This window comes from Enhygromyxa salina (genome assembly GCF_002994615.1).
Classification (GTDB): Bacteria; Myxococcota_A; Polyangia; order Nannocystales; family Nannocystaceae; genus Plesiocystis; species Plesiocystis salina_A.
In genome coordinates, this window is record NZ_PVNK01000227.1 from 1 (window position 1) to 47614 (window position 47614).

Annotated in this window: 42 protein-coding genes and 2 tRNA genes; 27 read left to right on the forward strand and 17 right to left on the reverse strand. The window is 70.7% G+C overall.

Translation table 11 applies throughout. From position 1 onward, the window contains the following. Positions 1 to 134 precede the first annotated feature (134 nt). The 5 genes from ENSA5_RS26080 to ENSA5_RS26100 all read right to left on the reverse strand — a co-directional run bounded on the left by ENSA5_RS26080 (position 135) and on the right by ENSA5_RS26100 (position 6497). Entirely contained in the window at positions 135 to 1076 is a 942-nt protein-coding gene (locus tag ENSA5_RS26080; RefSeq protein ID WP_106394405.1) for an isoaspartyl peptidase/L-asparaginase, read from the reverse strand. Continuing rightward, the gene (ybeY, locus tag ENSA5_RS26085; protein ID WP_106394406.1) at positions 1073 to 1642 is read right to left on the reverse strand and encodes an rRNA maturation RNase YbeY; all 570 of its coding nucleotides are present in this window, start codon (positions 1640 to 1642) and stop codon (positions 1073 to 1075) included. The genes ENSA5_RS26080 and ybeY overlap by 4 nt, the downstream gene beginning before the upstream one ends. A gap of 3 nt (positions 1643 to 1645) precedes the next feature. After that, positions 1646 to 3580: an HD domain-containing phosphohydrolase gene (locus tag ENSA5_RS26090; protein ID WP_106394407.1), complete on the reverse strand. Its 1935-nt coding sequence runs from the start codon at positions 3578 to 3580 to the stop codon at positions 1646 to 1648. A gap of 124 nt (positions 3581 to 3704) precedes the next feature. After that, a complete protein-coding gene (locus ENSA5_RS26095) occupies positions 3705 to 5450 on the reverse strand; it encodes a metallopeptidase TldD-related protein (protein ID WP_106394408.1) in 1746 nt (581 codons plus the stop codon). Between the two features lie 9 nt (positions 5451 to 5459). Further along, positions 5460 to 6497: a PhoH family protein gene (locus ENSA5_RS26100; RefSeq protein ID WP_258183028.1), complete on the reverse strand. Its 1038-nt coding sequence runs from the start codon at positions 6495 to 6497 to the stop codon at positions 5460 to 5462. Positions 6498 to 6785: 288 nt separating this feature from the next. Between ENSA5_RS26100 and mazG the strand changes: the two genes are divergently transcribed. Together mazG and ENSA5_RS26110 are read left to right on the forward strand one after the other, a co-directional pair. After that, positions 6786 to 7673, forward strand: a complete 888-nt coding sequence (mazG, locus tag ENSA5_RS26105) for a nucleoside triphosphate pyrophosphohydrolase (RefSeq protein ID WP_258183029.1) — start codon at positions 6786 to 6788, stop codon at positions 7671 to 7673. Positions 7674 to 8006: 333 nt separating this feature from the next. After that, positions 8007 to 8609, forward strand: coding sequence for a hypothetical protein (locus tag ENSA5_RS26110; protein WP_106394409.1), 603 nt, complete (start codon positions 8007 to 8009; stop codon positions 8607 to 8609). A gap of 28 nt (positions 8610 to 8637) precedes the next feature. Here the strand turns inward: ENSA5_RS26110 and ENSA5_RS26115 are convergent, their stop codons facing one another. The 3 genes from ENSA5_RS26115 to accD are packed head-to-tail and all read right to left on the reverse strand — an operon-like array spanning position 8638 to position 11734. After that, positions 8638 to 9462, reverse strand: coding sequence for a hypothetical protein (locus tag ENSA5_RS26115; RefSeq protein ID WP_146156135.1), 825 nt, complete (start codon positions 9460 to 9462; stop codon positions 8638 to 8640). A 50-nt stretch (positions 9463 to 9512) separates the two neighbouring features. Continuing rightward, positions 9513 to 10796 carry a bifunctional folylpolyglutamate synthase/dihydrofolate synthase gene (locus ENSA5_RS26120; RefSeq protein ID WP_106394411.1) on the reverse strand — a complete coding sequence of 428 codons (1284 nt, stop codon included), beginning with the start codon at positions 10794 to 10796 and terminating at the stop codon, positions 9513 to 9515. 14 nt (positions 10797 to 10810) lie between these two features. After that, the gene (accD, locus tag ENSA5_RS26125) at positions 10811 to 11734 is read right to left on the reverse strand and encodes an acetyl-CoA carboxylase, carboxyltransferase subunit beta (protein WP_106394412.1); all 924 of its coding nucleotides are present in this window, start codon (positions 11732 to 11734) and stop codon (positions 10811 to 10813) included. A 174-nt stretch (positions 11735 to 11908) separates the two neighbouring features. Here accD and ENSA5_RS26130 point away from each other — a divergent pair, with 174 nt between their 5' ends. The 3 genes from ENSA5_RS26130 to ENSA5_RS26140 all read left to right on the forward strand — a co-directional run bounded on the left by ENSA5_RS26130 (position 11909) and on the right by ENSA5_RS26140 (position 15299). Beyond that, positions 11909 to 12583 (forward strand): hypothetical protein, encoded by a 675-nt coding sequence (locus tag ENSA5_RS26130; protein ID WP_146156136.1) that lies wholly within the window; start codon positions 11909 to 11911, stop codon positions 12581 to 12583. 64 nt (positions 12584 to 12647) lie between these two features. Continuing rightward, positions 12648 to 13724: a phosphoribosylformylglycinamidine cyclo-ligase gene (gene purM / locus ENSA5_RS26135; RefSeq protein ID WP_106394414.1), complete on the forward strand. Its 1077-nt coding sequence runs from the start codon at positions 12648 to 12650 to the stop codon at positions 13722 to 13724. A 48-nt stretch (positions 13725 to 13772) separates the two neighbouring features. Then, positions 13773 to 15299 (forward strand): phytoene desaturase family protein, encoded by a 1527-nt coding sequence (locus tag ENSA5_RS26140; protein ID WP_106394415.1) that lies wholly within the window; start codon positions 13773 to 13775, stop codon positions 15297 to 15299. Between the two features lie 5 nt (positions 15300 to 15304). Here ENSA5_RS26140 and ygfZ read toward each other — a convergent pair whose 3' ends face one another. Then, positions 15305 to 16237, reverse strand: coding sequence for a CAF17-like 4Fe-4S cluster assembly/insertion protein YgfZ (ygfZ, locus tag ENSA5_RS36395; RefSeq protein ID WP_146156137.1), 933 nt, complete (start codon positions 16235 to 16237; stop codon positions 15305 to 15307). Between the two features lie 103 nt (positions 16238 to 16340). Between ygfZ and ENSA5_RS26150 the strand changes: the two genes are divergently transcribed. The 3 genes from ENSA5_RS26150 to ENSA5_RS26160 all read left to right on the forward strand — a co-directional run bounded on the left by ENSA5_RS26150 (position 16341) and on the right by ENSA5_RS26160 (position 21166). Next, on the forward strand, positions 16341 to 18125 hold the full coding sequence (locus ENSA5_RS26150) for a TolC family protein (protein ID WP_106394416.1): 1785 nt from the start codon (positions 16341 to 16343) through the stop codon (positions 18123 to 18125). Positions 18126 to 18246: 121 nt separating this feature from the next. Next, entirely contained in the window at positions 18247 to 19611 is a 1365-nt protein-coding gene (locus tag ENSA5_RS26155; RefSeq protein ID WP_106394417.1) for a protein-disulfide reductase DsbD family protein, read from the forward strand. Positions 19612 to 20293: 682 nt separating this feature from the next. Continuing rightward, on the forward strand, positions 20294 to 21166 hold the full coding sequence (locus ENSA5_RS26160; protein ID WP_106394418.1) for an NAD-dependent protein deacetylase: 873 nt from the start codon (positions 20294 to 20296) through the stop codon (positions 21164 to 21166). 20 nt (positions 21167 to 21186) lie between these two features. Here the strand turns inward: ENSA5_RS26160 and ENSA5_RS38975 are convergent, their stop codons facing one another. From ENSA5_RS38975 to ENSA5_RS26175, 3 genes are read right to left on the reverse strand one after another with little or no spacing between them, the layout of a single operon-like run. Continuing rightward, positions 21187 to 21867 (reverse strand): glutaredoxin domain-containing protein, encoded by a 681-nt coding sequence (locus ENSA5_RS38975; protein WP_219906864.1) that lies wholly within the window; start codon positions 21865 to 21867, stop codon positions 21187 to 21189. 28 nt (positions 21868 to 21895) lie between these two features. After that, positions 21896 to 22837 carry a tRNA glutamyl-Q(34) synthetase GluQRS gene (gene gluQRS / locus ENSA5_RS26170; protein WP_106394443.1) on the reverse strand — a complete coding sequence of 314 codons (942 nt, stop codon included), beginning with the start codon at positions 22835 to 22837 and terminating at the stop codon, positions 21896 to 21898. A gap of 34 nt (positions 22838 to 22871) precedes the next feature. Further along, on the reverse strand, positions 22872 to 23399 hold the full coding sequence (locus tag ENSA5_RS26175) for a hypothetical protein (RefSeq protein WP_106394419.1): 528 nt from the start codon (positions 23397 to 23399) through the stop codon (positions 22872 to 22874). Positions 23400 to 23597: 198 nt separating this feature from the next. Here ENSA5_RS26175 and fni point away from each other — a divergent pair, with 198 nt between their 5' ends. From fni to ENSA5_RS26225, 10 genes are all read left to right on the forward strand, one after another. Continuing rightward, a complete protein-coding gene (gene fni / locus ENSA5_RS26180; RefSeq protein ID WP_258183030.1) occupies positions 23598 to 24644 on the forward strand; it encodes a type 2 isopentenyl-diphosphate Delta-isomerase in 1047 nt (348 codons plus the stop codon). A gap of 1 nt (position 24645) precedes the next feature. Then, positions 24646 to 25614 (forward strand): mevalonate kinase, encoded by a 969-nt coding sequence (mvk, locus tag ENSA5_RS26185; protein ID WP_106394421.1) that lies wholly within the window; start codon positions 24646 to 24648, stop codon positions 25612 to 25614. Then, on the forward strand, positions 25611 to 26633 hold the full coding sequence (gene mvaD / locus ENSA5_RS26190; protein WP_106394422.1) for a diphosphomevalonate decarboxylase: 1023 nt from the start codon (positions 25611 to 25613) through the stop codon (positions 26631 to 26633). The genes mvk and mvaD overlap by 4 nt, the downstream gene beginning before the upstream one ends. Before the next feature lie 5 nt (positions 26634 to 26638). Then, entirely contained in the window at positions 26639 to 28951 is a 2313-nt protein-coding gene (locus ENSA5_RS26195) for a hydroxymethylglutaryl-CoA reductase, degradative (RefSeq protein ID WP_106394423.1), read from the forward strand. 34 nt (positions 28952 to 28985) lie between these two features. Next, the gene (gene hpnC, locus ENSA5_RS26200) at positions 28986 to 29966 is read left to right on the forward strand and encodes a squalene synthase HpnC (protein ID WP_106394424.1); all 981 of its coding nucleotides are present in this window, start codon (positions 28986 to 28988) and stop codon (positions 29964 to 29966) included. A gap of 29 nt (positions 29967 to 29995) precedes the next feature. After that, positions 29996 to 30943 carry a phytoene/squalene synthase family protein gene (locus tag ENSA5_RS26205; protein ID WP_181198156.1) on the forward strand — a complete coding sequence of 316 codons (948 nt, stop codon included), beginning with the start codon at positions 29996 to 29998 and terminating at the stop codon, positions 30941 to 30943. A gap of 41 nt (positions 30944 to 30984) precedes the next feature. Continuing rightward, a complete protein-coding gene (locus ENSA5_RS26210) occupies positions 30985 to 32304 on the forward strand; it encodes an FG-GAP repeat domain-containing protein (RefSeq protein ID WP_106394426.1) in 1320 nt (439 codons plus the stop codon). Positions 32305 to 32309: 5 nt separating this feature from the next. After that, entirely contained in the window at positions 32310 to 33254 is a 945-nt protein-coding gene (locus ENSA5_RS26215) for an AAA family ATPase (protein ID WP_106394427.1), read from the forward strand. 105 nt (positions 33255 to 33359) lie between these two features. Then, positions 33360 to 34712: a hydroxysqualene dehydroxylase HpnE gene (gene hpnE / locus ENSA5_RS26220; protein ID WP_106394428.1), complete on the forward strand. Its 1353-nt coding sequence runs from the start codon at positions 33360 to 33362 to the stop codon at positions 34710 to 34712. 185 nt (positions 34713 to 34897) lie between these two features. Further along, positions 34898 to 35761, forward strand: coding sequence for a hypothetical protein (locus ENSA5_RS26225; protein ID WP_146156138.1), 864 nt, complete (start codon positions 34898 to 34900; stop codon positions 35759 to 35761). Between the two features lie 12 nt (positions 35762 to 35773). Here ENSA5_RS26225 and ENSA5_RS26230 read toward each other — a convergent pair whose 3' ends face one another. Beyond that, positions 35774 to 36934 (reverse strand): anhydro-N-acetylmuramic acid kinase, encoded by a 1161-nt coding sequence (locus ENSA5_RS26230; RefSeq protein WP_106394430.1) that lies wholly within the window; start codon positions 36932 to 36934, stop codon positions 35774 to 35776. Beyond that, entirely contained in the window at positions 36931 to 37449 is a 519-nt protein-coding gene (locus tag ENSA5_RS26235) for an HAD hydrolase family protein (RefSeq protein ID WP_106394431.1), read from the reverse strand. The genes ENSA5_RS26230 and ENSA5_RS26235 overlap by 4 nt, the downstream gene beginning before the upstream one ends. Before the next feature lie 175 nt (positions 37450 to 37624). Here ENSA5_RS26235 and ENSA5_RS26240 point away from each other — a divergent pair, with 175 nt between their 5' ends. Genes ENSA5_RS26240 through ENSA5_RS26250 form a run of 3 tightly spaced genes read left to right on the forward strand, consistent with a single transcriptional unit; the run spans position 37625 to position 39488 of the window. Then, positions 37625 to 38068 (forward strand): response regulator, encoded by a 444-nt coding sequence (locus ENSA5_RS26240; protein WP_181198157.1) that lies wholly within the window; start codon positions 37625 to 37627, stop codon positions 38066 to 38068. Beyond that, positions 38065 to 38802: an ATP-binding protein gene (locus ENSA5_RS26245; protein WP_146156139.1), complete on the forward strand. Its 738-nt coding sequence runs from the start codon at positions 38065 to 38067 to the stop codon at positions 38800 to 38802. The genes ENSA5_RS26240 and ENSA5_RS26245 overlap by 4 nt, the downstream gene beginning before the upstream one ends. Then, on the forward strand, positions 38799 to 39488 hold the full coding sequence (locus tag ENSA5_RS26250) for a DNA-binding response regulator (RefSeq protein ID WP_106394434.1): 690 nt from the start codon (positions 38799 to 38801) through the stop codon (positions 39486 to 39488). The genes ENSA5_RS26245 and ENSA5_RS26250 overlap by 4 nt, the downstream gene beginning before the upstream one ends. 185 nt (positions 39489 to 39673) lie before the next feature. Here ENSA5_RS26250 and ENSA5_RS26255 read toward each other — a convergent pair whose 3' ends face one another. Together ENSA5_RS26255 and ENSA5_RS26260 are read right to left on the reverse strand one after the other, a co-directional pair. Then, positions 39674 to 40039 (reverse strand): response regulator transcription factor, encoded by a 366-nt coding sequence (locus tag ENSA5_RS26255; RefSeq protein WP_106394435.1) that lies wholly within the window; start codon positions 40037 to 40039, stop codon positions 39674 to 39676. Positions 40040 to 40131: 92 nt separating this feature from the next. Continuing rightward, the gene (locus tag ENSA5_RS26260; protein WP_106394436.1) at positions 40132 to 41490 is read right to left on the reverse strand and encodes a metallophosphoesterase; all 1359 of its coding nucleotides are present in this window, start codon (positions 41488 to 41490) and stop codon (positions 40132 to 40134) included. Positions 41491 to 41625: 135 nt separating this feature from the next. Here ENSA5_RS26260 and ENSA5_RS26265 point away from each other — a divergent pair, with 135 nt between their 5' ends. From ENSA5_RS26265 to ENSA5_RS26275, 3 genes are all read left to right on the forward strand, one after another. Further along, positions 41626 to 43860, forward strand: coding sequence for a (Fe-S)-binding protein (locus ENSA5_RS26265; protein ID WP_106394437.1), 2235 nt, complete (start codon positions 41626 to 41628; stop codon positions 43858 to 43860). Further along, entirely contained in the window at positions 43857 to 44180 is a 324-nt protein-coding gene (locus ENSA5_RS26270) for a BolA family protein (protein ID WP_219906865.1), read from the forward strand. Before ENSA5_RS26265 ends, ENSA5_RS26270 begins: the two co-directional genes overlap by 4 nt. Before the next feature lie 300 nt (positions 44181 to 44480). Then, positions 44481 to 44999 (forward strand): hypothetical protein, encoded by a 519-nt coding sequence (locus tag ENSA5_RS26275; RefSeq protein ID WP_146156140.1) that lies wholly within the window; start codon positions 44481 to 44483, stop codon positions 44997 to 44999. A 7-nt stretch (positions 45000 to 45006) separates the two neighbouring features. Here the strand turns inward: ENSA5_RS26275 and ggt are convergent, their stop codons facing one another. Continuing rightward, on the reverse strand, positions 45007 to 46845 hold the full coding sequence (gene ggt, locus ENSA5_RS26280) for a gamma-glutamyltransferase (protein ID WP_106394439.1): 1839 nt from the start codon (positions 46843 to 46845) through the stop codon (positions 45007 to 45009). A gap of 202 nt (positions 46846 to 47047) precedes the next feature. On the opposite strand from ggt, the gene ENSA5_RS26285 reads away from it, so the two are divergent. The 3 genes from ENSA5_RS26285 to ENSA5_RS26295 all read left to right on the forward strand — a co-directional run. Next, positions 47048 to 47118, forward strand: a tRNA-Gln gene (locus ENSA5_RS26285). A gap of 45 nt (positions 47119 to 47163) precedes the next feature. Then, positions 47164 to 47235, forward strand: a tRNA-Glu gene (locus ENSA5_RS26290). A gap of 58 nt (positions 47236 to 47293) precedes the next feature. Continuing rightward, a partial coding sequence (locus ENSA5_RS26295; RefSeq protein ID WP_181198158.1) for an N-formylglutamate amidohydrolase occupies positions 47294 to 47614 on the forward strand: 321 nt, incomplete at its 3' end.

Consider the following 47614-nt stretch of genomic DNA (forward strand, 5'->3'; position numbering starts at 1 on the left):
CCCCTTCCCCCTCAGGCTCGCCCTCGCCCTCGCCCTCGCCCGCATCGTCGGACACCGGCGCCGTCGTCGGCGAGGCGGCGTCTGGCGGCGCGAAGGCCAGCGTGAGGACGATCGCCGCAGCGAGCATCGCTCACTCATAGCACGGGCGAGGTGGCGTCGTTTGGATCCGCAGGGGCGCTCAGGCCCCCGCGCAGCGGGCTGCCCTCGGCCGCCAGGGCCCAGCTCATGTGCTCGCTGCGGTGGGCGATGGCGAGCGCGCCGCCAGGACCGATCGCGATGAAGCCGACGGCGGCCTCGGACTCGCCATGGATCTCGTCACACAGCTGCTGCGCGGCCACCTGCAGCCCCGTCTGATGATCGGCGGCTCGGCGCAACAGCTCGTGGCAGCCCACGCGGCTCATGATCGCCTCGCCGACGCCGGTGCCCAGCGCGGCCCCCAGCGTCGCGTCGGCATAGAAGCCGCAACCGATCAGCGGCGTGTCGCCGACCCGACCGGGCAGCTTGAGCAAGACCCCGCCGGTCGACCCCAGCGCGCACAGGTGCCCGCGGCGATCCATCACGATCGCCCCGACCGTGTCGGCCCGGTTGTCGGCGACCAGCTCGCCCGCGCGCGCGCTGGCGTAGCGGGCCTGGGCCTTCGCGGTCCAGACCCGCTCGCGGCCGAAGCGACCGACGCCGACGGACTCGGCGAAGCCCCGGGCGCCGTCGCCGACCAGCAGCCCGTGCTCGCTGCGCTCCATCACGGCCCGGGCGAGCTCGGAGGCGTCGGCGATCTCGCGGACCGCCGCGACCGCCCCGCTGGCGCGGTCGCGTGAGCGCATGATGCCCGCGTCGGCCTCGAACTCGCCGCTCGCGTTCATGCAGGCGCCCCGCCCCGCGTTGAAGGTTGGATCGTCCTCGAGCACGCGGACCGCGGTGATCGCCGCGTCGACGCAGGCGTCCTCGCGCTCGCCGAGCTCGACGAGACGGGCGAGGCCGCGGGTCGCGGCAGCGCGCGCGCCTGCGACGGCCGCCTCACGCAGGTCGGCGGCGATCGTCCCGGCGCCACCGTGAACAAAGACCAGGCCGGGGCTCATCGCCGGGCCCTCGACCCCCGCTTGGGGGCCGCCTCGTGGACCGTCTCGTGGGCCGTGAGGAGCCGGGGCGCGTAGGGCCGGGGCGGGTCGGCGACGTGCAAGGTTCGAAGCACGCGCTGCTCGAGCCGATGCATGCGCCGACCCTCGTGGCGATCGCCGTGATCGTGTCCGAGCAGGTGCACGAGGCCGTGGACCACGAGCACGGTGGCCTCGTTCAGGCGGGCCACGCTCGACGCCGCGCCGGCCTGACGCTCGACCGCGTCCCAGTCGATCACGATGTCGCCGAGCGACCCGGGGAGCCCGGGCGCCTGGGGGGCCCCGGCCGCCGCGGGCGTGAACGAGAGGACGTCCGTCGGGCCCGGCTCGTCCATGTACGCGAGGTGGAGCTCGGCCATCTCCTCGTCCTCGACGATGCGCAGGCCCAGCGAGCGCAGGGCGGCGGCGTCGAGCCCCAGGCACTGGCCTGCGCGGCGGGTCCGGCGTGAGAGCAGCGCGACCACACGCGGCGCGACGCGCCCGCGCAGCTGCGGCGAAACGAAGAAGTACGGGGTCGGAAGCAAGGGCATGGATCAGGGCCGGGCGAGCTCGATCTTCTCGTAGACCCGCCCGCCCACAAAGGCCTCGAACAAGTCCCGGTCGAGCTTGCCGCCGGCGACCTCGGCCTCGAGGATGGCGAGGGCGCGCTCGATGGGCACGGCCCGTTTGTAGGGCCGATCGGCGGCCGTGAGCGCGTCGAAGATGTCGGCGATCGTCATCATCCGGGTCTGGATTGGGATCTCTTCGGCGGTGATGCCGTTGGGGTAGCCGGTGCCGTCGAGGTACTCGTGGTGTTTGCCGGCGATGTCGGGCACGCGCATGAGCTTGCGGCCCCAGGGGATCTGCTCGAGGAAGTGGAAGGTGTGGACGACGTGGCTCTGGATCTCCTTGCGCTCGGCCTCGGTCAGGCTTCCGCGCGAGATCAGCAGCGACTCGACGTCGCCGGGCTCGAGCAGGCGAATCTCCCGGGCGTCCCCGTCGGCGAAGGAGCGGCGCTCGAGCGCCCGGATCCCGGCCGAGCAGTCCTCGGTCAAGATTGAGGGCTCGTTGGCGGCCTCGACGAGGGCCTGGAGCTCGTCAATGTCGGTCAGGATCTCGGCGAGCCGAGCCTGAAACTCGGCGTCGGTCTCGGCCTCGCGCCCCGGACCGCCGCGGAGGCGGCTCTGGAGCAGGTGCAGGCGCATGGCCGTGCGCATGTGATCGAAGCGGCTCATGACCCGGGCGCGCTGGCCCGGGTAGAGCTTCTTGGCCTTGATGAGCACGTCTTCGCGGACGCCGACCTTGCCGAAGTCGTGGAGCAGCGCGGCGTACTCGAGCTCGCGCAGCGACTCACGATCAAACCAGACCTGCGCCAGCGGGCCGTCGTCGGCCCGGTCGACGACCTCGGCGAGCCCGATCGTCAGGGCCGCGACGCGCTCGCTGTGGCCGCTGGTGGTCGGGTCGCGCTGCTCGATCGCCTTGACGCTGGCGCGGACGAAGCCCTCGAACAGGGCCTCGATCTCCTCGTAGAGCCGCGCGTTCTCCAGCGCGACCGCGCCCTGGGCTGCGAGCGCTCGGCACAGGCGCTCGGCGTCGGCGTCGAAGGGGACGACCCGTCGGTTGAAGTCCTCGTCGCTTCGCAGCGGGCGTGTGTCGTGGGGGTTCACGCGGGCGTTGATCAGCTGGATCGCCCCGAGCGCGTCGCCGTCGGGGGGCAGCATCGGGACCGTGAGCATCGAGCGGGTCTGGTAGCCGAGGCGCTCGTCGAAGCTCCGGTCGTGGGGGAAGCTGCGTCCGTTGCAGCTGCGATCCTCGATGTCTTCGCCGTAGCAGTCTCGCAAGGTGATCGGCTCACCCCCGAGCACGCACGCGCCGACGACCGAGCCCTCGTTGATCGCAACCACGAACTCGTCGAAGCGCGCGTCGGGCAGCGACGCGTTCTCGGCGAAGCGAAAGCGCAGCTTGGACGGCCTGGCCGCGCGCGCCGAATTTTCGCTGTCGCCTTCTTCTCGGCTCGGGGCCTCGACCACGTAGATCGAGCCGGCGTCGGCCCCGGTGATGCGTCGGGCCTCGCCGAGGATCAGCTCGAGCAGCACGCTCGGGTCGCGCTCGGCGACGAGCGCGGCTCCGACGTCGAGCAGCTTGTCGACCAGCTCGGCCCGTCGTCGCTGCCGCGCGGCGCCGATCCCCGCACGGATCGCGTGGTCGACGACGACCGCGGTGGCGGGGAGCGGCAGGAGCTGGACACGGTCGCCGCGGACGCGGCGGAGGGCCTCCGCGAGCGCATCTCCGGCCCCGACGATGAGGGCGATGTCGAAGCCGCTCGGGAGCTCGGCGCCCGGACTCAGGACCGCGAGCTCGGCGCCGCGCTGATGGATCCGGACGCTGCCGGGCCCGATGCGTTCGATCTGGATCGCCTCGAAGTTCCCCTCGATGCGGTCGAGCACTCCGGCGAAATCGCCGATCGGCGCGGTGGCTGGCGCGTCCATCAGATGCTCGATTATAGCTGCGCTGGCGGTCGCGCCGGTCGGGACCGCAGGTGTGCGCGAGGTTGGCCTGGTGATGTCATTCGAGTGTTCCGGATCGTATCTTGGCCGGGTGGGGATCGCGGGCTCAGCGGCGTCGGCGGCGACGGCCCCGTTCGCGCAGGCGGCCTGTACGCCCCCCGGAGCCGTCGTCCGCGAAGGGTGGCGGCAACAGCGGCTCATGAAAACCCGTGCGGCTGGCCTGCTGGAGTTCGACCTCGGATAGCACGATCGCGGGCGCCGCCCCACCGACCGGCACCGAGCCGCTCTCTGCGTAGCAGTGTCCGTGGTCGACCCCCGGCTCGCCACCGAACGAGACGATCCGTTGCAGCGCCGACAGCGGCGTGCCGATCAGCTCCAGATCGCGGACACGCCGCCGCGCGCCCGTTTCCACGTCGAGGAGCTCGACATGGGCGAGCTCACCCTTGAACACTTGAAAATCGTAGCTGTCGGTCGCGGTCTCGCCCGCGCGCACGCGGTGGATGAGCGCGGCGTGGCGGCGGCCCGAGGCGCGCGCGAGCTCGATGAGCTCACGCTCGAGCGCCGCCTGATCCTGGTCGTGGCTGGCTTCGCTCTCGACGATCAGGTTGCCCATCCGCGCCATCGGTCGCTCGACTCCGGCGCTGCGTCCGTGCCCGTTGGAGCGCTCGGGCTTCGGCGGTTCCCCCCCGCGACCGGGGCTGCTCTGATCGGGCAGCGGCGTGCGGTTGCGGAGGAAGCCGACGAGGAGCCCGTCGCGGACGAGCTCGGCGCGCTGGGCCGGCACGCCCTCGTCGTCGATCCGATAGCTGCCCCACAGCGAGTGTCCGCGGTGCTCGGTGAGCGTCGGATCGTCGAACACGTGGAGTCCGGGGGGCAAGATCCGCTCGCCCAGCATCCGCGCGAAGGTTCGGGTCTCGCCTCGGGCCCCGAGCCGGTTGCCCTCGACGCGGTGGCCGAGGGCCTCGTGGAACATGGTGCTCGCGGCCTGGCCCGAGAGCAGCGCGGGGCCGATGAACGAGCCCGGGCTGTCGGCCTCGCGCAGCTCGTGGAGCTCGGCGACGACCTCGTCGAAGAGCCTGGCCATGGCCGCGGCGTCGAGCATCTCGTCGAGCGTGCGGGCGGGCCAGGCACGCGCGGCCTCGACGTAGACGCCGTCGTCGGTCAGCACGAAGCCGCGGACCTCGAACTCGAGCCACAGGTCCGAGGTCCGCACGAGGCTGCCCTCGGTGTCGACGAGCCAGCGATGGATCCGCTCGCCGCGGATCGACAAGGTGGGATCGTGGATCTCGGGGTGGTCGAGCAGCCTCCGCGACAGCTCGACGAGCTCCTGCGACCAGCGTTCGATCGGCAGCGGGCTGTCGTCGAGGGCCTCGAGGTGGCGCGTGGCCTGCTCGCGGGTGAAGCTCGCGACCTCGTCGCGGAGGTACTCGGCGACCATGGCCTTGCGGTGGTCGTAGTAGTCCTCGAGCGCCTCGTCGAACTTCATCTGCGTCAGCTTCCACAGCGCGCAGCGCAGGGCCATCGGCTCGAGGTCGTCGGGCGCGAGCAGCCAGTCGGCGCTCTCGCGCTCGGACTGATCGCCGTCGAGGCCACCATCGAACACGTTGTCGAATTCGTGAGACCCGACCCGGACCTCGACCTCCAACCTGCCCCGAAGCTTGTCCCGGCGCCGCAGCAGCGAGCCGTGGGCGGCCTCAATCAGCAGCTCGCGCTCACGACGAAGGGCGTAGCGAAGGTAGTAAGGCCGGGGATTGCCCGGGACCCGCAGGCCCTGCTGCGAGCGACGAAGCTCGGCCGTCATGGCGGCGAGCAAGGGATCGGTGGCGGCTGCGCTTTGTTCGGCTCCGTGCATGGCGCTGGATCACCCGTCGCGGCCGCGCTCACGCGCCTGGCCGTGTTGCTGGGCCCGCCGCTCTTCGCGTCGCTCGGCGCGCTCGCGGGTGTCTTGCTCGTAGGCGCGGACGATGTCCTGGACGAGCGGGTGACGCATCACGTCGTTGCCCGTGAACTTGCAGACCGAGACCGACGGAACGCCCGAGAGCACGCGGATCGCATGGTTGAGGCCGCTGCGCTCGCGGCCGTCGAGGTCGCGCTGCGAGGGATCGCCCGTGACCACCGTCCAGGTCCCGATTCCGATCCGCGTGAGCAGCATCTTCATCTGCTCGCGGGTCGTGTTCTGAGCCTCGTCGAGGATCACGAAGGCGTCGTTGAGGGTCCGGCCACGCATGTAGGCGAGCGGCGCGATCTCGATCACCCCCTGCTCCATCATGCGCTGGACCTTGGGGCCGTCGAGCATGTCGTAGAGGCCGTCGTAGAGCGGTCGCATGTAGGGGCTGACCTTCTCTTCGAGGGTGCCCGGCAAGAACCCGAGGTTCTCGCCGGCCTCGACCGCCGGGCGGCTGAGGATGATGCGGCGGACCTGCTTGTCTTGCAGCCGGCGCACGGCCATGGCGACGGCCAAGAAGGTCTTGCCCGTGCCCGCGGGGCCGACCCCGAACACCAGGTTGTTGCGCCGCATCGAGTCGACGTAGTGCTTCTGGGCCAGGCTGCGCGGCGAGATTGCTTTGCCGCTGCTCTTGGTGATGATCACGTCATCGTAGACAGCGGTGAGCTCGGCCTCGGGATCCTTGCTGAGGATCTCGATGCCGCGGGCGACGTCGGTCGGGAGCATCGGCCGGCCCGTGCGCGCGAGGCCGAACATCTGCTTGAGCAGGCGCTCGACGAGGTCGAGGCCCTCGGCCTCTCCGTTGAGCGTGACCTCGGTGCCGCGCACGTGTAGCGCGACCCCCGTCGAGCGCTCGAGCTCGGCGACGGTCCGCTTGGACTCGGACGGCGAGCCGAGCACGAGCTGGAGGGCGCGCTGATCGTTAAACACCAATTTGCGGGTCTCAGAGCTCACGACATGGTCCTCGGTGGCGATCACCACGAACCCACGGCGCTGCGGCGCCGACGGCGATCACGACTGGATTGAGTCCAGGAAACGATAACAACACTCGCGCGGACGGCCCGCGACACCACCGCTTCAGACACGCTCGCAAGCGAAGGCACCTGTGAGCGCGGGGGCTCGGTAGTCGTGGTACTGCACGAGGGTCGAGAAGCTACCACGCCCCGGCCAGTGGTCAACGTGAGCGGCGCCGACGGCACCAGACCCCAACCCCCAGGCCCCAGCAGCCAGACCGATCCGATCGTGAACGAGAAGCGAGACCTGCCCGTGACCTACGACCCCGCCGAGGTCATCGACCATCGCCCCCACGGACTCCGCGACGGGCTCGACGGCATCCGCGACCTCATGGACCGGCTGCTCGGAGCGCAGGGCTGCCCGTGGGACCGCGCCCAGACCCTCGACAGCCTCCGCCCCTACCTGATCGAAGAGGCTCACGAGGTGCTCGAGACCCTCGACGCGGACGACCCCGACGAGCACCGCCGCGAGCTCGGGGATCTGCTGTTTCAGATCGTGTTTCATGCGGCGATCCGCGAGCGCGAGGACCACTTCGACCTCGACGGCGTGATCGAGGCGATCCGCAGCAAGATGATCCGCCGTCACCCCCACGTGTTTGGCCCCGACGGCGCCGCGCCGCGCGAGACCCCGGAGGAGGTCGAGGCCAGGTGGGCGCAGATCAAGGAGGCCGAACGCCAGGCTCGAGGGCGGGCCAGCGCCGAGGCGGACGCGGCGATCCCCAACCCCCTCGCCGGTGTCCCCAAGGCCCTGTCATCCCTCCAGCGAGCCTGGCGTCTGCAGAACAAGGCCGCGGCCGTGGGCTTCGACTGGCCCGACGTCGAGGGCCCGCTGAGCAAGTCTCGAGAAGAGTGGGCCGAGCTCGAAGAGGCGATCGAGGCGGGCGACGCCGCGGCGATCGAAGAAGAATTTGGGGATCTCGTGTTCGTGCTCGTCCGGCTCGGGACCAAGCTCGGGCTCGAGGCCGAGACCGCGCTGCGCAAGGCCAACCTCAAGTTCGAGCGACGCTTCGGCCACGTGATGCGGCGCTGTCACGAGCAAGGCATTGATCCGACGACCGCTGGCCTCGAGCGTCTCGACGGCTTCTGGGACGAGGCCAAGGCGATCGAGCGGAAGTGATCTCCTGGCTAGGCTCCTCGCCAGGCGACCGCGAGCCACGACAGCCAGGTCGCTCACTTCGAGCTCGAGCGTTGCAACCTACAGCTTGGGTCCTCGTTGTTCGAGGGTGGACGTCGACGAAAGCGGCCGAAAAAGGGTCGCCGAGCGTCACTCCACCCCGGATGTCGGGGACCGAGTGCCTCGGCGCATCACCCGCGGCTCGATTTTGTCGACGCGACGGCATGGCCTCCCGCTTGCAGAGAACGAACCCAACCCAACCCGAGCCAACCGAAGTCAACTCAGCCCAGCACGACGTCGAGCGACCCGAGGCCCGACGAGAAAGACGAAGAAGCGATGGTGGTCCCCAACAGCCCGGTACTTCAGCACAGCTACCGCCACCTCGGAGACGGCCACACCAGCGCGGCGCGCCACCTCAGCGTCGCCGCCGATGCCCTCAACATGGCGCTGCTGACCCTCGATGGCTCCCCCGATGACGGTCGAGGCGCCAAGCTGGGCCGAGCCGCCACCGCCCGACACTTCCTCGCCGAGGCCGCGCTCGGCCTCGCCCGCGCTCGGGTCCACGTCCCTGGCATTCGCACCTACGCCGTCAACGTCGTGACCGCGAGCGAGCCGGACGTCGACCGCGAGCTCGCCCGACTCCACGAGCTGACGACCAAGCTGCTGTGGCGCAACCACACGGTGTTGCCGGGGCGCAAGAAGGCCCAGCCGCTCGCGCCCGAAGACGAGGCGCAGCTGGCCGCGGTCGTGCGAGATCTCGCTACCCATGCGCGGATCGATCGGGCGATGCGTCACAAGTGGCTGGTCGCGGCGGCGGTGTTTGGCTTCCTCGCCCCGGTCCTTGGCGTCGCGCTGTACCTGCTGGCAGCCGCGAGCGGGACCTTCGCCGCCGTCGAGCTGGCCCGCGGGGCGGCGCCACCGGTGCTGCCCGCCGGTTGAGCGCCGGCGCCCGCCTCGGGTTGGCCCCTCAGGACGGCAAGAAGGGCGAGGGGTCCGTGGACGAGTCGTCGCTGTCGCCCGGATCTTGGCTGGTCGGCGGCGGCGTGGGAGCGGGCGGGGTCCCGCCTTGGGTGCCCTGGTCCTGGTCCTGGGTGTCCGAGAACTCGAGGACCAGGACCTGGTAACCGTGGGCGCCGGCCTCGAAGCGCCAGCTCGGGGTCGCCTCCCAGCGCAGCTCGAGGACCGCGAGCACGTCCTTGCCCGTGCGGCTGACCTTGACCTCGTTGACCGGGGTCTTGAAGAATTTGGTGATCAGCTTGCGCCGGTTGTTGCGGATCTTGACCGAGGTCCGCGGGAGCTTGACGAAGACCCGCGTACCCTCGACGGAGATCTCGGGCTCGACCGAGGTGCTGAGCTGAAAGAACACGCGCGAGCTGCTCTCGCCGCGCTCGAAGCCCGTCCAGGTCAGGACCGCCGACGCGCCGCCGATCTCCTTCGGGGCAAAGGGCGGGGAGTTGCCGCCCGCGATCGAGACCCCCTGGTAGTAGCCGATCGGGTTGACCGTGAAGAAGGGATCGTCGTCGGCCTGGCGCACGTAGTTGGGGCCCCGGGTGCCGCCGCGGCTGTAGGTCCAGTTGGTCGTCAGGTCGGTGTCCGCCGTGCGCTGATCGACGACCAGGGGATCGGCGGGGGTCGTCTCGATCCGCGAGCTGCTCGGGGGCGGCGGCGCCGAGCTGGCGCGCTCGTCCCCGGCGTCGCTCGGAGGCGGCGGCGGCGGGCCGGCCCACGCCGAGCCGGCGACCAGGAGCAGGGCCACGGTTCCAGGAGTCACCACGAGGCGTCGACGGCCCATGAGCGTGATCCTAGCCAGCACTGGCCCTAAATTCCAAGCAATCGGCGGGATCACTCGCCGCCCTCACCACCCAGGCGTTCAGGAGGCGGCGCCGCCGGGTGGACGCGGCGGGCGATGGGATCGCTGCGCTCGGGGCCGTCGACCTCCGGCGATCCCTCGCCAAAGGCCGCGCGCAGGGCCCCTACGAGATAGTGTGAACCACACACGACAACGCTCGCGGCCCCGGCCAGGAGCTCCTTCAGCGCGCGGAGCAGCTCGGGGTCGCGCGGCCCGGCGAAGCGCCGCTCACCGGGGGCGGCCACACCCTCGAGGTCGAACGCCCCCTGCTCGGCCGGGACGACCAGCCACAGCGGGGCGTGTTCGCGCATCCGCGCGGCCATGGCCGGGGCTGGCTTGTCGGCCATGGCGCCAAACACGATCGCGCGCGGCTCAATCTTCAGCTGGCGCAGCGCCGCGCCGAGGGCCTCGACGCCGTCGAGGTTGTGCGCGACGTCGAGCCACAGCGATCCGGCGCCGACGGCGAGGCGCTCGAGTCGGCCGGGCCAGGACACGCCGTCGAGGCTCGCGGCCGAGGCCCGCGGATCGAGCTCGCGCAGGATCGCCAGCGCGAGGGCGCCGTTGTGGCGCTGGTGGGGGCCGAGCAGCCCGCGCGGACCGGCGGCGAGGGGGGCGACGAACTCGAGCCGGGCGCCTCGCTCGCGCGCGCGGGTCTCGATCACCGCGGCGGCTTCGGTCGCCTGTTGGACGCTGAAAACCGGCACCCCCGCGCGGATCACCGCGGCTTTCTCCGCCGCGATCGCCTCGAGCGTGTCGCCGAGATAGTCCTGGTGATCGAGGGCGACGCGGGCGATCGCGATCGCTCGCGGGCTCACGGCGGTGGTCGCGTCGAGGCGCCCCCCGAGCCCGGCCTCGAGCACGACCACGCGACAGCCTGCGTCGACGAAGCAGCTCAGCGCGACCGCGGTCAGGACCTCGAAGAAGCTCAGCGAGACCCCCGCGAGTCGCTCGGCGGCCGTGACCTTGGTGACCCCGACTCGGATCGCTTCGTCGGCGAGGGGCTGACCGTCGATGCGCACGCGCTCACCGATCCGCTCGAGGTGCGGACTCGTGAACAGGCCGATCGGCCCGTGGCCCCCGAGCGTGGCGAGGCCATGGGCGATCAGCGCCGCGGTCGAGCCCTTGCCGTTGGTCCCGACGATCTGGACGACGTCAAAGGGCGGCCGCTGGCGCAGGCCTGGCAGCAGCGCGTCGAGGACCAGCTCCATCGACGCGGTCCCGAGCCGCACACCGATCGTCCGGCGGGCGAACAGCTCTGCGCGCCAATCCTGAACCATGATCGACCGGAGGCTCAGCCGGGCGCGGCGCCGTTCTCACGGAGGACCACGCCCTCGCTCATCGTCTGGTTGGCCCGCGGGATGTCCTCGCCGAAGCCCATCAGGCGCAGCAGCAGGCCGATCTGGTCGCGCATCTCGAGTCGGCTGACGATGCGGTCGACCATGCCGTGCTCGAGCAAAAATTCGCTGGTCTGGAACCCTTCGGGCAGCTCCTGGCCGATCGTCTGCTGGATGACCCGCGGGCCGGCGAAGCCGATCAGCGCCCGGGGCTCGGCCAGGATCAGATCGCCGAGGAAGGCGAAGCTGGCCGCGACCCCCCCGGTGGTCGGGTGCAGCAACACCGAAATGTAGGGCAGCCCGGCCTCGCGCAGCTTGGCTCGCGCGGCCGAGGTCTTGGCCATCTGCATGAGCGACAAGATCCCCTCTTGCATGCGCGCCCCGCCGGAGGCGGAGTAGACGATCGCGGGGATCTGGCGGTCGAGGGCGCGCTCGAACACGCGCGTGACCTTCTCGCCGACGACCGAGCCCATCGATCCGCCCATGAACTCGAAGGCGAAGAAGCCCAGCGAGGTCTCGATCCCGTCGACGCGCCCGATCCCGCCCACGAACGCGTCGTTGCGGCCGCTCTTCTTCGTCGCCGCGACGATGCGGTCGCGGTAGCGCTTGGAGTCGGTGAACTCGAGCGGGTCACCGGAGCACAGCTCCGCGTCGTGCTCGACCCACGAGTCCGGGTCGACGGTCGCCTCGATCCGCTCGCGGGTCGGCATCACGTGGTGGTGACCGCAGACGGGACACACGCGCAGGTTCTGGACCAGCTCCTCGGTGTAGGTAATTTCTCCACAGGAGTCGCACTTGGTCCACAGACCAGCCGGGACGGACACTTTGCCGCCGGGTTCGGGTCGCTCGAGTGCGTCTTTCTTGCGTCGCCACCAGGCCATGGTCTGTAATTTCCGTCCGCGGCATCGCGGCCGGGGTATCATCCCCTCGCCACCCCTTGCTGGCAAGGCGTGCACAGCTTCGCACTGCGCATCGGCGAGACGTTCAGAAGTTGTCTGCTCTCAACCCTTCGACCCCGCCCCGGGAAAACGCCCCTGCCTGCGGGAGGAGGGTTCGTGAGTATCGCCAGTAAGCGCTCCGACGGATCTGGTGGGGACCTCGGCGGGTTCACGGCCGGACCCTGGCAGTCTGTGTCGTCCTCAGAGGGCGGGCTCGCGGGTGACGCGTCGTTGGCGACCCTGCCCCAGGGGGCCCTGGCCTCGGTTGCCCGGGCGCTGCAGCAGATCCTCGAGCGCTACAGCGGCAGCGTGATGCGTCGGGTCGTCGGCGCGGCCGACGAGTACGGGATCGACGGGCTCTACGTCGCCTTTCTCGTCATGCGTGAGCGAACCGCGTGGCCGGCGATGCGCAGCGAAGACCGTCACGCACTCGAGCTGGCTGCGCGCCTGATGTCGGGCTTTGCGATGCTGCCGAGCTCCACCTACATGCAGGTGCCTCCGGCCGAGGTCAACGTCCTCGTCGATCGGATCATGACCTCGGTCGCCCACTGGGTCCGCCAGCGCCTGATCTCGGACCTCAAGCGCGAGTACATGGCCCTGCTCGAGGAGTACGCCGAGCGCCTGCGCCCGCTGCTCGAACGCCAGCGCCCCGGCGCGGTCAACGATCCCCTCGCCGACCGCCCCGCGATCACGATCGCGCTCATGGAGACCTTCGAGTCCTGGCTCGCGACCGACCGCAGCCTGAAGTCGAGCCGAGCCATGCTGGCCCTGCTCGAAGACCTGTTCGGCTGACTCCGGCCAGGGCTGCGCCGACGAGGCGATTGCTGTTCTGGCCCTCGCTTGGTAAGGCGGCAAAGTGAGCGGGGGCAAGCCACTGACCTACGCGGGCGCGGGCGTCGACATCGAGGCCGGCAACGAGGCCGTCCGCCGGATCAAGGCCCTGGTCGAGACCACGCGCCGGCCCGAGCAGCTCGACGGCCTCGGCGGCTTCGCGGGGCTGATGGGGCTGCCCGCGGGCCTGCGCGAGCCGGTGCTCGTCTCGTGCACCGACGGCGTGGGGACCAAGCTCTTGGTTGCGATCGCCCTCGACCGCCACGACAGCGTCGGCATCGACCTGGTCGCGATGAACGTCAACGACCTGCTGTGCACCGGGGCTCAACCCCTGTTCTTGCTCGACTACATCGCGACCGGTCGGCTCGAGCCCGGCAAGATCGAGCAGCTCGTCGCGGGCGTCGTGGCTGGCTGCCGCCAGGCGGGCTGCGCCCTGCTCGGAGGCGAGACGGCCGAGCTGCCGGGGATGTACGCCGACGGCCACTACGATCTCGCGGCGACGGCCGTGGGCGTGGTCGAGCGCGACGAGATCTGGGGCCCCCACCGCGCGGAGGCGGGCGACGCGGTCCTGGCCCTCCCGAGCTCGGGCCTGCACAGCAACGGCTACTCGCTCGCGCGCAAGGCGTTGTTGTCGCCCGAACACGGGGGGCTCGACCTCGGCGATCCCCTGCCCGGCGCCGGGCCCGACGACCCCCGCAGCGTGGGCGACGCGCTGCTCGAGCCGACCCGCATCTACGAGCCCGCCTTCGCGGCCCTGCGCGCGCTCGACGGGGCGCCGGTCCACGCCGCCGCGCACATCACTGGCGGGGGCCTGATCGAGAACCCGCCCCGCGCGCTGCGCGATGAGCTGGCGATGGAGATCGACCTGAGCGCGGTCGCGCAGCCCGCGGTCCTCCGCGCGGTCGCGGCCTGCGGCGTCGCCCGCGACGAGCTGCTGCGGACCTTCAATTGCGGCATCGGCATGCTCCTGCTCGTCGATCCAGCCCGAGCAGATGACGCGCTCGCCGCCTGCGACGCGGCCGGACAGCCCGCGACCCCGGTCGGACGCGTGGTCCCGCGCTCGCCGGGCGCCGCTGGGGTACACATCAACGGCCTCGACTGAACTCCCCGGGCGCAGGCCCGACCCCTCTCGCGTCATACTTGGGCTCTCTTGGCCAGCGCGACGACCAACCACTACGACCTCATCGTGCTCGGCACCGACTTCGCCGGGCTGGTCGCCGCTGCGCTCGCCGCCCGCCGTGGCAAGCGCGTGCTGGTGATCCCGCACGGCGCGATCGATGGCCGCTACCGCCTCGGGCGGCGGGGCTTCGCGCTCGACACGGCGCCGCTGGTGCACCTGGGCTGCCCGGCCGTTCGCCGGGTGTTCGAGGAGCTCGGCCTGTGGACACAGATCCGCCGCGAGCACCGCCCGCTCGACGAGCTGCTCCACTACGCCCTGCCCGACCACCGCCTCGACGCCGAGCCCAACGCCGACAGCTGGGCGCGCGAGGTCAAGCGCGAGTGGCCCGACGATCCCGTCGCCGAGGCCTGGGACCACCGACGCCAGTGGAGCGAGGCGACCGACGAGCTCCTCGACGAGCTCCTCGGCTCCGACAACGCGCTGGTCGCCGACGGCTTCTGGGGCCGACGCTTCCTCGCCCGGGTGTCCAACCAGCTGCCCGCCGCGGACTTCGACGAGCTCGGGCCCCTCGCCGCGAACCACCCGCTGCGGGCCCAGGCCCGCGCGCTCGAACCGTGGTTGCAGCACCTCGTGCCCACCCAGCTCGGCAAGGCCGCGAGCCTGCGGATCTCGAGGCTGTGGGAGCGCGGCCCCAACGATCGCAGCGGCGGCGCGGCCGGGCTGCGCGAGCAGCTGCTCCAACGGCTCGAGCTCAAGTCCGGCGAGGTCAAGCCCAACCTCCGGATCGCCGAGATCCTGCTCAAGCGCGGGCGCGTGACCGGGGTCAGCCTGCTCGGCAAGCGCGATCGCTACGGCTGCGACCACATGTTGATCGCGACCGACCCGCGCAGCCTGCTCGACGGCCCGCTGATCCCGGAGTCGCTGCCCAAGCCGCTGCAGGTCAGCCTCGCCAACATCGAGACGGCCGCGCAGCGCTACGTGCTCCACCTCGACATCGACGAGCGCGGGATCGGACCGGGCCTCGAGGGTCTGGTCGTGAGCGTGCCCGAGGGCGCGGCGGCGAGCAGGCGTGACGGCGTGGGCTCGAGCTACCTGCGGGTCGGGCCCGGGCCGGCCGAGGGCTTGCGCAGCGTGTCGATCCTGCGCGTGCTCGGGCCAGACGAGTCGACGGACGAGGTCCGCGAGCGGATCCTCGACGAGCTCGAGACCCGCGGCGTGCTGCCCTTCGCGCGGCCGTGGCTGCGTCTGATCCACTCGCCTCACGATGGCCGCGAGGCCTGCGACGGCGCGGGGCGGCGGGTCGAGGTCCTCGGCGCGGACACGGCCCTGCGCGTGCCCATGCGCCCTCTGTATCGTCTGCGCGGCGGGGAGCCGAGCCTCGGCGTCGGGCTGCTGCCGCACTCGTCGGGCATCAAGAACCTCTACTTCGCGTCACGGATGACCTACCCCGGGCTCGGGCTCGAGGGCGAGTTCGCGGCGGGCTGGGCTGCGGCGGGGGCCGTCGCCGCGGCCGGGCGCGCGGGGCTCGGGCGGAACCTGTTCTTGGGCCGTGGATGAGCGCGTCAGCGGCGGCCGCCGAGGGCGACGGTCGCCGTCTGGTTGCGATCGCTGCGGCCGGGGTCGTCGCCGAGCGGCGCGCTCTGGACCGTGACGGTGATCGAGCCGGCTCGGAGCTCGGCCCCGGGCTTGGCGTGGGCGCGTCGAACGATCGCGAGGCCCTGCTTCGCTGCGGGGCTGGTCAGCTGGCCGACCTCGCGCTCGTCGAAGGTCAGGGCGATCGGGGCGAGGCCCTCGGGTCGAGCCGACAGGCTGACCCGGACCATCACGCGGTTGACCTGGCCGCGGTTGTGGATGCGCGACAAGGGCTCCTGGCCGAGGTAGCAGCCCTTGTCGTAGGACACCGCGTCGACGAAGCCGACCTCGGGCGGGAAGCGATCGGGGCCGAGCTCGAAGCCCCAGGCCGGACGCGCGTGGCTGACGCGGGCGGCCGTGAAGCGCTCATGGTCTGCGGGCTCACCGAGCCCCGCGAGCGCGGCGAGGCCGGCCGTGGGCCCGACGAGCAGGACCCCGGGCAGCGGGTGGCCTGTGTCAAAGGCCCGGACCCCCTCGGGCAGGGCACCGAGCTCGGCGACCGTGAGCGCGGCTTCGTCGTCGCGCCAGGCGATCGCGCAGGCGTGCTCGGTGAGGGTCTCGAGCTCGACGTCGTCCATGATGATGTGGCCATCGAGCTTGGCGACGACCTCCTCAGCGATCTCGGCGGGCAGCACCAGCCACGGCTCCTGCTCGTCGATCGCCAGGACCCAGACCTCGCTGACGATCTTGCCCTTGACGGTCAGCAGCGCCGCTGGGGTCGAGGTCCCGGGCGTGAGCCGTCCGACGTCCGCCGTCAGCAAGCCCTGGAGAAAACGCAGCGCGTCGTCGCCGGTCACCCGGACCACCGTCCGGGCCTGCGACGGGAGCTTGGCGAGCAGCGCGTGGCGGATCGTGGCATTCACGGCTCTACAATGGCAAGCGCGGCCGCGGCTCGCAACGCCGCGCGGCGGGGCACGTGGCCAGGCCCGCTTGCCTGGCTCGGGGCCGCAGTGTAGGGCTTGACGGATGGCATCGCCCCGCGAGCGCGTCACCGCCCACGGCCGGCCTCGGCTCGCGCTCGCTTGCCTGGCGCTGCTGTCGAGCCTCGCTCCGGGTCTGGCGAGCGCCGCACCGCCCTCCCCTTCGCCCGAGGGTCCGACGCCGCCAGCACCGATCCTCGCCGAGTCCGAGGATGAGGATGGGGCCGATCCGAGCGGCCCCGCGCTGCCCGAGGCCCGGACCGGCCACGCCGCGCCCCTGGTCTTCAGCGGATCGCCGGGCGCCCAGGGGGCGCTGCTCGGGGCCGAGGATCCCGTCCGCGCCCTGTTCGAGATGCCCCCCGCGACCCGCGACGACGCCTACGGCCCCCGCCCCGCGGGGGTCCCGGGCCTGAGCCGCGAGCAGATCGTCCGCTACGGCCTCGACAACCCCTACGTGCGCGCCGCCGACGAGAACATCGCGGCCATGCGCTCGCTGCTGCAGATGGCCAAGTTCGCCTGGGTCCCGGTCGTGCGCGCGTCGGCGGTCCTGACCCCGGGCGCAGCGATCCAGTGCGACGACGTCTCGCTCCAGGGCGAGGACGGGCCCTTCTCCTTCCAGTATTGCCGGGCGGCCGGCGATCCGGCCACGGGCACGGGCACCGACGGGGGCGCACCGACCGACCTCCAGACGATCGGCGGCTACTTCGATCGCATCGCCGAGGCCGGCATCTCGCTGAGGCTCAGCGCCGAATTCGTCGCCCCGATCACGACCTTCGGCAAGATCGTCAACGCCAAGCGCCTCGCCAAGGTCGGGGTCGAGCTCGCCGAGCTCCAGCACCTCGCGACGCAGCACGAGACGATCTTGCGGGTCTACGAGGCCCACGCGGCGCTGCTGCTCGCGCGTGAGAGCGTGGCGATCCTGGCCGAGGCCTACAAGATCGTTCAGGCCGAGCGCGCCAAGATCGAGCTCGAGCTCGGGCTCGGACCCGACGGACAGCCGGCCTTCGACGCGGACCCGGACTCGCTCAACCTCGACCGCGATCCCGACGATCTGGTCCGGCTCGAGGTCGGCGAGCTCGAGCTCGCCGGGCGCATGCGTGAGGCCCGGCTGATCGAGGCCAAGGCCCTCGCCAGCTTGTGGGCGATCGCCGGGACCGCGGCCCCGCGCGGCTTCGACGTGGTCGAGGCCCAGCTCGAGCCCGACACCATCGAGGGCGGGCTGGCCGAGCTCGATCATTACCGCGCGCTGGCCTTGAAGAACCGGCCCGAGGCCAGGCTCGCCGACGCGGGGGTCGAGGCGCGCAAGGTCCAAGAGAAGCTCGCGCGGACCAATTTTTTGCCCGACCTCGGCGCGGTCGTGAAGTTTGGCTACGGCTACGCCAACAAGGCCACGCCCGAGATGCGCACGCTCTACTACACGGGGCGCCTCAACTACTCCAACGTCTACTTCGGGCTGGCCATGAGCTGGAACCTCGACTTCCACAACAAGGCCTTCGCGCTCGGGCGGGCTCGCGCCCAGCGTCGTGAGGCCGAGTACAAGCGCGAGGCGGCCCAGGGGCTGCTGCTGCTCGAGGTCGAGGACGCCTACCGCGGGGTCATCGACGCCGAGCAGCAGCTGCGCTTCGCCGAGCTCGCGCGCGACAAGACCTGGAGGCTCGTGGTCTCGGAGCAAACCAGCGGCAGCATCGGCGCGAGCGACTTCGACGATCTGCGCAAGGCCCTGACCCAGTGGGCCGAGTTCGAGTTCAAGCGCTTCGAGGCGATCATGAACCGCAACGTGGCGCTGGCCCGGCTCAGCCGAGCGGTCGGCGTGCCGCTGACCTCGCACTGAGTGTCGAGCGCGATGCGCGAGGTCGGCGCAGCGGCGTGCACAGGACCCGCGCGGCGCTGAGCCACAGAATCAGACGACGCGCTAACTCTCCGCACGCCGGCGGCGTATCATTTGCGCGCCCATGACCTGGGAAAACCTGATCGACCCGAGCCTGCTTCGACCACTGCTCGCCAACGCGTCCTCGGACTGCGGCGGTATCAGCACCTATGCCTGGGCCTTTGGTCAGGGTGTACTCGTGGACCTCACGCCCTGCGTGTATCCGCTGATCCCGGTGACCGTCGCGGTGTTCGGGGCCAAGGGCGTGAGCAAAGGGCGCGCGCTGTTCCTGGCCGCGTCCTACGTGCTGGGCATGGCGGTGCTCTACACCAGCTTGGGGGTCGGCGTGGCCCTGGCGGCGGGGGGCGTCGGCTTCGGGACGTGGCTGGCCAACCCCTGGGTCGTGGGTCCCCTGGTCATCATCTTGCTCGCGCTCGCGGCCAGCATGTTCGGGGCCTTCGAGCTCCAGCTGCCGTCGAGCCTCGAGAACAAGCTGGCCAACGTCGGCGGCGCCGGTCCGCTCGGCGCGTTCTTGATGGGGCTCGTCAGCGGCCTGGTCTCGGCCCCCTGCACCGGGCCGGTGCTGCTCAACCTCCTCGCCTTCATCGCGGTCTCGGCCGATCGGCCCGGCGGGGTGCTCTACGGCGGCTCGCTGCTGTTCACCTACGCCCTCGGCATGGGCACGCTGTTCTTCGCCGTGGCCCTGGGCGCGAGCTTGTTCAAGCCCGGCGCGTGGATGGACTACGTCAAGAGCGTGTTCGGCATCGCGCTGATCGTGATGGCCTACTACTTCATGCGCCCGCTGAGCCCGGCGCTGGCCAACTTCGTGATCAACCCGGAGTGGGGGCTGTGGCTCGGGCTCGGGATCACCGTCGCCGGCGTCGCGGCTGGCGCGGTCCACCGCAGCTTCCACGGGCCGACGAGCGAGAAGCTGATCAAGGGCGCGGCCGTGGCGGTCACTTCCTTCGGCTCGATCTTGATGCTCAACAACATCATGTATGTCGAGCTGACCGCCGACTGGCACGAGGTCGAGAGCATGGACGAGCTCGAGGCCGCGATCGCCCGGGCCGAGGACAGCGGCAAGCCGATCCTCATCGACTTCGGGGCCTCGTGGTGCAACCCCTGCCACGAGCTCGAGGCCAAGACCTTCGCGGCGCCCGAGGTCGAGGCCGAGCTCGCCAAGTACGAGCTGGTCAAGATCGACGTCAGCGATCCGAGCGAGGAGCAGCAGGCCATGCAGTCGGCCTTTCACGCGGCGGAGCTCCCGAGCGTGGTCGTGTATGCCGCGGGCTCGGGGCTCGGCGACCGGATCGAGGAGCTGCGGGCCGGCAAGACCCAGCCCGAGCCCGACATGCACGTGACCACCTTCATCGAGGCCGAGGCCTTCCTCGAGCGCCTGTCCGGGACCAGCGCGCCCGACCCCAGCGCCGGCATCTGCCGCCGGGGCTGAGCGGGGCTGCTTTAGACCCCCCTGGGCACCTTCGACTTTGCCACGCACGGCCGCTGCGCGGCCGGTCGTTCGGTCGCTGCGCTCCCTCTCTCGGTGGGCTGGTATGAGCTTCGCCATGGCCTCCGTGGCCCCCTAGAAGGGGGCTCGTGTGTTTTGACGCCCCTGGGCACCTTAGACTTTGCCACGCACGGCCGCTGCGCGGCCGGTCGTTCGGTCGCTGCGCTCCCTCTCTCGGTGGGCTGGTATGAGCTTCGCCATGGCCTCCGTGGCCCCCTAGAAGGGGGCTGCTTTAGACCCCCCTGGGGACCTTAGACTTTGCCACGCACGGCCGCTGTGCGGCCGGTCGTTCGGTCGCTGCGCTCCCTCTCTCGGTGGGCTGGTATGAGCTTCGCCATGGCCTCCGTGGCCCCCTAGAAGGGGGCTCGTGTGTTTTGACGCCCCTGGGCACCTTCGACTTTGCCACGTTCGGTCGCTGCGCTGCCCTCTCGGTGGGCTGGTATGAGCTTCGCCATGGCCTCCGTGGCCCCCTGGAAGGGGGCTGCTTTAGACCCCCCTGGGCACCTTCGACTTTGCCACGTTCGGTCGCTGCGCTCCCCTCTCGGTGGGCTGGTATGAGCTTCGCCATGGCCTCCGTGGCCCTCTGGAAAGGGGGCTCGTGTCTCTTTGGGCTACAAGAAGGCTCATGTCTCGGGAAGCCGTGTCCGACTGCGCCCAGGTGCCTCGCGTTTCGTCAGTTGATGAAGCGCAGCTCGAGGAACTCGCGGGGCTGATGCGGGGGCGTCACGTGGTCGCGCTGACCGGAGCTGGGTGCAGCACCGAGTCGGGGATCCCGGACTACCGCGGGGAAGGGACTCTCGCTCGCGCTCGGCGTCCGGTCCGGTTTGAGGTCTACGCGGCCGACCCGGTCGCGCGCGCTCGCTACTGGTCCCGCGCGGTGGTCGGCTGGCCGCGCTTTTGCGCGGCGCCGCCCAACGCTGGCCATCGCGCGCTCGCGAGGCTCGAGCGCGCGGGGATCGTGCGGGCCGTGATCACCCAAAACGTCGATCGCCTCCATCAGGCGGCTGGGACCCGCGAGGTCGTCGAGCTCCACGGGGCCCTGGCCGAGGTCCGCTGCCTCGCGTGCGGCGCCCTCGAGGGCCGCGCCGAGCTCCAGGAGCGGCTGCTGGGGCTCAACCCCGGGTGGCTGGACCACGAGGCCGAGATCGCGCCCGACGGCGACGCCGATCTCGAGACCTCGCTGGCTGAGTTTCACGTCGCCGGGTGTCGGCGCTGCGCGGGGGTGCTCAAGCCCAACGTCGTGTTCTTCGGCGAGCAGGTCCCGGCCGCGATCGTCGAGCGGGCTTACGCGCTGGTCGAGAGCGCCGAGCTGCTGGTCGTGCTCGGCTCCTCGCTCACGGTGTTCTCGGGCCTGCGCTTCGTCCGGCGGGCCGAGGCCCTGGGGACGCCAATCGCTATCGTCAACGTCGGGCCAACGCGCGGCGACGCCCTCGCCAGCCTCAAGATTGAGGCCCGGCTCGGCGAGCTGCTGCCGCGCCTCGCCGAGCGGCTCGCGTAGTCAACCTGGCCACGCGAGGTCTAAAGCAGCTTTTGGATCGCGTTCTTGTCGAAGCCGCGCAGGATCTCGCCGCCGATGTCGATCATCGGGACCGAGCCGGTCGGGACCCCCGCTTGCTTGGCCTTGGCCGCGAGCTCGGCCGCGGCCGCGCGGTCCTTCTCGATGTCCTTGGCCACGTACTCGATGCCCTCGCGCTCGAGGTACTTCTCGAGCTGCTTGCAGACCCCACACCACGAGGTCTTGTAGACGATGACCGGGGCCTCGCGCCTGGCGATCTGCTCGAGCGACTCGAGATCGGTGGGCATCTCGAACACCGACGAGCGCCCGGCGCCCAGGACCGCCTCCTCGAACTCGTCGCGTGGGACGACCTCGAGCACGTAGCGGCCGTCGGGCAGGGGCGCGTCGAGGTTGGCGATGAAGACCTGGCCGGGCGGGCGCTCGACCCCGAACAGGTTGACGCCGACGCGCGCGCGGGCGTCGGCGGGGACCTCTTCGATCGAGGTGCAATCGCTGAACACGCCCCGCTCGCCTGCGTAGGTCAGCACGAACTGATCGGCCGCAGGATCGAGGACGTGGGGCGCCGCGTGGGCGACGCCCTTGGGCTTGGCCTGGTCCGCTTTGGGCGGCTGTTCGGGCGTGCACGCGAGGCCCGCGAGGCCAGCCAGCTGGACACACAGCAGGGTGTTGAAGACGCGCGACATCGGCGGATGAGTATAGCAAGTCTGCAACTCAGGGGATCAGGGTGTCGAGCTCGAGCGTGCTCGGCTCGCGCGCGATCCGAGCGGGATCGAAGGCCCGGATCAGCTCGCGGGGGTGGACCCACGCGTCCTCGTCGCCGAGCAGCCCGGCCGAACGCGCGAGCGCGGCGACGACCCGCCGCGGGTCGACGCCGGCCTCGCGCAGCGCCGACAGATCGGGCGCGCCGTGGCGCTTGTTGAGCTTGCCGCCGTCGGGTCCGACGATCAGCGGCACGTGGGCGTAGGTCGGCGTCGGCAGGCCGAGGCTGCGCTGGAGCAGGATCTGGCGCGGGCTGCTGTCGAGCAGGTCGGCCCCACGCACGATCTCGGTCACGCCCATGGCCGCGTCATCGACGACGACCGCGAGCTGATAGGCCCAGGCCCGATCCGCGCGACGCAGGACGAAGTCGCCGACCTCGCGCGCAACATTTTGGCGGCGACGGCCGGCGATCCGGTCGTCAAACCAGACCTCCCCGGCGGGCACCCGCCACCGCCGCGCGGCCGGGCGCTCGGGGTGCGTGGGACCGTCTCGGCACGTCCCGGGATACACGGGCTCAGCGCCGTGGGGCGCCGACACGGCGTCGTGGGCCTCGCGCGCCTCTCGCAGCTCCCGCCGGGTGCAGGTGCACGCGAAGGTGTCGAGCCGCGCGAGCGCCTCCTCGTAGTGCTCACCCCGCTCGGACTGGCGGTAGGGACCGTGGGGCCCGCCGACGTCCGGGCCCTCGTCCCAGTCGAGGCCCAGCCAGCGCAGATCGTCGAGCTGTCGCTGCTCGTGCGCACGCTTGCTGCGCTGGGGGTCGAGATCCTCGACGCGCATCACGAAGCGCCCGCCCGCCGCGCGTGCCGACAGCCAGGCCAGCAGCCCCGTGCGCGCGTTGCCGAGGTGGAGGCGCCCCGTTGGACTGGGCGCGTAGCGACCGACGACTGGCTTCAACGTCTCCAAGGCTCGGGGCTGCGGCCAGCGGCGCTCAGGTCCGTGGCAAGTAGCGGCTCGGGAGCGGGCCGTCGTCGGTCTCGTCGGTCCAGGTCAGCGAGATGACGCGCCAGCGACCGCTGTCCTTGACCAGCTGCAGGGAGTTGATGCCGCGGCGGACCTCGCCAGCGTCGGCGCAGCGCTCGTAGGTGCTGAAGACCTGGGCGAGATCCGCGAACACCTCGGTCCGCCGGGTCAGCTCACGCTCGACGAAGGCCGTCAGCGCGCCGCTCTCGATCGCCGCGGTCGTGCGTGAGATGTAGTCCTCGATCGTGCTGACCCGCAGCGGAGGGGTGTCACGTTGATCGGGGGGCAGCGCCGCGATCAACGAATCGACGCGGACCATGACCGCGGCGGGATCGAACAAGCTCCGAAAGCGCGGCCACGCCGGATGCTCGCCGGCTTCGAATGAGATCGACGCGTACAGCGCGTTGACGATGCCGTCGAGCGAGTCGACGTCGGCCAGATCTGCAGGTGGAGCAGCGGCCGGAGCACTTGGGGGTTCAGCAGGTGGGTCGTCCATTGCCTCGGAGACTGGGCCTCAGGTGAAGGTTGACCTTAGCACCGACGAGCGCAGGGCTGGGATCTCGAATTCGTGACTCGCCACAGGCTCAAAACTGTGCACCAGGCCACAGAGGGGCCCTCACGACGTCGTTTTGACGTGAGCCGACCTCCGCGCCGGGGGATTGTCGGGTCTGCGAAAAGGTGGCATTTGCGGCCCATGGCGGACCCGCTCGATATCTCACAGCGAAAGAAGGACCACCTGGCGCTGTGCGCAGGGGACAAGGTCGGTTTTCGCGACAAGACGGCGCTGTTCGAGCAGTGCGAGCTGGTCCACTGCGCGCTGCCAGAGATGCACGCGGACGAGGTCGACTCGCGGGTCGAGCTGCTCGGCAAGACGCTCGCGGCGCCGGTCGTGATCTCGGCGATGACCGGCGGGACCGACGAAGCGGCCAAGATCAACCAGGACCTCGCCCAGGTCGCCGACGAGCTCGGCCTCGCGATCGGCCTCGGCAGCCAGCGCGCGATGTTCGAGCGCCCCGAGACCGCGTGGACCTTCGCGGTCCGCGACCGCGCCCCGAACGTGCTGCTGTTCGGCAACCTCGGCCTGGTTCAGGCGCGCAAGATGAGCACCGAGGAGATCCAGGGGCTCGTCGACGAGGTCGGCGCGGACGCGCTGTGCATCCACCTCAACCCGGCCATGGAGATCGTCCAGCCCGGCGGCGACCGGGACTTTTCCGGCGGGCTCGAGGTGTTTCGGCGCCTCGTCGAGGAGCTCCGCGTGCCCGTGATCGCCAAGGAGACGGGCTGCGGGATCTCGCGCGGCGTCGCCCAGATGATCCGCTCGACAGGGGTCGAGCACTTCGACGTCTCGGGCTCCGGGGGCACGAGCTGGGTCGCCGTCGAGGCCCACCGCGCCGACGAAAATCAAAAGGCGCTGGCCGAGGAGCTGTGGGACTGGGGCATCCCGACCGCGGCTTCGGTCCTGCAGTTGCGGGGGCTCGGGGTCAAGGCGATCGCCACCGGCGGCCTGCGCTCGGGCTCGCACGTGGCCAAGGCCGTGGCCCTCGGTGCCGTCGCGGGTGGCCTCGCCGCGCCCGTGCTCAAGGCTCATCGCGCGGGCGGCATCGAGGGCGCCCGCGTGTTCCTGCGCGGGGTGATCTCGACGGTCCGATCCCTGATGCTGCTGACCGGGTCGCGCACGGTCGCCGAACTGCAGCGCGCCCAGATGATGCTTGGCCCCGACCTCGCCCGCTGGCAGCCCTAGGATGCCCCTCGCGCTCCAGCCCTCGGCCGTCGCCTGCGGCAAGGTCATCCTCTTCGGCGAGCACTCGGTCGTCTACGGGCAGCCTGCGCTCGCGGCCGGGCTCGCGCGCGGGCTGACCCTCCACGCCACGCCCCTGCCCCGGCCCCGCGACGCGATCGAGCTGTCGATCCCAGCTTGGGACTTGGACCTGCGCCTGACGCCCGACTCCGAGCACCCGGTCGCCCGGGCCTGCCTCGAGGTCCTGGCCCACTGCGACGGACCGGTGACCGGCTGGCGGCTCGAGGGCGAGGCGCGGATCCCCTGCGGCGCGGGCCTCGGCTCGTCCGCGGCGCTGACCGTCGCCCTCGCTCGCCTCGCGCTCGGGGCCGTGGTCGACGGCGAGCCTGACCTCGACGAGGTGATCGCGGCGTCGATGATCGGCGAGCGAGTGTTTCACGGCACGCCCTCGGGCATCGACAGCGCCGTCGCGGCCCGCGGCGGCGTGGTCGCGTTCGAGCGCGGCGCGCCTTGCCAGGCTGTCGCCCTCGGCGCGTCGCTGTGGCTCGTGGTCATCCCCAGCGGGATCCCGCGTCAGACCGGTGCGCTGGTCGCCGGGGTCGCGGCCCGCCGAGATCGCATGCCCGAGGTCATTGATCCGATCATCGGCGCGCTCGGTCAGCTGGTCCACCGCGGGCGCGCGGCGCTGACTGGCGCGCGCCTCGATGTCCTCGCCGAGCTGACGAGCGTGGCCCACGAGCTGCTCGGCAGCCTCGGCGTCTCCCTGCCCATGCTCGACCGCCTGTGCGCCGCCGCGGTCGAGCACGGCGCGCTCGCAGCCAAGCTGACCGGAGCCGGCGGCGGTGGCTGCGTGATCGCGCTATGCGACACTGAGGCGCTCGCTCGCGGGGTCATCGAGGGCCTCGCCCACAGCTTCCCCGAGCTCGCGCGCGCCCCCGCGAGCGCCCCCTTCGCGGTCGAGGTCGAGTCATGAATCAGCCTGTCACCGCGGCCCTAGCGACCGCCCACTCCAACATCGCCCTGGTCAAGTATTGGGGCAAGCGCGCGGGCTGTGATCCCGAGCTCAACCTGCCCGCCGTCGGGTCGCTGTCGATGACCCTCGACGAGCTGCGGACGGTGACCCGCGTGGCTCCGGCGTCCGCCGATCGCTTCGAGCTCGACGGCGAAGAGGTCGAGGGCAAGCCGGCCGCCAAGGTCTTCGCCCACCTCGATCGCCTGTGGCGGCTCGGCGCGTGCTCGGGCCCGCGCCCGCGCTGCGCCGTGGTCTCGACCAACCACCTGCCGACGGCGGCCGGGCTCGCGAGCTCGGCGTCGGGGTTCGCGGCCTTGACGATCGCGGCCGCCGGCTGCTTCGGCCTCGCCGAGCAGCTCGACGATCCGACCCGCGCGCGACTCTCGGCGTGGGCGCGGATGGGCTCGGGCAGCGCCGCGCGCTCGCTGTGGGGCGGCTTCGTCCGCCTCGACGCGGGCACGGCCGACGACGGCAGCGACTGCCGAGCCCGCCCCCTGCCGAGCCCTCGCCCCTGGGATCTGCGCCTGCTCGTGGTCCACACCGCGCGCGGAGCCAAGCAGGTCGGCTCGACCGGCGGCATGGAGTCCTCACGCCTGACCTCGCCCTACTACCCGGCGTGGGTCGAGAGCTCGGCGGCCGACCTCGACGCGGCCGAGGCGGCCCTGCGCGCGCGGGCCTTCGACCAGCTCGGCGAGGTCATGGAGCACTCCTGCTTCAAGATGCACGCCTGCATGCTCGCGACCCGGCCGGCCCTGATGTACTGGAACGGCGCGACCCTCGAGGTCATCCGCGCGGTCTGGCAGCTGCGCGAGGCCGGGGGTCCCGTCGGCTACGTGACCTCCGACGCCGGCCCCCACGTCAAGGTCCTGTGCCGGGCCGAGCAGGCGCCAGCCCTCGCCGCGGAGCTCGCCGCGGTCGCTGGCGTCCACGAAGTCCAGCGGGTCGCGCCCGGGCCCGACGCGAGCCTCGAGCTGACGTGATTGCCATGACCGACAAGCCCTCCCCTCCCCCCAGCTCCGTCTCGGTGGGCCCGGTCTCGGCGCCGGGCAAGTCGTTCCTGATCGGCGAGTACGCGGTGCTCGAGGGCCACGAGGCCGTGGTCACGGCCGTCGATGTCCGCGCCCACGCGCACACGCCCCGGGACCAGCACGGCGAGCGGCCCGACCCGGGCAGCCCCTTCGTCGCGGCCGCCGTCGAGCTCGTCAGCGGCTGGCTGCGCGGCCACGGCCACGAGGTCCCGGCCCCGGCGTCGATTCCGGTCGTGACGACCGTCGGGTTCACCGCGGGCGCGCGCAAGCTCGGGCTCGGCTCGAGCGCCGCGGTCACGGCCGCGGTCGTCGGCTGGTACCTGCGCGCGGCCGGCCTCGACCCCGACACGCCCTACGTCCGCCAGGTCGCGTACAGCATCGCGCGCGAGGCCCACGCGATCGCCCAGGAGGGTCGCGGGAGCGGAGCCGACGTGGCCTCGGCCGTCTACGGCGGCACGATCCGCTTCGCCCGCGACGGCGGGGTTCAGCCGATCGAGCTGCCGAGCTGGCTGGCGATCGGCTTCTTCGACGCGGGCGCGCCCGCGAGCACGACCTCGCTGGTCAAGGCCGTCGAGACCGGGGCCGACCGCGATCCCGCGACCTACGAGGCGGCGATCGCCGAGCTGGCTTCGGCCAGTCGGCGCTTTCAGTCGGCCCTCGAGGAGCGCCCGGCGACCGGCTTCGGTCTGATCCAGGAGGCCTGCGCGACCCACAACCAGGGCCTGCGCCAGCTCCAGGACATCGCAAAGGCCTCGATTCTGACCGAGCGGATCGAGACGATCCTCGGCGCCGCGCAGTGGGCCGAGCTCGCGGCCAAGCCCGCGGGCGCGGGCGGAGGCGATCTCGTGGTCGTGTTCGCCCGCGACCCGGCGCTGCTCGATCGCGTGGCCGTCGAGCTCTATCACCGCCACGACATCGCCCTGGTCCGCAAGCTCGAGACCGACGCCGCGGGCCTCCGCGCCGAGCCGCGCCCGCCGGTCAACTCGCGGATCCGTGGCCTGTTCAAGCGCTCGATCCCCGAGCGCCGCGCGGCCGTGGCGGTCGCTACCGGCCTCGAGCCCGCGCGCTTCGCCGACGCCGACTCGGGCGCGCTCGAACAGGACACCGCCGAGCACATGATCGAGAACGTGATCGGCTGCCTGAGCCTGCCGATCGGAGTCGCAACCAACTTCCGCCTCAACGGCCGCGACTACCTCGTGCCGATGTGCGTCGAGGAGGCCTCGGTCGTGGCCGCGGCCTCGAACGCGGCCAAGATGATCCGCGCGGGCGGCGGCTTCGCGGGGGTGTCCGATCCGCCGTGGATGATCGCCCAGGTCCAGCTCGTGCGCGTGGGCCCTCGGGCCGTGGAGGACGTGGTCCGGGCCGTCGAGGCCGACAAGCAGGCCCTGCTCGACATCGCCGACGACTCGCACCCGCGGCTCGTCGCTCGCGGCGGCGGAGCCCGCGGCGTGGAGGTCCGGACCCTCGACGAGGACACGATCGTCGTCCACATGCTCATCGACTGCCGCGACGCGATGGGCGCGAACCTGCTCAACACCGTGGCCGAGGCGATCGCCCCCCGGCTCGACCAGATCAGCGGCTGGCGCTCGGTCCTGCGCATCCTCAGCAACCTCGCCGATCGCCGCGCCTCCCACGTCAGCTGCCGCGTGCCGGTCTCGACCCTGACGACCAAGGAGATCGACGGCGCGATCGTGGCCAAGCGCATCGAGGAGGCGTCGCGCTTCGCCGAGCTCGATCCCTACCGCGCGACGACCCACAACAAGGGCATCATGAACGGGATCGACGCGGTCGTGATCGCAACCGGCAATGACTGGCGCGCGATGGAGGCCTCGGCCCACGCCTTCGCGGTCAGCCATGGCCGCTACGGGCCGCTGGCGATCTGGCGCGCGGTCGAGGACGCCGAGGGGCAGACCGTCGCGCTCGAGGGTGAGATCAGCGTGCCCACGGCCGTGGGCGTGGTCGGAGGCGCGACCCGGACGCACCCGACAGCGCGGCTTGCGCTCGACATCCTCGGCCGCCCCTCGGGCGGGGAGCTGGGCCTGATCATGGCCGCCGCGGGCCTGGCCTCGAACCTCGCGGCCCTGCGCGCGCTTGCGACCGAAGGCATCCAGCGCGGGCACATGTCCCTCCACGCTCGCGCTGTCGCTCTCGCGGCGGGCGCCCGTGGCGCAGAGGTAGAATCCATCGCACAGAGGCTCATCGATGTGGGCGAGATCAAACCGGAGCGGGCCGAAGCTCTGCTAGGTCAGCTGCGGACGGGCGAGGGCTGAGCTCCCGCTTCACTCGGCGAAGAGAATTTCAATCATGGCCAAGGGATCCCAAGGCTCTCCGCGTTTGTTCGCGGTCCCCCTCGACAACGAGCGCGACGAGGTCGACGTGCTGCCGGATGCGCCTGACGGCGCGCCGCCCGGCCCGTGGACCAAGGAGGCGGCCTACCGCTTCTGCGAGCGCATGGCGACCAGCCACTACGAGAACTTTCCCGTCGCGTCGCGCTTCGTTCCCGCGCCGCTGCGCCCGCACGTGTGGGCGATCTACGCGTTCGCGCGCACGGCCGACGACTTCGCCGACGAGCCCCGCTTCGAGGGCCGAAGGCGCGACGCGCTCGACAGCTGGGAGCTCTACCTCGAGGCCTGCTACCACCGCGACGTCGATCATCCGGTGTTCGTGGCCCTGCGCGACACGGTCCGCCGCCACAACATCCCGATCGGTCCGCTCAAGGCGCTGCTCACGGCCTTCCGCATGGATCTGACCAAGCATCGCTACGCCTCGTTCGCGGAGCTGCGTCAGTACTGCACGCACTCGGCCGAGCCCGTCGGCCAGCTGGTGCTCTACGTCCATGGCCACCGCCAGCCCGAGCTCCATCGCTTCTCCGACGAGATCTGTGCGGCCCTCCAGATCGCCAACTTCCTCCAAGATCTGAGCGTCGATATCCCGCGCGGGCGCTGCTACATCCCCCAAGAAGACCTGATCCACTTTGGCGTGAGCTGGGAGCAGCTCCAGGCCGGCCGCCACACCCCCGAGTACAAGGAGCTGATGCGCTTCTCCTGCGCCCGGGTCCGGACCATGTTCCTGCGCGGGCAACCCCTGCTGCGCAAGGTCTCGCCCGGGCTCTCGCTCGAGCTCGAGGCGACCTGGCGCGGCGGCATGAAGATCCTCGACGTGGTCGAGGCCCGCGACTACGAGGTCCTCGACTACCGCCCGACCCTCGAAAAGCGCGACGTCGTCGACATCGCCGGCCGCTCGCTGTTCGCCTTCGGTCGCCGCTTCATGCGGGGCGAGGTTTGACGCCACCGGTCTTCGACCCGCGCACATGGGTGGAGCGCGGCGAAAAGCTCGTGCGCCGCCTGGGCGCGCGCTCGTCCTCGAATTTCAAGTTTGCGTTCCTGTTCCTGAGCCCCGCCCAGCGCGAGGGCCTGACCCGGGTCTACGAATTTTGCCGCGTCGTCGACGACATCGTCGACGAGCGACCGCCGGGTCCCGAGGGCCGGGCCGAGGCCGAGGCCGGGCTCGCGCAGTGGACCGAGGAGATCGCGCGGATCTACTCTGGTTCTGGTTCTGGTTCTGGTTCCGGCTCCGGCTCCGGCTCCGGCGAGGATCCCCAGACCGAGCTCGGCCAGAGCTTGGCCCAGACGATCGCGGAGTTCGAGCTGCCGCGCTACGCCTTCGACGAGATCATCGCGGGCTGCGCGATGGACCTCGACATCGTGACCTACCCCGATCTCGCCGCGCTCGAGCTCTACTGTTACCGGGTCGCCTCGTGCGTCGGGATCTTGTGCATCGGGATCTTCGGCGATCAGTCCGAGGTCGTGCAGCGCTACGCCAAGCACCTCGGGCTCGCGCTGCAGTACACCAACATCTTGCGCGATGTCGGCGAGGACGCGGCTCGCGGGCGGGTCTACCTGCCGATCGATCTGCTCGAGCGCCATGGTCTGTCCGAGCGCGACGCGCTCAACTGCACCTACGACGGCCGGTTCCTGGCCATGGCCGAGGACTTCGCCGAGCTGGCCGAGGCCGAGTACCGCCGGGCGTGGGCGGAGCTGGCGAAGATTGGCGATCTTCGTCCGCTGCTGCCCGCCGAGATCATGGCCCGGACCTACTACGAGCTGCTCCGGGAGCTTCGCGCGCGACGCTTCGATGTGTTCACCCACCGGGCCGCGCTCCGTCGTCGCGACAAGCTCAGGGTCGCCGCGATCTCGCTCGCGCTGACCAGCTTGCCGCCAGAGCTCCCCGGTGTCCGTGCCGTCCGGGCCGCGCTGGTTTGATCCCCCACGCACTCGCGTGGGCAGTCTGATACAGTCGCTCCGTGCGCGCGCGCCTGAGCTCATGCTCGATCCTCGCGGCCGGGCTCGTCGGTTCGCTATGGGCCTGCTTCGACGGCTTCGGCACCGTCGGCGCGATCTGCTTCGCCAACAGCCAGTGCGGGGCCGAGCAGGCCTGCGTCAACTCGGTCTGCGGGCAGTGCGACGACCGCGAGATCCAGGCCGGGGAGCTGTGCTTCGGGACCTCGTCCGAGGAGAACGTGTTCGGCGAGGTCTCCGACCTCCTGGCCTTCGACCCCGAGAGCGACGGGCGCAACCCGCTGCTCATCGCGATGGTCAACAACAACTGCCAGCAGCCCCCAAACATGGGCCCGCCGACCGTCGGCGGTCCGGCGTGCTGGGGCATCTACGCGATGATCCTCGACGCCGACGGCGACTTCGAGGCGACGACCCCGCTCGGCGTGTCCAACGACGGCTACGTTCCCCAGATCGGCGCGGGCGACTTTGACGGCGCGGGCACGCTCGACGCCGCGGTCGCGATCTCGCCCAACGATCCCCTCATCGATCCCTCGCAGCTCGTCATCATCCACGACTTCGGCTTCTCTGATGACTCGGCCCTGCTCGAGCTCGACATCAGCCTCCAGCCGCGCACGCTCCACGCCGCCGACATGAACGGCGACGGGCTCGACGATCTCCTGATCGGCGGTCAGCTCTCGGGCTCGCTGGCGCTCTACGTCGCCACCCCGGGCGTGGGCTTCGCGGCCGAGCGCCTGCTGGTCACCGATCAGACCCCGCGCCCTGCCCCGCCGGTCGACATGGACAACGACGGCGATCTCGACGTCGTCCTGATCTCGGAGGTGGGTCGCTCGGTCGGCGTCGATCTCAACAACGGGTCCGGTAACCTCTCGCCCCAGGCTCGTCAGAGCATCGAGGATCCGCTCACCCCCCTCGACCTCGCCGTCGCCGACTTCGACCGCGACGGCAACATGGACGTCGTCGTGTTCGTCGGCGCGCCCCTCAACCAGGCGAGCGAGGGGATCCTGTCCGAGGTCCGGGTCTACCGCGGGCTCGGCGACGGCACCCTCGAGCTCGAGCACACCTTGCCCGGCGGCGAGCTTCCGACCTCGGGCCTCGCCGAAGACATCAACCACGACGGCTGGCCCGACATCATCGTGGCCGACGTCCTCGAGGACAAGCTCCCGGTCCACATCAACCGCGAGGGCAGCTTCCCCGACATCGTCACGATCGACGTGGCCGCGTCGCCGCGCTCGCTCATGTACGCAGACTTCGACTTCGACGACATCCCGGACATCGTGGTCGGCAACGCCAACGGCGTGGTCGCGGTCGTCCCCTCCGAGAACTAAACCCGATGACTCGGTCGCCCCTCAACTCGATGATCAGCCTGGGTGTGGCGGTCGCGCTCGCGCTCGCGCCGACGCTGAGCCACGCCGCGCCGCCGGCCGCCGACGCTGCCGAGGCCCAAGGCGAGGATCCCTCGCCCGAGGCCGACCCGGTCATGAGCGAGGCCAAGCGCCTGTTCGACGCCGGCGTCGCGCGCTACACGGCCGCCGACTACGAGGCCGCCGTCGACTTGTGGCTCGAGGCCTACGCGATGGTCCCGCCCGCGTTCGAGAACCGGCTGATCAAGGCCGAGCTGATCTACAACGTCGCCCGCGCCCAGCAGAAGTGGTTCGAGATCGACAGGGACGTCAAACATCTGCGTCAGTCACGCGAGATCCTCGACCGCTACCTCGGCGAGATCGACGAGCTCTACGGAGATCAAGCTCCGCTCGAGCGCGAAAAGATCCAAGAGCAGATCGACGAGGTCGACGAGCAGATCGGCGAGTGGGAGGCCGAGCAGGCCCGGCGTGAGGCCGAGCTCGCCGAGCGCATGCGGCCGACCTTCGACGAAGAAGCCGACGCCCGCGAAGAGAAGCGCAACAAGGCCATGATCGGCGCGGGCGCGGGCCTGACCGCGCTCGGGGTCGGCGGCGTCGGGATGCTCGTCACCGGGATCGTCTTCGCCGGGGCCGCGCAAGACAGCAGCGGCGGGCTCCCGCTCGAGGCCGACATCCCTGCGCGCGAGGCCGCGATCACCCGCGGTGAGGCCGGCAACGCCCTCATGGTCATCGGCAGCTTGGCCGCGGGCGTGTTCTTGGCCGCGGGCGTCCCGCTGCTGGCCGTCGGCGGGTCGGCGGAGAAGAAGCGCAAGCAGCGGAGGGCCGACGCCGGCCTCGACCAGGCCCGGGTCGACGCGATCGCGCCCCTGTGGGTCCGAGGTGGCGCGGGCCTGGCGATCGGCGGCCGCTTTTAACCCCTGCTGACGCCGTCGACGTGACGGCGAGCACGCTCGGGCTGTGATCCAGACCAAGGCTCGCGGGTTCGTCCGGGGACGCTGGGCAGTACCCTGCGCCGGACCATGGATACCGCGCCTCGCACGATCATCGTCGGTGCCGGCTTCGCCGGGTTGGCGGCGGCTGTTCGCCTCGCGGATGCTGGCCGATCGGTGGTCGTCGTCGAGGCGACCAAGGCTGGCGGCGGCCGCTCGCGCTCGTTCCACGACAAGGTCACCGGGCGCGAGGTCGACAACGGCCAGCACCTGATGATGGGCTGCTACCGCGAGACCCTCGCCTTCTTGGACGCGATCGGCACGCCCGCCGGGGACATCGACCTCCAGACCAACCTCGCGCTGACCATGCTCAAGCCTGGCGGGGCCAAGGTCGAGCTCGACTGCCCCTCGCTCCCGGCCCCGCTCCACCTCGCCGCGGGCCTGTTGCGGATGCGTGGGGTCGGGGTCCTGCACCGCGCCGCCGCCTTGCGGGCGGGCCTGCTCCTGCGCGGAGAGATCGCCCGCCCCGACGACAACGAGACCTGCGACGCGTGGCTGCGCCGCCTCGGCCAGACCTCGACGATCCGGGCCGCGTTCTGGGAGCCGTTGATCTGGGCGGTGCTCAACGACGATCCCCTCGTCGCCTCGGCGGCGATGCTGGTCGCCGTGCTCGAGCGCGCGTTCATGGCCTCGCGCGAGGCCTCGAGCCTCGCCGTCCCCCGCCGCCCGCTGTCCTCGCTCTATGTCGATCGCGCCGTCGCCCGGATCGAGGCCCGCGGCGGCGAGGTCCGCTTTGCCAGCCCCGCGCGCAAGCTCGAGCTCGACCCCGAAGGCCAGGTCTCCGGCCTCGTGCTGAAATCTGGCGAGCGCCTCGTCGCCGACCAGGTCATCACCGCCGTCCCCCCCCACGTCCTGCTCGAGCTCCTGCCCGACGCCGCCCGCGACCACCTCGTGTTCCGCGACGTCGCCCGCCTCGAGTCCTCGCCGATCATCAGCTTGTGGGTGACCCTCGCCGAGCCGCTCCTCGATCGCCCCTTCGTCGGCCTGATCGGCAGCCCCCTGCACTGGCTCTGGGACCGCGATCGCCTCGAGTCGAGCGCGGCCGCGACCAAGCCCGGCAACAACCTGCTCTCGGTCACGATCTCGGGCGCACGCAGCTTCGTCAACGACCAGCCCGACGCCCTCCGCGAGCTGCTCATCGGCGAGCTCACCCGCTTCTTCCCCGACGCCCGCCCCACCATTCAGGCCTTCCGAGTCGTCAAAGAGAAGCGCGCAACCATCAGCCACGCCGCCGGCACCTACCGCCGCCGCCCCGAGACCGCCAGCCCCATCCCCGGCCTCTCCCTCGCCGGCGACTGGGTCCGCACCGGCCTCCCCGCGACGATCGAGAGCGCCGTCCAAAGTGGCCACGACGCCGCCCAACGGGTCCTCAGCCCCCGTTAGCCCGCCCCCCTCCGACTCCGATCCGTGGCTTTGGACGAGCCCCCTTCAAGGGGCCACGCAGGCGGCTGCGAGCTCCATCGACATGAAAGCCCACCGGGCGGGGGCGCGAAGCGAGGGCTCGATTGAGGCGCGTGGCGGCCTTCGAGTCTATCCGCTCCCGGCCGATGGCGGTTATGCTCCTCGCCATGCCTCGCTCCGCCCTCGCACGGACGCTCGTGGCCGCCCTCGCGCTCGGGCTGGCCGCCTGCGGTCGCCCGGCCCCCGATCCCGAGCAAAAGCCCCGGGCGATCGAGGACCCCGAGGAGATCGATGCGCTGCAACAGGCCGCGGATGCCCAGGCCGAGGCTCGGGCCCGAGCCCGCGCGAAGCCGAGGTGGAAGCGGAAGGTCCCGCCGATGCCCGAGACCTTCGCGGCCTTTGAGCGGCCCGATCTCGCCGCCCTCGAGGGCGCGTGGCTGGTCGACAGCGAGATCCCGGGTCAGCAGGTGCTGTGGCTGATCGAAGAAGATGGCGCCAAGCTGACCGAGATCGACCACCGCGAGCGCGAGCGCGTGTTCGGCATCAGCCTGGCCTCGCCCTGCGCCCTGCGCCTGACTGACGAGCGCGGCCACGCCCGGACCCGGGTCATCGCGGCCCGCGGTGATCAGCTCATCGCCCCGCGTGGAGGCGCGACCGCGGTCGCAGGCAGCGATGGATCGATGCTCGCGTGCGCCGGGCATCGGACCTACCAGATCGCCGCCGACGGCCGCTGCCGCTACACGACCGAGATGCTCGGCTCATGGAGCGACCCGGCCGAGCCCAGCGAGACCTGCAAGCTGAGCAAGGGAGCCAAGGGCGCGACGCTGCGTCTCGGCGACCAGCGCCTGCGCGACTACGGGGGGCTGTGGGTCGACGAGGACAACGCCGACCGCTGGGCGGTCAAGGTCGACGATCGAGCGGCCGGGTTGGCTGCGCTCACCCGCGCGGCCGCGCCCGCGGAGCCTGCGACCGAGACCGGAGCCGACCCCGGAGCCGACCCCGGCAGCGACACGGGCACGGAGACCGGCTAGCAGCCCGGGGTGCTAGCCTTTCGAGGGGGCGAAGGGGACCTGCGCGCTCGGCCTTGCGATGTGACCGAGCACGCAGGCCCGATCGGCGCCGGTGACCCTCGGCAGCGAGCTCGGCAGCCCGGCCAGGGTCCGGGCCGCGATCAGGGCGATCGCGGCCGGCTCGTGGCAGCTCGCGGCGAACACTCCGTGCTCGGCCCGCTCGACCGGCAGCGCCAGCGACTCACGGGTCAGACGCAACAAGGTTGGGTTCTTGGCCCCGCCCCCGGTCAGCAAGACCTCGCGCACGCCCTCGCACTCCGCCGCCGCGCGGACGATCGCCCGCGCGGTCACGGCCAGGACCGAGGTCAGCAGGTCGCGCCCGGCGATCGCGGTGAAGCGCTCGTGGAGGCGCTTGGCGTAGGCGCGGCCGAAGTCCTCGCGCCCGGTCGAGCGCGGCGGCGGCTTGTGGAAGAAGGCGTGGGCGAACACGTAGTCGACCACGCTCTCGACGACCTTGCCCCCGCGACTGAGCTGCCCGTCGCGATCGTAGTCGAGGTCGCCGAAGCTCAGGGCGCGGGCGAGATAGTCGGCGATCATCATCCCCGGCCCGATGTCGTAGCCGACGACATCGTCGACGTCGGCGGTCACGTGGGTGATGTTGGCGATGCCCCCGACGTTGACGATCAGGCGCCCCGCGTGCTCGACCGGCGTGAAGAACCAGTGCGCGAAGGGGACGATCGGCGCCCCCTCCCCGCCGTGGAACATGTCCGCGGAGCGCAGATCCCCGACGACGGGCCGGGCGAGGGCCTCGGCGAGGACCGCCGTGCTCCCGATCTGCAAGGTGTTCGGGATCCGGTGGCCGAGGCTCTCGCTGGCCGAGGGCGGCCCGTGCCACAGCGTCTGTCCGTGCATCCCGACGACGGCGCAGCGCTCCCAACCGTCGAGCTCGCGGACGGCGGCGGCGTAGCGGCGCGGGAGCTCGGCGTGGAGCTCGGAGAGACGGGCCAGCGACAGGGAGGTCGGGTTGGTCAGCTCGGCCTGAAGCTCGGACTCGAAGGGCAGGTGCGCGTGGTCGAGGACCCGCGGCTCGTGGCGCTGCTCGACGCCCTCGAGCTCGAGCAACACCGCGTCGACCCCATCGCCCGAGGTCCCGCTCATGATCCCGACGGTTCGGATTGGGTCGGCGACGGTCATTGTCCTCCCTCCAGGAGCCGGGGGTTGCCCGCGTCGCGGAGCAAGCCCTCGAGCTCTTCGATGACCCTGGCGCCCCCCGCGGATCGCAGCACCAGGGTCGCGCGGGCGAGCGCCTCGGGGTGAGCATCCGCGACCGCGACGCCGACTCCGACTCGATCGAAGACCGGGGCGTCGTCGAGGCCATCGCCGATGTGCAAGACCCGGTCGAGGGCCACGCCCCCGTGGCGGGCCCGGATCTGATCGAGCGCCGCGATCTTGTCGCTGACGCCGAGCCAGTCGGTCTCGCAGCGCAGGTGCTCGACGCGGCGCCGGGCGGCCTGGGTCTTGTTGCGCGACAGCGGGACGACGGCGAGCTTGGCCCGGGCCATCCGCAACAGCGACTCACCGTCGCGTACGCTGTAGCGCTGGACCCAGCCGGCCGCCTCGCCCGCCCACCACGTGGTCGCGTCGGTCAAGGTCCCGTCGATGTCGAACGTGAGCAGCTCGATCGCGGCCAGTCGCTCGCGGTGATCCATGGTCGGATCTTATCGGCTCTGCCCCAGCCAAATCGGCCCTCAGTGTCGAAAAACGCCGGTTTCGTGCGAGTTGCTTCACGCTGAGGGATCGCCCCCGAAGATCGACCGCGAGGAGCGCCTTTTTGTCCACGGCGTCAAAGTCCCTATGGTAATTGTAGAGCACACCGCGCAGGTCATGATGGAGTCCGACAAAACGCCAAGCAGGGCGCAGGCCAGCAACGGCGCCAGCGATGGGCGCCAGCTTCTGATCGTCGAGGACGAGGCGGTGATCCGCTTCGTTCTCCGCTGTGAGCTCGAACAACACGGCTTCGTGGTCACCGAGGTCGAAGACGGGCGCGGCGCGCTCGAGGCCTTCAGCCGAGATCCAAGCTGTTGGGCCGGGGCCTTCGTCGACTTCCTGCTGCCCGACATCCACGGTGACGAGGTCATCGAGCAGTTGTTGGAGTTGCGCCCCGATCTCCCGGTCGTGTTGATGACCGGCGACTCCGATCCCTCCGCCGACGCCACGAAGGGCGCGCTGACCGTCCTGCGCAAACCATTTCCGCTCGAGCAAGTTCGGCCCTTGCTCGAGGTCATGCGCCAGACCGCACAAACGCCGACCCAGGAGCCGTGCTCATGAGCACGAAGAGCGACGCCAAGCGCCCTCACCGGCTCGATCCGGTCACGGAGCCCGAGCCCGAGCCGGTCCCAGCCCCGGACGACGGCGAGGCGGCTCTGCGTCGGACCCGCCACCAGATCCGCAACGAGCTCCAGCTGCTGACCAGCCTCCACGCCCTTCACCTGCGCAACGTCGACGACCCGCGCGCACGGCGTGAGCTCATCCGCTGCTATCGGCGAGTCGGCGTCGTCGGCGTCGTCCACCAGCTGACCGCCGACGCTGGCGGCACGGTTCGCGCCGACAGCTGCCTCCAGACCGTCGCCAATTTCCTCGCCGCCAGCGCGCGCACCATGGAGGACAACCAAAATTTCAAATTCGATCTGAGCCTCGAGGTCGATCACCCGCGCTGGCGTCACGACCACGCGACCCGCATCGCGTTGATCGTCGACGAGCTGTTCTCCAACGCCATGAATCACGCCCTCCCCCACGCCGAGCAGCTCGACATCGCGCTCAGCCTCCGATCGGTGAAGGGTCGCTCGTGCCTGAGTCTGCGCGACTGGGGGCCCGGCCTGCCTGAGGGGTTCGATCCCGCGACCGCGGACAGCCTGGGTCTGCCCATGGCCTGCGCGGTCGCCCAGCAACTCGGAGGCTCTCTCGAGCTCGTGGCCGCGCCCGGCGGCGGCACCGAAGCGCGCTTGTTGCTACCCCTCGACCTCGCCGTGGACTCCAACGAGGGGGCCGACGAGCGCCCATGACTACCGAGCTCAAGGCCCGCCGCGCTCGCGCGATCATTGTCGAAGACGAGTGGATCGTCGCCCGCGATCTCCAGCACATCCTCGAGGAGATCGGCCTCCAAATCGTTCGCCTCGTCCGCCGCCCGAGCGAGCTGCTGCCCTTGCTCGACGAGTTGCGTCCGGAGCTCCTGGTCCTCGACATCGATCTCAGCGCCGAGATCGACGGCATCGAGCTCGCGGAGCAGGTCCAAAAAACCCACCCAACCTGCGCGCTGCTGTTTGTGTCGGCCCACGCCGAGCCCGAGACGCTGGCCCGGATCCGGCGGGTCGACGCCCACGGCTTTGTCGTCAAGCCCTTCGTTCGGCCTCAGCTCGAGGCCGCTGTCGAGGTCGCGCTCGCGCGGGTCGATCGCACCGCCGACAACGCCCAGGCTGCGCTGCGCGAGATCGCTCGGGTCCTCGCCGACGCGGGCGCGCTCCCGAATGAGCGTCGCAACCGAGACTGGCGCCAGATCCCCGGCCTCGACGAGCTCTCACCGCGCGAGGTCCAGGTCCTCGAGGCGCTGCTGGCCCACCGTCGGCCCCCGCAGATCGCCGAGGATCTCGGCATCTCGCCGCACACGGTCCGCAACCACCTCAAGTCGATCTACGCCAAGTGCGGCGTCCGCTCCCAGGCCGAGCTCCTCCAGCTGATTGTCGAAGGCTGAGGCGGCCTTAGCAGCCCGTGGTGCTAGCAGCCCGGGGTGCAATGCATCGTGTCGCCTCGCGCCGGAATCTTCGCCGAGGGCGCGAAGCCAAAACGCCGCTGTACCGGGCGTACTGCAAGTTTTGGCGACAAAGCCCTCGGCGAAGAGGCCAAGCGAGGCGGCGCGAGGGATTGCAGCCCGGGCTGCTAGAGCGCCTTGCGGATCTTGGCCAGGAGCTCGTCGAGCTGGAAGGGCTTGGTCACGTAGTACTTGGCGCCAACGTTGATGCCCTCGACGACGCTGCGGGGATCGTTCTTGGCGGTCAAGAAGATGACCGGGACCGAGCGCGTGCCATCGTTGCGCTTGATCGCCTTGACGAAGGTCATCCCGTCGAGGCGCGGCATCATGACGTCGGCGATGATCAGATCTGGCTGCTCCTGCTCGAGCGCCGTCAACCCCTGAACACCGTCCGTCGCCTGCGTGATCCGGTAGCCCTTCGCAGTCAGCGCCTTGCTGAGCAAGGTCTGAACCGCAGGATCGTCCTCGACGACGAGAATGTGCTCACCTGCCACCCCGGCAAACTATCATAATTTGCCCTGATCGTCTCTGAGATCGTCTCTGAGATCGTCTCTGCACATCGAGCGACCGGCGGCGAAGCGGGGGTTTAAGACGGAAGAACGCGCATCGAGTCCAGGATCGTGATCCCCCCGTTTCGCCAGCGTCGCAGCTCGACCTCGGTCAGCTGCTCACCGCGCTCGTCACGGCGCACGACCAGGTGAGATCCGTCGAGCCAGCTGCCGCTGTTGCCGTAGATGACCTGACCGCGGCGCTCGACGCTGCCGCGGTGGCTGTGGCCCATCAGCACGATGCGCGTGCCCGTGACCTCGCCGACGCTCGACGCGACCTCGAGCATGTCGCGCGCGACGTTGCGCGGCGATCGGCGGCGCTTGACCTGAAGCGCCGCGAGACAGCCCAGGCCGAGCCCCAGCGGGATCCCGAACACCAGCGACCAGCCGCTGGCCCAAAAGATCAGCGGCACGAGCAGCGCGGGGGTCACGGCCGAGAGCGCGAGATCGAGGGCCGTGACCGACAAGACCCCGCCGACGCTGGCCGAGCTCGGCGGCGGCGCCATGTTCTCGAGGGCCGTCAGCGCGCTCATCTGCAGGCCCGCGTTCTTGGCCAGCTTGGCCAGGCGCTCCTCGTGGGCGGCGCGACCGGCCTTGTCGACGCGGCCGCTGCGGACCCAGAGGCCGAGCATGCCTCCGACCATGCGCAGGTAGAGGAACACCACGCGGACCATGAAGCGCCAGCCGCGGGCGATGGCCCAGCGGAAGTAGTCGAGGGTCGTGAACCGGTCGGCCGCGTCGTAGTCGATCTCGGGCATCCGGTTGGTGAAGCGCCGGGTCGCAACCTCGGCCACGCTCTGGACCAGGCGGCCGCCGCGAGTTGGCGAGAGCTGGGCGTGGGTCGAGCAGGCCGGATCGAAGAGGTGCCCGTGCTCGATCCACGCGCCGCCCTCGCGCACGAACCAGGGCACGAAGCGGACCTGCCCGGCGCCGACCTCGTCGAGGGTCGTGATCCCGGTCGCGGTGATCTTCGACTGGAGCTGCTCGGGGTCCTCGCCTCCGTCAAGCGCGCCCTCGAGCCGCTCGGCGAAGGCGCGCCCGACCTCCGGGTAGAGGAATTCGGCGTCGTGGTTGCCGGCCACGAAGACGATCGAATTCCCGGCGTCGAGGAAGGAAATTAGCGCGTCTTCGACGCCCGGGTACGCGTCGAGCACGGCGTGGAGCCGCTCGACCGCGAGCTCGACGGGATCCTGGTCGTGCGCGCCGATCTCGACGTTCCAAAAGTCGATGAAGTCGCCGTTGATGACCAACTGCCAGGTCCCGAGCCGCGCATAGTGATCCAGGAACTGCGGCAGGGTCTCGTCGAGGCGGGCCGCGAGGTGCACGAACTCCCCACGGGTTCGCAGCTTGAGGTGCGAGCCAAGGTGCAGATCGCTGATCAACAAGAGCTGGCGCACAAACTCTTTTTACGCGCAGGTCCGCGCAGAGGCCAGCTTGAAACGAAGCACCCGTGCCAGGCCTGAGGCTATGGTATAGCCGCGCGCGAGCGCAGCCGCCCGCTGGGGCGGCGTCAACGCCCTCTGGAGCCCGACATGCCCAAGCTCATTGCCTTCGGACTGGTCGTCGCCTTGGCCCTTGGCCTGTTCACCTGGAACCTGACCAGGGCCATCAAGATCGCGGCGCTGGGGAAGCCCGCCAACCTCGAGGAAACCTGGGGCGAGCGAATAGCGAGCCTGATGACCTTCTTCTTCGGCCAGCGCAAGGTCGTGGAGGAGCGTCGCAGCTGGCACCACCTGGCGCTCTACTGGGGGTTCTTGATCCTGCAGGTCGGGCTGCTCGACATGCTGATCACCGGGCTGTTCGGCGAGTTCGGCTTCACCCTCGCCGACCTGCTTGGGCTCCAAGGCCACGCCTGGCTCAAGTTCTTCGTCGACTGGGGCAACGCGATCGTCGCCGTCGCCCTGCTCTACGCCTTCTTTCGTCGCCTGGTCATCAAGCCCAGCTTCGTCCCGGCCAACCTCGACGCGATGCTGATCCTCAGCGCGATCGGCCTGATCGTGCTGACTCACTTCGGCCACCACATCTACGACATGGCCCACGCCCGGGCGATGGAGGACGGCGCGATGGTGTCCTACGCGATCGGCTCGGCGCTGGGGCTGTACTCGGGTCCGCCGATCAGCGAGGCGCTGCCCGGCGGGGCCGGCGACTCGGGGCTGCTGGTCTCGGTCAGCCGTGACACCGCCGAGATCGTCGCCGACGTCCACTGGTGGGCCCACCTGTGCGTGGTCCTGGCCTTCCTCAACTACCTGCCCTTCTCCAAGCACATCCACGTGATCTGGTCCGGGCCCAACATCTTCCTGCGTCGCCAGGGCCAGCGCGGGATCATGCCCAAGCTGCTGTTGATGCCGCCCGAAGAGGAAGACGAGGAAGACGAGGACGGCGAGCCGCCGCCGATCCCGTGGGAGAACTGGGGCGTCGGCCGGATCCAGGACTTCGACTGGAAGTCGCTGATCGACAACTACGCGTGCACCGAGTGCGCGCGCTGCACGACCTACTGCCCGGCCTTCGCCACGCACAAGCCGCTGTCGCCGATGCACCTGATCCACGATCTCAAGGACGAGATGAAGGAGCGCGGCGGGCTGCTGCTCGACCTCCAAGAGGCCGGCGGACAGCTGCCGATCTACGACCCCGACACGGGCGAAGAGGGCTTCCCCGAGGATCTCGACGAGGAGTCGGGGGGCTACGCCCCGCTGCCCGCGACCGCGAGCAAGGACAAGATCGCCGAGATCAAGCAGATGCTCGCGGACATGCCACCTCTGGTCGGCGGCCGCGTGAAAGACGAGACCCTGTGGGCCTGCACCACCTGCGGCGCCTGCGAGGAGGTCTGCCCGGTGTTCATCCAGCACCCGCTCAAGATCCTCCAGATGCGCACGCGGATCGTGCTCAACGACGAAGAGGGCCGGACCCCCGGCGACGTGACCCGCGTGATCGGCAACATCGCCGACGGCCAGGGCAACCCCTGGAACGACACCACCGACCGCATGGCCTGGGCCGAGGGCCTCGAGGTCCCGACGATCGAAGACAAGCCCAACGCCGAGTGGCTGCTCTTCGTCGGCTGCGCGGGCGCGCTCGACGACGGGGCCAAGAAGACCACCCGCGCGCTGGTCAGCGTCCTCCACGCGGCCGGCGTCGACTTCGCGGTGCTCGGCAAGCAAGAAAAGTGCACCGGGGACACGCTCCGGCGGCTCGGCGCCGAGGACAAATTCCAGGAGCTCGCGGCCGAGCAGGTCGAGACCATGAACGAGCTCTCGATCACCAAGGTCATCGCGACCTGCCCGCACTGCTTCCACGTGATCAAGAACGAGTACCCGCAGTTCGGCGGGGACTACGAGGTCGTGCACCACAGCGAGCTGATCGCCAGGCTACTCGACGAGGGCAAGCTCAAGGTCGACAAGCCCCTGGCCAAGAAGCTCACCTACCACGACTCGTGCTACCTCGGGCGCTGGAACAAGGTCTACGACGCCCCCCGCGCCGCGATCGAGCGTTCGGTCGGGACCAAGGGCCAGTTCGTCGAGCTTGGCCGCAACCGCGAGCACGGCTTTTGCTGTGGCGCGGGCGGCGGGCGGATGTGGGTCGAAGAAGAGAAAGAGAAGCGCGTCAACGTCAACCGGACCGAGGAGATCGTCGAGGCTGGCGTCGAGGCCGTCGCGGTCGGCTGCCCCTTCTGCAAGACCATGGTCTCCGACGGCATGAAGCACTTCAACAAGGACGAGGACATCGAGGTCCTCGACATCGCCCAGGTCATCGAACGTACACTGTCCTCGTGAGCGCGACCCCGATCCAAGACGCCATCCACGACGAGCTCGTGCGCAGCTTCGCGCCGAGCGTGCTCGAGGTCATCAACGAGTCCGGCAACCACAACGTCCCGCGCGGCTCCGAGACCCACTTCAAGGTCGTGATCGTGAGCGAGGGCTTCGCTGGCGAGACGCTGGTCAGCCGCCACCGCGCGGTCAACAAGGCGCTCGCGCAGCAGCTCGCCGCGGGCGTCCACGCCCTCTCGATCCAGGCGCTGACCCCGGCGCAGTGGGACGCGCGAGGCGGCGAGGTCCCCGCCTCGCCTCCTTGCCTCGGCGGCTCCAAGGCCTGATCGATCCGCGCGCTCCCCTGTCCAGGCTGTGCAGATTGTGCAGGTCGCGCAGCTTGCGCGATCTGCTGGCGCCGCGGGCCGCAGCTGGCGAGCAGCACGACCACGACAGGTCTCCGGCCTCCCCATGACAGCGGCGCCCGGCTGCCTGAACCTCGCGCGACTCCCTTGTGGCCCGGCGCAGGCAGGCCAGACGCCGGACCCGACTTGGGCATCGCAATCTGCCCGAGAACGCACGACATCGATGTCCTACGGCCAAATTGTCCTGCTTGCGCAGCCTCGTGACCCCACTAGCTTTCGTGCATGGCTTCCAAAGCACGCCTGTGGGGCATGGTCCCCGCGCTCGGTCTGGTCCTGAGCCTCGGCTGCGACGACGGTGACGAGCTGCGCTCGCTCGACGCGAGCGAGTTCGACGAGCGCTCCGCGTGCGGCGACGTGACGATGGTCGCCGCGACCGCCGACGGCAGCGAGGCCCTGCTGCTCGGGATCGAGGACGAGCTGGTCGCCCGGGCCCACGACCAGGGCGAGGCCGTGGTCGCGGACTACGAGCTCCCAGATGACCGCGTGACCGTGCGCTGGGCCGCGGGCGCCAACGTCTACCAGGGCCACTGCGGCCTCGACAACGGCGAGCTCTGGCGCCTCGACGCGCGCAAGGACGCCCTCGTCGGCCACGTCTTCGTTCGGGTCGAGCCGACCGAGGACGGCGCGCTGAGCTTGACGGCGGAGCTCGCCGACGTCGTGTTCGTGGCCGACGATCCCGAGGGCGGCGACGACTACGAGCTCGAGTGGACGCGCCTCGAGCAGCCCCTCGCCGAGGGCTGAGCTCGGCTCAGTAGGCCGCCGCCGACCCGCCGTCGCGGGACACGTCGGCGACCGCCTCGAGCTCGCCGGTCTCGGGATCGACCTCGATGCAGTTGGCGTGACCGATGCGCCAATTCCTGGTCTTGAGCTCGTGGCCCTTTTTCTCGAGCGCCTTCTTCAGGGCCGGCTCGATCCCGTCTTCGTGCCAGATGTTGTCGGGCTTCCACTGGTGGTGGATCCGATGATCGCGGACCGCGTCCTCGAGCGAGCGGTCGTAGTCGATCAGCTGGATCAGGATCTGGGCGACGGTCGTCGTGATCGTCGGTCCCCCGGGCGAGCCGAGGACCGCACGGAGCTCGCCGTCCTTGACCACGATCGTCGGCGTCATGCTGCTGAGCATGCGCTTGCCCGGCTCGATCGCGTTTTGCGGCCCCTGGATCAGACCGAACATGTTTGGCGCGCCGACCTTGGCCGTGAAGTCGTCCATCTCGTTGTTGAGGATCACCCCGGTCCCCGGGACCAGGACCTTCGAGCCGAAGCCACCGTTGAGCGTGTAGGTGTTGGCGACCGCGAGGCCCTCGCCGTCGACGACGGAGAAGTGGGTGGTCTGCTCGGACTCTTTGATCTCGACCCCGGCGCCGACCTGATCCGAGGGGGTCGCCTTCTTGGGGTTGATGTCGGCGACGCGCTCGTCGATGTAGCTGACGTCGAGCAGCCGCTCCATCGGGATGTTGACGAAGTCCGGATCACCGAGCAGCAGGTTGCGATCTGCGTAGGTCCTGCGCAGGATCTCGACGTAGGCGTGGACCTGGGCGGGCGAGTGCCACGCGAGCTTGTCGAGCTCCATGGCCTCGCTCGCGGCGAGGATCTGGCGCAGGACCACGCCGCCCGCGGACGGCGGCGGCATCGCGATGATCTCGTGTCCTCGGTAGGGGAACACCAGCGGCTCGCGCTCGACGGCCTCGTAGCCGGCGAGGTCCTCGAGCGTCCAGATGCCGCCGAGCTTTTGGACCTCGCTCACGAGGTGCTGGGCGAAGGGACCCTCGTAGAAGCCCGCGCGGCCCTGGTCGGCGATCCGCTGGAGGGTCGCCGCGAGCTCGGGCTGGGTCCAGACATCGCCGACCGCGTAGTTGCTGCCGTCGGGCTTGCGAAAGTGGGCCGCGCTGTCCTCGTAGCCCGCGTCGGCCATGCGCTTGCTGCCCCACGAGAGATCGTCGGCGTGGTTCTCGTCGAGGGTCCATCCGTCACGCGCGAGCGCGACCGCGGGCGCGACGACCTGCTTCCACTCGAGCTTGCCCCACTGCTGATGGGCGTACCAAAACCCCGCCACGTCCCCGGGGATGCCCGCGGCCTTGGCCCCGGTCCGGCTCTGATCCGTGAGCTCGCCGTCCTCGTCGAGGTACATGTCCGCGCTCGCGGCCCCCGGCGCGGTCTCGCGGTAGTCGACCGCCGCCGACTTGCCGTCGGGGAAGCGCAAGACCATGAACCCACCGCCGCCGATGTTGCCGGCCGAGGGGTGGGTGACGCTCAGGGCGAAGCCGACGGCGACGGCTGCGTCGACGGCGTTGCCCCCCGCCTGGAGGATCTCGACTCCGATCCGGCTCGCGTTGGACTCGGCGCTGGCGACCGCGCCCTGCTTGCCCCGCGAGATCTCGACCTGCTCCTGCGCGGGCGCGGGATCCCCGATGGGGTCGAGGCGCAAAACCAACTCGCTCGGCGCGTCGTCGGCCGTGCTCGTGCTCGAGTCGGGCGCGGTGGCGGTCGTGCTCGGGGTCTCGCTGTTGACCGGGTCTTTGCACCCGGATCCGACGAGTAGGCCCCCGAGCAGGAGCGCGGACAAGACCGATGGCCACTGAGGTCGACGCATGCGGCGAGGGTACGCGGAGCTTCGGCCCGAGCGAACCCTCACTGGCTCCAGGCACCTCAGCGTTAAACGCGCTGCATAAAGCGTCTTGACAGCAGCGAGGAGCTAGTTCATCTTCCCCCGGCCTCAAACGGGCTCCTACCACCACCTCCGCCTCGGCACGGCCCACAGACAGGCCAACACCCAACAACTGCCGGGGCTCCGTTCGGGTATCGTCTAATGGTAGGACTGCGGATTCTGGTTCCGCCAATCAAGGTTCGAGTCCTTGTGCCCGAACTCTCTTTCCTGACTGCACTCGCAAACACGAGCACTCTCCCGCATGGCCCTGTGGTCTAGCGGTTAGGACGGCGGCCTCTCACGCCGCAATCCCGGGTTCGATTCCCGGCAGGGTCAGCGAAGGGCCCTCGCTTCGGCGAGGGCCCTTTTTTTTGGGCTATGTATCTGGTGCGGCGTGAGCGAGCTCGGAAGTACAGAGACGATCGAGGCCAGCGAGGTTGGCGTCCCGCCGGGGTCTCCCCTGCCTTTCGAGTTTCGGCCGAGCCTGCGGCCGAGCCCCCTGATCATCAGCTTCCCCCACGTCGGCCTCGACTGGCCGCCGAGCCTCGGGCCGCGGCCCCAGGTCAACTTTCCCCGCAACGCTGACTACGCCGTCGACCGCCTCTATGTCCGCGCCGAAGCGCTGGGCGCGGCGACGGTGCGGGCGCGCTACTCGCGGCTCGTCGTCGATCTCAACCGCGCGGAGGACGACGTCAGCGCCGAGCTCGTCCCCGAC

Bases quoted from the DNA above. Each gene is read 5' to 3' on its own strand.
- ENSA5_RS26080 (WP_106394405.1), bottom strand. From the start codon at position 1,076: ATGAGCCCCGGCCTGGTCTTTGTTCACGGTGGCGCCGGGACGATCGCC.
- ybeY (WP_106394406.1), bottom strand. From the start codon at position 1,642: ATGCCCTTGCTTCCGACCCCGTACTTCTTCGTTTCGCCGCAGCTGCGC.
- ENSA5_RS26090 (WP_106394407.1), bottom strand. From the start codon at position 3,580: ATGGACGCGCCAGCCACCGCGCCGATCGGCGATTTCGCCGGAGTGCTC.
- ENSA5_RS26095 (WP_106394408.1), bottom strand. From the start codon at position 5,450: ATGCACGGAGCCGAACAAAGCGCAGCCGCCACCGATCCCTTGCTCGCC.
- ENSA5_RS26110 (WP_106394409.1), top strand. From the start codon at position 8,007: ATGGTGGTCCCCAACAGCCCGGTACTTCAGCACAGCTACCGCCACCTC.
- ENSA5_RS26115 (WP_146156135.1), bottom strand. From the start codon at position 9,462: ATGGGCCGTCGACGCCTCGTGGTGACTCCTGGAACCGTGGCCCTGCTC.
- ENSA5_RS26120 (WP_106394411.1), bottom strand. From the start codon at position 10,796: ATGGTTCAGGATTGGCGCGCAGAGCTGTTCGCCCGCCGGACGATCGGT.
- accD (WP_106394412.1), bottom strand. From the start codon at position 11,734: ATGGCCTGGTGGCGACGCAAGAAAGACGCACTCGAGCGACCCGAACCC.
- ENSA5_RS26150 (WP_106394416.1), top strand. From the start codon at position 16,341: ATGGCATCGCCCCGCGAGCGCGTCACCGCCCACGGCCGGCCTCGGCTC.
- ENSA5_RS26155 (WP_106394417.1), top strand. From the start codon at position 18,247: ATGACCTGGGAAAACCTGATCGACCCGAGCCTGCTTCGACCACTGCTC.
- ENSA5_RS26160 (WP_106394418.1), top strand. From the start codon at position 20,294: ATGTCTCGGGAAGCCGTGTCCGACTGCGCCCAGGTGCCTCGCGTTTCG.
- ENSA5_RS38975 (WP_219906864.1), bottom strand. From the start codon at position 21,867: ATGTCGCGCGTCTTCAACACCCTGCTGTGTGTCCAGCTGGCTGGCCTC.
- ENSA5_RS26175 (WP_106394419.1), bottom strand. From the start codon at position 23,399: ATGGACGACCCACCTGCTGAACCCCCAAGTGCTCCGGCCGCTGCTCCA.
- fni (WP_258183030.1), top strand. From the start codon at position 23,598: ATGGCGGACCCGCTCGATATCTCACAGCGAAAGAAGGACCACCTGGCG.
- mvk (WP_106394421.1), top strand. From the start codon at position 24,646: ATGCCCCTCGCGCTCCAGCCCTCGGCCGTCGCCTGCGGCAAGGTCATC.
- mvaD (WP_106394422.1), top strand. From the start codon at position 25,611: ATGAATCAGCCTGTCACCGCGGCCCTAGCGACCGCCCACTCCAACATC.
- ENSA5_RS26195 (WP_106394423.1), top strand. From the start codon at position 26,639: ATGACCGACAAGCCCTCCCCTCCCCCCAGCTCCGTCTCGGTGGGCCCG.
- hpnC (WP_106394424.1), top strand. From the start codon at position 28,986: ATGGCCAAGGGATCCCAAGGCTCTCCGCGTTTGTTCGCGGTCCCCCTC.
- ENSA5_RS26215 (WP_106394427.1), top strand. From the start codon at position 32,310: ATGACTCGGTCGCCCCTCAACTCGATGATCAGCCTGGGTGTGGCGGTC.
- hpnE (WP_106394428.1), top strand. From the start codon at position 33,360: ATGGATACCGCGCCTCGCACGATCATCGTCGGTGCCGGCTTCGCCGGG.
- ENSA5_RS26225 (WP_146156138.1), top strand. From the start codon at position 34,898: ATGCCTCGCTCCGCCCTCGCACGGACGCTCGTGGCCGCCCTCGCGCTC.
- ENSA5_RS26230 (WP_106394430.1), bottom strand. From the start codon at position 36,934: ATGACCGTCGCCGACCCAATCCGAACCGTCGGGATCATGAGCGGGACC.
- ENSA5_RS26235 (WP_106394431.1), bottom strand. From the start codon at position 37,449: ATGGATCACCGCGAGCGACTGGCCGCGATCGAGCTGCTCACGTTCGAC.
- ENSA5_RS26240 (WP_181198157.1), top strand. From the start codon at position 37,625: ATGATGGAGTCCGACAAAACGCCAAGCAGGGCGCAGGCCAGCAACGGC.
- ENSA5_RS26245 (WP_146156139.1), top strand. From the start codon at position 38,065: ATGAGCACGAAGAGCGACGCCAAGCGCCCTCACCGGCTCGATCCGGTC.
- ENSA5_RS26250 (WP_106394434.1), top strand. From the start codon at position 38,799: ATGACTACCGAGCTCAAGGCCCGCCGCGCTCGCGCGATCATTGTCGAA.
- ENSA5_RS26265 (WP_106394437.1), top strand. From the start codon at position 41,626: ATGCCCAAGCTCATTGCCTTCGGACTGGTCGTCGCCTTGGCCCTTGGC.
- ENSA5_RS26275 (WP_146156140.1), top strand. From the start codon at position 44,481: ATGGCTTCCAAAGCACGCCTGTGGGGCATGGTCCCCGCGCTCGGTCTG.
- ggt (WP_106394439.1), bottom strand. From the start codon at position 46,845: ATGCGTCGACCTCAGTGGCCATCGGTCTTGTCCGCGCTCCTGCTCGGG.